Here is a 40,712-nt window from a genome sequence, read left to right as displayed (position 1 = left end):
CCCGAATCGGAGGCGGTCGTGCAGTCCGCCCCCGGTTTGGTCCTGTGCTCGCCCTGTCGGCTCGCTGCGCCACCGACGGTGAGCAGACCCCAGACCGAGCAGGACCCCGGGCGACACTCCTGATCCGCCGCCGTATACGGGCAGCAGCCCGCCGAAGGCGGTTCGGGGCTGAGCGACGAGCAACTGACCGATATCGCTGTCGCAGCGGGAGTTCCCGACACCGCCGGCGACTGCATCACCGGCGGCCACTACACCGACTGGGTGGCCGACTCCACCCAGTCGGTGCTCAAGACCATCAACGCCACTCCCACAGTCCTGCTCAACGGCGAACCGATCGCCCTGAGCACACCCGGTGCTCTCGACGCCGCGGTACGTGCCATCCCGTGAACGGCATGACCGACATCTCCTACACAACGGTATAGACCAGCATCTTTCGGGGCGGGATGGGGGAATGCGCATTGCAGGAAGCATAGGGCTGCGCGCATCACTGATCCTGGTGATCGAACGTTACGAGTTGCTCGTGGATCCCAGCTGCGTTCCTTCGTGCGGCCTGAACCCGGTGCAGTCCGGGGTCGATGCCGATGATGACCCAGTAGTAGAGGTACCCGGTGACGATGAAGTGGATATTCATCACCTCGTGTCCCCAGTGGTAGCGGACCAGCTCGTCGAACAGCGGGCTGAAATACACTGCATAGATGGAGAGGACGAACAACCCGACCGCGACGGCGGGGTTCGACAGCACTCGCATCAGTGGTGAATGGACCACCCACACGATCCATTCCCGCGGTCCCGGCATCCTGTCCTCCCGAGCTGGGGGCAGCGCCCGCAACGCGAGCGTGACCGGCCCGCCGAGCACGAGCAGGACCGGAACGAACATGTTGAGCGTCATGTGCGCACCCATATTGACGCTGAACATCGCCGAACCGTATGCAGCGAGACCTGAACTCGTCGCCACCAGCAACGCCAGGCACCCGGTCATCCAGGCGATGGTACGCCCGAGGGGCCACTGATCTCCGCGCCGTCGCAACCGCAGAACTGCCCACCCGTACAGCGCGATCAGGACGACTGCCGCGCCGCCGGTGACGAAGTCAAACCGCCAGAAGGTCGCGAACTGCTCGAGCGAGGGAGCGTCAGACGGTTCTCAGGCTCGATCGGCCAGCAGTGAGCAGGGTCGCGTATCCGTCGGGACCGACCCGGCCCACACGGCAGAAACGGGTACAGACTATCCCGTATACCAATGAGCCCATCGTGATCGCGGCGGCGAGTGAGACGGTGAAACGGAGCAGGACGTACAGAAGCGATGTGAAGGTGCCAGGGAACGAGTCACCGCTGGCTGCGTGTCGGGTGTCCCCCGAGCGGACGGTGACGACAACGACCAACGCGGCCGCGCATACGAGCGCGATCGCAAGGACGTAACGCACACACAGCGACTGGCGTGTGCGCGAAATATGGTGCGGTGAATCGGTTGTCACATAGCCTCGTTCGATGTCGCTGTACTGCAGTGGCGTCGGTCGATCATCGGTGTTACACGACGCCCATCATGATCGCCATTCCGGCTGCCATCGCCACCTCGCACGCCGCAGCGACACTCTGCGGCCGCGACGCCGGTAGCGCATCGACGGCGATATTACCTGCCTGCGATCCAGGCGAAGGATGTACAGGTGCGAGAGCAGTGCTCTGTTCGGCGACGAACAGACGGTAGAGCCACACGATCGCTGCGACAGCGAAGACGACTGTGAGCGTGAGTGATACCGCGGAGATCCATCCCGGTCCGCTCATCGCGGCCGTATGGTCAGGACTGCTCATGTCCATGTCGGGGGTGTGTGCGTGCGCGCCCATTCCGGACATGTCACCGTCGGCGGCGTCGGCGGTGTGATCGTGCGCGGCGGTGCCGGGAAGCCACCCGGCCATCACCGCGACCATCCACACCATCGCAGCCATCATGAACACGTGATAGCTGCCCATCGCAGGTCCGTGGGGGTGCTCGTCGACACCGGTCGTGCCCGGTGCCGTGCGTGCTGCGGAGATCGCGAACCACACCGTCGCCGCGGCAAAGAACACTCCCTGCGGTAACAGCGGGACGCCGAGCCCCCACGGCCACGCCATCGCAATCATGGCCGCGCACATCACGAGGTGGAACCCGTGGTCGATCCGTACGTTCCACTGCGCGGCGCGGATGATGCGGTACACGCAGTATCCGGCCGCGAACACGAACAGTGCTGTGGTGATCCACCGCAGCGAACTATCAGCGATCACGACGCGTCCTGCCGATTGTGTGCATCGATACCCGGTGCTCGATCCGCGTCGGCTCGTTCTTCCCGCGACGGCAGCGACGCGGATTCGAGTGTGGTTCCGCGCGATCGACGGTGGTGACGTAGTCCCAGAGCGACGTCGACGGCGACGAACACTGCCAGTGTTATTCCGAACAACGGCATGTACCAGCCCAGGATCACTGCGATCACTACCGCGGTTACCGCGGCCCACGGCGGCATCCGGCGCAGCGCCCCGCGTTTGGCAGGTGGTCCGAACCTGATTCCTCGTGCCCGGGTCGGGCACCGCAGCCACCACATCCGGTAGCCGCGAAGGATGACGGCGATCAGACCGATAGCGGTGAGCGCCAACAGGATCTGGTTGACGAGTCCGAACAGGATGCCCATGTGGGCGTCGATGGTCCAGTTGGTCATCTTGGCCATGAGCGGCCAGTTCGCGAACTCGACCTTGTCGATCACCTGGCCCGACGCGGCATCGACGGCTACCGAATCGTAGCGTGTGGGCCAATCACGTTTGGCCTCTTGCACTTTCCATGCCTGTCCCTCTTCGGCGGGAGGAACGAGCTTCATCGGTGCCTGCAGGCCCGCGCCCTGGGCGGCGGCCTCGACACCGTCGATTCCGCGCCTTCACCGATCACGGTGTCGGTGACCGGCGCACCGTCTCCCCCGTGGTGATCACCGCCTGCATTCTCGCCCGTTCCGGCAGGATGAGTCTCGACCGACGGTGTCGTTCACGACAGCGCCGTACGTACGTCCCCGATGGTCTCTCCGGCATACCGTGACCACGTCAAACCGGTGACCGAGAGAGGCAGGAGAGCGGCGATGATCCACACCCCGACCGTGCCGTGCCACGACAACGCGCGGGCGCGGCCCCTCTTCCTCGGCTCCGGCACCAGAGCAGCTCTGGCGGCTTCGGAGGCACTGGACGAGCGTTGGCGGACCCGGGCGTCCACAACACGAGCCCGCCGAGTGCGACCACCCACAGCCAACTGGCGGCCAACTCACTGTAGTTACGGCCCAGATCGCCGAGGTGGAGGTTGCGGTGCAGTTCGTCGATCCACGCGCGCACCGGGAGCCACTCACCGAACGTGGTCAGTTCTCCGCGGACCTGCGCGGTGTAAGGGTCGACGAACACGGTCCGCCCGTACCCCTCGGGAACGTCGTCGACCGCCAGCACGACACGGGTGGGTGCTCTCGGCGTCGATGGGGGGCCGGACCTCGGTGATCGAGCCTTCTGGGTGGGCGGCCCGGGCCGCGGCGACCTGCTCACTGAGCGGCAGCTGCTGATCGCCGACCTGATCGACTGTCAGTTCGTGGCGATGAACGTAGTCCGACAACTGCGGGCTGATGGTGTACAGCAGGCCGGTCACGGCCGCGATCAGCAGAAACGGTCCGACCAGGATGCCGGCATAAAAGTGCAACCGCAGCACGAACGGCCTGATCTGTGGCCACAACGGGATCTTCGTCACCGAAGGCGGGGTGTCACCGGGCGCAGGCGGTCGATCGATTTCACTGGTGGACATCTGCGTGTTTCGGTTCCTTCTCCTCGGGCTGCACTGGGCGCTCAGCCGGTCCTACTCGTGCAGTAGTCGGGCCAGCGGTCCCGGAAGTTCCCGATAATTCCGAGCCGCGTACTCGAGAACTATTCGGGTGTCACGCCCCGACTAGGTCCTCGTAGGGCTGCGACCCCGCCACGAGCTGCCGGTGTAGGTGTCAAAGTGAAGGAGATTCGACGGGTTTCCCGTCCAAAGAGCTACTGCTCAGTGGAACGACCTGATCTCGTGGCCGGACAAGTCCTCGACGGCTACGCTTGCGACCCGTCCCAGGGATACTCAACTGTCGAGCAATTCGAACAGACCGGTGCGGCCGTGTACGGAGCAAACTTCTGCTCCTCAACCGACGCTCAGAGCACCGAGAAGTGGTACTGCAGGCCGTCGTACGCCCATTTTCCCGCACCATCCCCGGCGAAACACCAGGTGAGCGTGTTTTGAAATCAAAAAGCCTGTCGGAGGTGCGCACTACAGTTCTTGCCATGGCAGAACGGCAGCTCGGTGAGGTCCTGGACGCAGATTCAGTTGCCCTGGTGAGTGGTGCGGTGGTGTTTCCGGACCTGTCGGCCGAGGTGGCTGCGCGTATCGAACGGTCGATGGCGTCGGCGCGGTCTGCCGCAACCCGCCGCGCCTACGATTCGGCGTGGCGGCGATTCGAGACCTGGTGCACTGCCGCCGGGCACATCTCGTTGCCGGCGCACCCTGCGACCGTGGCTGCGTATCTCGTTGACGCGGCGGACTCGCTGACCGTCGACGGAGTCCGGGCGTATGCACCGTCGACCTTCGGCAAATGGGTCGCTGCGATCACCGACCGTCACCGCGGGCTCGGCCACGACACCCCGTGTGGCCACGAGATGGTGCGCGCCACCCTCGCCGGTATCCGCCGAGACTACGCCGCCGCGGGGGAGCGCCCCCGCAATCCCCGCGCCCCACTCCTGACGTCCGATATCACTGCCATCGTTGACGTAGCACGTGCCGGTGTCACCGGCTGGGCCAGTGAAGTGCTCGAACGCCGCGACACCGCACTACTGCTGATGGGGTACTCCGGGGCATTTCGGCGCAGCGAACTCGTGGACCTCGAATGTCGTGATGTGCGCCGCGATCGCCTCGACGGTGCGCATGTCCGCCTGCGGCACTCGAAGACCGACCAGGACGGAACCGGAACGGTGAAGGCGCTGCCGTTCACCGACCGGCACGAATCATGCCCGGTCTGCGCGTGGGTTCGCTGGCTGCAGATCGTTGCTGCATTCGATACCGGTGGCAGAACCGCGATCATTCGTTTGCTTTCCCGCGCAGCGAAGTTCGACTCCCATCTCTGCCACAGCACCCTGCCCACCGCTGACACGCGGTCGGCGCTGTTCCGGTCGATCCGCAAGAACGGCAACCTATCCCAGACCGCACTGTCGGGTGCGGCAGTGCACGCCGCGATCCGCCGCCGCGCCGGCCGCGCCGGCTACGACGCAGACCTTCTCGCCCAGCTGGGCGGACATTCACTGCGTGCCGGATTCGTCACTCAAGCGTTCCGTAACGGTGCCGACGCACACGCGATCATGCGACAGACCGGACACAGAAGCCCGGGAATGGTCGAAATCTATGCCCGCGAGAACGCGCCTCTGGTCGGCAACGCCGTGAACGATCTCGGCTTGTGACCCTCATGCACGGCACCGACACCTCGACGAGCGGCGACAACACCGACCTTGTCCGAACAACTCCAGTATCGAACGACACTGTCCCGGAACGGGGTCGACACACGTGGTCGCTGTTCGCGGACTGGTGCACCGCTCATGATCAGTCGGCGTTGCCGGTCTCACCGGAGTTGTTCGTTCGGTTCCTCCGAGCCAACCCTGCCGCGCCGGCAACGCAACGTCGTCGCATCGCCGTCATCGACGCTGTTCATCGAGACCGCGCCCTGCCCCCGCCGGGTCGCGGTCAGAGCGTGCGAGCGGCTCTGGACGCGCTGCGTGCAGCGCGTTTGCGCGACACCGCAACTCGGATCGGCGGCATCGTCACGCGCCTCCCCGGAACAGGGTGGCCGGCGGCGTTGTTCGCTCGCCGAGATGCACTGGTCCTCACTCTTGCCGCGGCCGGGCTGCCATACACCGAGATCGCGGCACTGCGAATAAGAGATGTCGCCGTCGAACCCGAATTCGATGCCCTCACAATCGAAACGGGCACCGGTGTACATGCCGTCACTTCGTTGGAGCTCGTGAGGGCGGGCGCATCACCGAGAAAGGTGTACAGGCGCTGGTACGAGGTCCTGGCCCACGGCGAGCGGCACCCCAGCACACGCATGCTCGCCGACGCCATCGAGCACGTCGACGGAACCGAACTCGCCGACTCCGTTACTCATCTCGACCCAGGCAGCGAACGGCCGTTGTTGACCACGATCGACCGGTGGGGCCATACCCCGCTGGTCGCAACCCCTCTCACCTCCCGGGGAATAGCCGATATCGTTCGAGCACACCTCGGGGGACGCGCTCCCACGCACATACCGCCCCCCGTCCGAGAGACGAACCCAAAGCGTGTCTTTACGCTCGAGCCTGCATCGGCGGTCTCGCTCGACCCTGGTTACTACGAACGCGGCACACTCGCACGAAGGCACTCCCACGCGCTCCTCGACGACGTCGATTCGGTTCTTGCCGATGTCGAAAACCGCGCAGACCGACTGCTCAGGGAACTTCTCGAGTTCTTAGATGCGGAAATGCCGGAGTGCGAGCAATAGTCTTCAGCGCGCGACGATCCCAGGTGTCACCCCGCAGGAGCGACCCCTGTTGTGAGTGAGTCAGCGAACATTGCACCGAACGACGACCGGGTCTGTGTCGAAAGTTCGCACGCGGGCTTCACGGTCTCTTGGTACGGGGTGGTCGTGTCGCTGGACCTCGTCTCGCGGTGCGCTTCCGATCCACTGCATCGATGTCTGCGTTGATGGTTCGGCGACGTTTCCTGAGGGTCAGTGCCGACAGCGGCAAGCGCGGTGAGAAGTACCAACACGAAGGGGATGTCGAGACTGGTCAGTGCGTCGATGGTCACGATCGCTCCTGCAGCGACACACACGAAAAGCAGGCGTGCACCGTCCACGCAAGCGCATCCCGATCGTGTGCGGCGGCTGGTTCCGGCACTGGCGATCCTCGCCGCTGGGGTTGACCCCAGTCGCGCTCTCGTCGTCTCGCAGGTCGTGTTGTCCTTCGGTATTCCGATCGCGCTGATTCCGTTGGTGCGGTTCACCTCTGACCGCATGTTGATGGGCAGCGATGTCAAATTACCGGATCACTCGATATGCAGCCCGGTTCATCGCGGGAATCGTCGTCGCACTCAGCATTGCACTGATCCATCTAACCGTCGTCTGATTGTGCGCGGGTGAACGTCTCCTGCTTGCCTCTGTGTTCCAGGACCGATTACCGCTCGCGATGGTGGTGGTGTGCGTGGGAAATCGGAATCAGTGGGTTCTTCCGCCGCTCAGGGGGAGTCCGTCCTCGAAAGAAAGAAGACTTAGTGCGGGCCACCAGATTTGCAAGCAACGCAATCGATGCCCCCAGTTTGGATGACGACGAAGCCGCCCACCACCTTCAAGACATCAACCCGCGTGCGGATCGTAGACGGCGGTGACAGTCGATGCCGGCCGGCCCGTTCCATGCTTGGGGTCGAGACGTGATTGCCTCCGGGGCGTTGCCTCAGTCTGGATGGTGCAAGTCTGCCCACTAACTACGCACATTGTTCGGCATCGATCGCATGATCGAGCAGGACGCGAGAGGCTGCCTCACACTGAGTAGCTCTCTCACAGGTCGTACACTACGGCGTCGCCGATGACGCGGATGGCGACCCTGTCGCCGGGCGTCAGAGCCGTGGCGCCGAAGCGGCGCACGGTGACCCGCTGGGCCATAGCGGTGTCCGCGGTGTCGAGGCGGATCCCGAGCAGCATCTCCGACCCGAAGTACTCCACGTCGACGACGGCCCCCGATGCACCCGCGCCGTCGGTGGTCACCTCGATTTGCTCCGGCCGCAACATGATTCGGGCTGCACCTTCGATGGCGTTCGGGGAAGGGGCGACGGCGACGTCGCCGAGGGCGCAGCGGGCACGGCCGTTCTCGATGTGGGCCGTCAAGATCACGGCGTCACCGATGAATTCCGCGGTGGTGACGTCCACAGGGCGGGAATAGATTTCACGAGGTGTACCGATCTGTGCGAGCCTGCCCGAGCTCATCACCGCAACCCGGTCGGCGAACGACAGGGCCTCGGGTTGATCGTGGGTGACGAGGATGGTGGTGATCCCAGCCTTGGCGAGGACGTCGGCGACGATCCGTCGAGTGTTCGCCCGCAAGCCGGCATCGAGTGCCGAGAACGGTTCGTCGAGCAGCATCAATTCAGGTTCACGCGCCAGCGCCCGCGCGAGCGCGACCCGTTGCTGCTGGCCGCCGGAGAGCTGGTCGGGTCGACGTGAGGCGTAGGACGAATCCAGCGACACCATCTCGAGCAGTTCGGTGATCTTCGAGACGGTGCGGGCACGGCGTGGCAGGCCGAACCCGATGTTCGCGCCGACCGTGGCGTGTGGGAACAGTGCCCCGTCCTGGGCGACGTACCCCACCGACCTTCGGTGCGCAGGCGTCCAGCCGGATCCCGCGACGACCTTCCCGGTCAGTGCGACAGTGCCTGCGTCGGGTTTGTCGAAACCCGCGATCAGACGCAGCAGCGTCGTCTTACCGCAACCGGACGGTCCGACGATGGCTGTGGTCGACCCGGCATCGACAGCGAACTCAACACGACGTAGCACCGTCACAGGACCGAACGACTTGTCCAGCCCATCCACCTCCACCGCGTATGTCATAGTCCTGCCGCCTTTTTCGACTGGGAGAAGAGAACGTAGGTCATGGGCAGAGACAGCACGATCATGATCAACGCGTACGGAGCAGCCCCCGAGTAGTCGATCTCGCTGCTCAGCGACCAGAACTGCATCGACAGAGTGCGGGTTCCGGTCGGTGCCAGCAGCAATGTCGCGGTCAACTCGTTCACGATCCCCAAGAACACCAACGCACCGCCCGCTGCGGTGGCCGGCGCAGCCAATCTGAGAGTCACCCGAAAGAAACTCGACAGCGGTGACAGACCCAGCGACCGAGCCGCCTCGTCCAACCCGACGGGCGCCTGCGCGAGCCCCGCCCGCAGGTTGACCAATGCGCGTGGCAGGAAGAGCAATGCGTAGGCCGCGATCACGACGACAACTGTTTGATACAGCGGATTTGCGTACCGAATGGCGACGGTGACGAACGCCAACGCAACCACGATGCCGGGCAACGAACTCGAGATGTAGGTACCGCCCTCGAGGACACGGCTGAACCGTCCGCGGTGGCGAATCGAGATCCACGCGACCGGGAACGCGAGTGCACACGTCATGACCGCACCGGCAATTCCGAACCCGAGCGTCTGCAGCAGCGCGGACGAGATTTCGTCCCACTCCCACACCGCGCTGCCGCCGACGACAAGCCACCGCAGAACACTGGCGATCGGGACTCCGAGAGACAGTGCGATCAACATCCCCAGGAAGACGAGCGCGATCGGCGAATACTGCCAACCGAGTTCTGCAGGCACGGCCGGGCGGGCTGCACCCGAGCCGATGCGGGCATACCTGGCACTGCCACGCACAACCGCTTCGATCACCAACAATGTGAGGCACAGCAATACCAGCACCCCGGCGAGCATGGTCGCCGCCGCTCCGTTGAACGTCGATTGATACTGCTCGAAAATCGCTGTAGTGAATGTGTCGAAGCGGATGAAGACGAAGGCACCGTATTCGGCGAGTAGGTGCAACGCGACCAGAAGCGCGCCGCCGGCGATTGCCAGCCGCAGCTGCGGCACCACGACGCGAAAGAACACTGCCCACGGTCCGATTCCGAGTCCTCGCGCCGATTCCTCGACCGCGGGGTCGAGCCTGCGTAGCGTCGCGGCCACGGGAATGTAGACGAGAGGAAAATACGAGAGCGTTGCGATCAGAACGCCGCCGCGCAGCCCGCCGAGGGAAGGGATCGCCGTCACCCACGAGTAGCCGTTCACGAACGCCGGGACAGCCAGCGGCGCGGCAAGCAATACCGCCCACACCTTCGCTCCGAATACTCGTGTGCGCTCGACCAACCAAGCAGCCGCGACGCCGATTGCGACACAGATGGGCACCGTGATCACTACCAACATCACGGTGTTGGCCAACAATTCGCGGACCCGCGATCGGAACAGCAGCGCCGACGCGGTGGCCCAGCCGGTGTCCACGCTCTCCACGATCACGTACCCGAGCGGGATGAGCGAGATCGCCACGACAATCACTGCGGTGACAGCCAGAGGCAAGGGCATACGCGACCGGCCTGCTGGGCACCGCAGCGTGTGGGCCGGCCCCCGTTGTTCTCGACCGTTCGTCGTTGGAATCAGAGCAAACCGGCTTCGGTCATGAGCTCGGTGACCTTCGGGCTGTTGAGCTTCGCCGGGTCCACCTGCGGGGCCTGCAGTTCGGTCAAGGGGACCAGATCCGCGTTGGCCGCCACTTCGCTGCCCACCGAGTACTCGAACGACATCCCGTCCCGCAGAACTTCCTGACCCTTCGGTCCGGTGACGAACGCCAGGAACTGCTGCGCTGCATCCTGTTTCGCGCTGGACTGCAGGACGCCGCCGCCGGAGACGCTGACAAATGCGCCGGGGTCTTCGTTCTTGAAGTAGTGCAGGGCGACGTTACTGCTGTTCTCTCCGGTCTTGGCCTGATCGCCGAACCAGTAGTAGTGGTAGATCACGCCGCCCGGGATTTCTCCGGCGTTGACGGCTTTCATCACCGTGCCGTTACCGTTGTAGGCGCGGACGTTGTTCTTCATCCCCTCCAACCAGGTGCGTGTAGCGTCCTCGCCTTTCAACTCGAGCAGCGCACTGACGATGGCTTGGAAATCGGCTCCCGACGGCGATGCTGCCCAGCGGTCCTTCCAGGCGGGGTCCTGCAGGTCCAGGAGTGAGGCCGGGAGCTGATCGGGGGTCAGCATGTCCGTGTTGTAGGCGAACACGGTCGAGCGGGCGGCGATACCCGTCCACTTGCCGTTCGACGGGCGGTATTGGCTCGGAACCTGGGCCAGCACGGCCTGGTCGACGTCGGTGAACAGACCCGCGTTCTCGACGAGCGTCATCGCCGGAGAGTTCTCCGTGAGGAACACATCCGCTGGCGATCGGTCACCCTCCGCTACGAGTTGGTTGCCGAGTTCGGTATCGCTCCCTTGGCGCAGGTCGACCTCGATGCCGGTCTCCGAGGTGAACGCGTCGGCCCATTCTTTCGTCAGCGACTCGTGTTGGGCGTTGTAGACGGTGATCCGGTTGTCCCCGCCCGGGTCGGACTCAGCGCTCGAACACCCCGACACCGTCAACAGTGCCGCGGTCGCCAGTGCGAGGCCCGCCATCAGTTCGATCCGCTTGCTCATCGTCCGTCCTTCGCATTTACCGGACCACCTCCGGTCGTCCCCGCCGCCATGGTACTTAGAGGATTGGCAAACCTAATGCCCGGCCCTGTCCCGCTCCACGGTAGACGGGCGAGCACGAAGGTCGCGGCCTGCCAGTAGACAACCCCCACGACGATCGACAGGGCGAATGCTGTCCAGGGATGGTCGTCGCGCAGCGGTAGATAGACCTGAAAATGGGTCAGGTAGATGTAGAGTGACGCGCTTGCCAACACCCCCGCAACCCGGCCCACAACTGCGGGACATGGGACGGATGTGAGCCACACCAGCAGGCAAAGTCCGACAATCACGATGACTTCTCGCTGGATGTCGCCGAAGAAGAACCCGGGAATCGATAGCACGATTGCCGCGGTGACCCCCACTCGATGCCACACGGTCTGCGCCCGGGCGGCGGCCCAGCCGAGGGCGAACAACCAGAAGACAACCGCCGCGGTCAGAATGCGATTGCGGCTGTCGTCGATCTCGATCAATCCGTAACGGGTAACCAGGCCCAATGCCACCAACCCCATAGGAAACCAGAACGGGTGACTGCGTTCGAGACGTGCGACCGCCGGAACATAGAGCACAGCGGCGGCTACGAGGACGATGTACACAATCGCCTCGACGAACCAGTATCGCCATTCGACAGACCAACCGTCCGGGCCGAAGATTCCGTTGAGCAGCAATGCACTGGTGATGCGGTAGTCCCCGGTCAGAGCGATGATGGCCCCGATCCACACCATGCTGGGGATGGCGATCCGAGCGACGCTGCGCACAGCATTGCGTGCGCGGGCGGTGCGATCGACCGCGCCGAGGTGGAAGCGGGCGAAGTTGTAGCCGGCGATTCCGAGAAGCACGTGCGCCCCGCCGAGCACCGAAAACAGGTGTATGTGCGAGCCGGTGATCAGCACGATCGCAAGGGCGCGCAGCACAACGTTGGTCTCCACCCGTCGCCAGCCGCGGCGCAGGTGCGGTGCCTGAACGAAGTCCACGACTCGGGTGTTGTGCCAGTCCGCCGGGAGGTGACCGAGCAGCTCCTCCAGCCGAATGGACATCCGCACATACGACAAAGAGTCACCGCCCAAGCTCACGAACGTGCTGTCGTCGTCGACCCTTGCGTGATGCAGGACCTCGGCATACATCGCTTTGACATCGGTGGTCTCGGGCTTTGTCGTCGTCGAGGTGGGCTGAACAGGGCCGGGCTTGCCTGCGAATTCCGCGACCGCTCGCGCATCGGGTTTGCCGGTGGAGGTGCGCGGCAGCTCATCGACGACACACACCCGAACTGCTGTTGCGGGAAGGCCGCTGAACTGTGCTGTCAAGCGTCGCACGTCGGCGACGTCAGCGTTCTCCGCGACGACGACGAGTTCGTCCGTGCCGTCGGTGCAGCACACGGTCAATCCCAGGTGTGCGAGCGCGGACTCGACGCGGTGCAGATCGATACGTAGACCGAACACTTTCGCGAAACGGCTGCGTCGGCCGACCACTTCGTACAGTCCATCGGCCGTTCGCCGGGCCAGGTCGCCTGTTCGCAGCTCGCCGGCGAGCGTGTCACCCAGGCGCAAGTCGCCGGGGTCGTGTGCGTAGCCGAGCATGACGTTCGGCCCCGAATAGACGAGCTCACCCGTCCCGTCCGGGGCATCCGCGACCGGATCGAGCCGAAAGGACCCGTCGGGAATCGGCCGTCCGATGGAATGCGGATGAGCGGCGGCAAGATCCGGTGGCAGATACGCCATTCGGGCGGTCGCCTCCGTTTGCCCGTACATGACGAACAAGTCCCATCCCTGGCGTCGGCCCAGCTCGGCATACGTGCGGACGCGATCGGGCGACAGCTTTCCGCCGGCCTGCGTGACGTACCGCAGGTCGTGAAGATTCAGCTGTTCGAACCCGATACGGTCGAGCAGATCGAAGGTGTACGGCACACCCGCGAAGGTGGAGGCGCGGTGGGTGCGCGCAAGGTCCCACAGTCGAGTATCTGTGACCGAAGAGTTGGTCAGAATCAAGGCGGCACCGCGCAGGAGGTGGCTGTGGACGACCGAAAGCCCATAGCAGTAGTGCATGGGTAGCGTGGTCACGGCACGGTCGGTGGGGCGGATGCCCAGGTATTCGGCAATCGACTCGGCGTTGGCCTGCACGTTGTCGTGCGAGAGACGGACGAGTTTGGGTGATCCGGTCGAACCCGAGGTGCTCAGCAGCAACGCGAGATCAGGGTGCAGCTCATGTCTGGATTGTCGATCGAGTTCTTCGACGACTGTGTTGCCGTCGAGGGTGCGCACCACCACATCGGGCCGATATGTGTCGATGAGCCCGTCGAGATGGTCGGGATTGTCGTCCGAGGCCAGCAGTACGGGGTGTCCTGCACGCAGCGCCGCGAGGTAGGTGACGACGACCTCGACCTTGTTGGTGCCGGCGATCAGTACCAGACGACGGCCACGTCCAAGTCTGGCCGCCTGCCGGTCGATGCGCTCGTCCAGGTCGCGGTAGGTGATCGTCTCGTTCACCGATATCAGACCCGGTGCGTCACCGAATCTGCCCAAATCGTGCGCTAAGCGCACACTGGGGCGTTTCGGGCGGTTGAAGTCTCTGGGCACCGAGCGAGTCTATAAGGGCTGCCGAACCTAACCTTCCGGCGACGAATACGACTCCGCGCCCGCGCGGACGAGCGTGGCTCGTCTGTCCACACACCGCTCGGACACAGATGATCGGGGTCAGCGACGCCTACTCGGCGGTCGATTCGGCAAGTCCGGTCCGATTGTCGCACCGTGGTCGATCTGATGATCGCCGACGGATCGACCGAGTATCGATGCGCCGCCCTTTGCTCACCCTCACGCTTCGATCGATGGCATGGAGGTGACGCCACCGGGCGGTGGCGGGAACCGATCTGAGTCGGGCCGTAGCGGTTCCGCAGGCTGCGCGCGAGCGGGTGTCGGTCATGACGCGGCGGCGATCAGCCGGGCGAGAACTCCGGATTCGAGGAGGATGAAGAGACCCAAGCCGATGAACACCGCTGGGACGAGCCAGTGCTCGACCCGTTCGAGAGTGTCGACGACCTTCCTGCGAGTGCCCAGCAGCCTGCCGGCGTAGCACCAGATCCCGACGCAGATCAGGAACACGGCGATGGTGACTGCGGTCTGTGGTGGACCGAGCGTCCGAAAGACCGGGGTGTAGACGGCGATGTTGTCGGCACCGTTGGCGATGGTGATGGCAGCAACGCCTGCCATTCCGGTGGCAGCGACCGGGGGTTCGTCCTCGTCGTCGCTGCGCAGCCAGCGGATCAGCGTCCAGAGCCCCAGCGACAGGGGCAGCACACCGAGTAGCCCGACCCATTCTTGCGGCACGATCACCAGTCCCAGAGCGGCGACGACGCTGGTCGCGACGAGGGTGATCAGGCCGAGGTACTGGCCGGTGACGATCTGCCACGCCCGCGGCCTACCCTGGCTGGCGGAGGCGACGAACAGCACCGTCAGCACGACGATGTCGTCGATGTTGGTGCCGGCGAACATCGCCACTGCCGCGGCGATGGTGGTGATCACTGCCGCACCGGGCGTCGGTGAGGATGTAACCGGACGCCCCCGGTGCCGCACGCGACCGTCATGGAGGTCGATCGGATTCGAGGTCGGGGAGCAGTCATACGGATCGTTGCTCCGTGCCCGTGGGATCGACGCGGGTTCGGCCCTCCCGGAGCGACGCGAGGACGACCAGGACTACGCCGCATGTGAGGTAGGTGTCGGCGAGGTTGAAGGTGGGCCACCATCCGGTGTGGAAGTAGTCCGTCACGCGGCCGTCGGCAGCGCGGTCGATGACGTTGGCGGCCGCTCCGGCGACGACCGCCGACAGCCCCACCGTCCCGGTCAGTGAGCCGACGGGGACGGTGCGCCACGCGTACACGGCGATGGCGAGAGTGATGATGGCGGTGACCGCGATGATGACCCCTGGCGGCAGCCCGTTCCCGACGCTGAAGGCGACACCGCTGTTGTAGGCAAGCCTGAGTTGCAGCAACCCCAGTTCGATGACGCGGCCGTCGGAGAGTGCGCGGCGGGCGACGGGGTCGGCCGCGAGTGCCGCCGCGACGAGGACGGCGACGACGATCGCCAGGGTCCACCGGGATCGAGTCGCCGAGCGTCCCCCGGTCGAGACACCCGGCATCGGGCCCGAAGTGGGGTCTGGGCTCATGTCCAGGCCTCGGCTGCTGCCGGGGCAGGTGCGGGCACCGCTGCGGCGGACAGGGGGTGGGTGCGGCCGGCGCGGACTCCGTTGGCGATGACCACGATCTCGGCGAGTTCGTGCACCAGCACCACCGCGGCCAGGCCGAGGATTCCGAACAGGGCGAGCGGCATCAGCACGGTGATGATCGCCAGCGACAGCCCGACGTTCTGCAGCATGATGCGTCGGGATCGGCGCGCGTGGGCCAGGGCGTGCGGCAGGTGCCGCAGGTCCTCACCCATCAGGGCGACGTCGGCGGTCTCGATGGCCACGTCGGTGCCCATGGCGCCCATGGCGATACCGAGGTCGGCGGTGGCCAGTGCGGGGGCGTCGTTGACGCCGTCGCCGACCATCGCGGTCGACCGGCGGCCCTTCAGGTCGCCGATGATGCGTGCTTTGTCCTCCGGTCGCAGATCCGCGTGGACCTCCTCGATGCCGACGTCGGCGGCCAGTGCGCGGGCGGTGCGTTCGTTGTCCCCGGTGAGCATCGCGACGTGGTACCCGTCGCGGCGGAGACCGGCGACGACTTCCGCGGCTTCGGGTCGCAGTTCGTCGCGGACCGCTATCGCGCCGAGGGTGCGGCCGTCCTGTTCGACGAGGACGGCGGTGGCTCCGGCGTGCTGCATCCGTTCCACGTCCGCGGCCAGCGGGCCGGGGTCGATCCACCCTGGTCGGCCGAGGCGGACGTCGTCGCCGCAGAGGCGGCCGGTGAGGCCGGCTCCGGTGACTGCGACGACGTCGTCGGCGGGTGTGTGGTCGTCGACGGCGGCGAGGATCGCCGCGGCCAGGGGGTGCTCGCTGCGCACTTCCAGCGCTGCGGCCACGGCGAGGACCTGTTCGCGGGTCGCACCGTCCGCGGTGGCGACGTCGATGACGACCGGCTTGTTGCGGGTCAGGGTGCCGGTCTTGTCGAGCGCGATCACGCGGATGCGGCCCAGCGCCTCAAGAGCTGAGCCTCCCTTGACCAGGACGCCGAGTTTGCTGGCGGCGCCGATCGCCGCGACGACGGTGACCGGGACGGCGATGGCCAGTGCGCACGGTGAGGCGGCGACGAGGACGACCAGTGCGCGTTCGATCCATACCCGTGGTTCGCCGAGCAGGCTGCCCACGGCGGCGATGAGGGCGGCGGCGACCATGATTGCCGGCACCAGGGGCCTGGCGATCGTGTCGGCCAACCGCTGAGCCTCACCCTTGCGGGACTGCTCGGCCTCGACGATCCGGACGATCTTGGCCAGCGAGTTGTCCTCGGCACGTGCGGAGACCTCCACCTCGAGAACGCCGGTTCCGTTGATCGCCCCGGCATACACGTCGTCGCCGGGCCCGGCCTCGACGGGCACCGATTCGCCGGTGATCGCCGAGGTGTCGAGCGCGGTGGTGCCGCGGCGGATGGTGCCGTCGGTGGCGATGCGCTCGCCGGGCTTGACGATCATCATCTCCCCGAGCATCAACTCGGTCGGCGACACCGCCTGCTCGAGGCCGTCTCGTCGGACTGTGGCGGTGTCGGGAACCAGGGACAACAGTGCCCGTAGACCTCGCCGTGTGCGGGCGACCGCGTACTCCTCGAGGCCCTCGCTGATCGCGAACAAGAACGCGAGCATCGCGGCCTCGCCGACCTCACCAAGGATCACGGCACCGACCGCCGCGATGGTCATCAGGGTGCCGACACCGATCTTGCCGCGCGCGAGCCGCCGAAGGGTCGACGGGACGAAGGTGTAGCCGGCGACGATCAACGCGAGTGATTCGAGCACCAGGGTCAGCCGATCAGGGCCGCCGATCCAGTCAATGATCAGCCCTGCCGCCAGCAGTGCACCGGCCACCGCGGCAGCTCGGATCTCGGTGATCTGCCACAGCTTGTCGGGTTCGTGCTCCTCGTCGCCGTCCAGGCGGGGTTCGTCGTGGCCGCAGCCGCATGCGTCGCTCATCCGGTCACCGCCGACCCGGCGGGCGCGGTGCCGTAAACCGGGCAGAGTGCCACCGCGTTCCCCGTGACGGCGAGGAGGGTCTCGGCCGAAGCGAGCAGGTCCAACAGTTCCGGCCGGACGAGGGAGTAGAACACCTGCCGGCCCTGGGGGCGACCGACGACCAATCCGCAGTCCCGCAGGCACGCCATGTGCGCCGATACCGTCGACTGTGCCAGCCCCAGCTCGCTCACCAGGTCCGCTACACGCACCTCCCTGCTGGCGAGACGGCGAACGATAGCCAACCGTGTCGCATCGGAAAGGCTGTGGAACAACGACACTGCCGCATCGAAAGTCGACGTGGAACCGCCGGGCAGGCGGCCATCCTTATTGATCGTCATGCAACGATGATAGCATCTAAGCCCGGTATGATCGCTATGCGTGAATGCTCGGCCCCGGTCTCGTCGGCACGAGTCCGATCCTCGTCGTGCCGTACTGAGACAGGACGACGGCACGACGAAGAACACCTCCGTGGTGTGGGACCCGGTCACCGGACCTGCGGACGCACGCGACAAACCGCAGTTGCTCCGTACGGCGCGGTCGAGATCGCCGACTTCCCGATCGCGGTGGCACCTGCTACGAAGGCGCTTTCGATTCCCTACTCGCCGAATCCGTCCGAGACGGCGAGGAGGCCGAGGTCAACCAGCTGCATTGCGGGTCGAACGGCGCGCCGACGCGTCGGGAGTGTCGTCGAGACGATCGAACGCACCGGTCATTGCGGCATGCAGCTCGGTGAGCTGCGCGATCGACTCCTCCTCCCGGGTGATGTGCTCGCGCAGTGTTGGCCGCAGCCCGGTCTTCACAGCGGCGCAGGAGTCGTTCTCCCATGCGCGCAGCATCGTCTTGATCTGTGGCAGCGTCAGTTTCGAGCTTTTCGCGGCGGTGATGAACGCCAACCGTTGCTGTGCTCGTTTGTCGTAGACGCGGTACCCGTTCGGGGCTCGGTCCGCCGGCAGCAGCCCCTCGCTTTCGTGGAAGCGCAGCGTCGTCGCCGGCACCCCGTCGCCGAGGAGAGTTACGAGATCAGATCAGCAGGGCTTCGGCAAGCCTGGTCTTCGTCCGTACGCAATCGTCAAAGACTGCGCTCGCCCTGTCGATTCGTTCTGTACGACGCCGCGCGAGAGGCTCGCCCGGCAAGCTTCCCCCGACTTTCGGGAAGTCGGGGGAAGTATCCTATCGCAGGTCGTCAGCCGGTCAGCAACACATCATTGCGGCGCACATGTCCCCACACATGCCGGTGGCCATCATGATCTGGCAATCCCACCACGTCTGCAGGTTGGTCATCAGTTCGGTCATCGGAATCTCCCTCAATTCTGGTCCCGAGGAGACGGGACATCACGACCATATACTGAGTACGTACATAGATAGTAGATGTCGTGTTACCGACGACCCTAGGATCAGGAGACGACAGGGCAGGAGGCGATAGGTGCGGGTGAACGGATTCGGTGAACTCGAGGCGGTAGTGATGGATCGCCTGTGGGCCCGCGGTGCGCGAAGCACCGTGCGGGAGTTGTTCGACGAATTGGCCGAGCAGCGGGTGATTGCCTACACCACGGTGATGTCGACGATGGACAACCTGCACCGTAAGGGCTGGTTGGAGCGCACCCGTAGGGGCAAGGCGTTCGACTACTGGCCGACGTTGTCTCGCGAGGAGCACAGTGCCCGGCTGATGCGTCACGCGTTCGCTGCGGGCGGCAAGTCGGACCTGGTGCTCACCCATTTCGTCGAGCAGATGAGCGACGAAGAGTCGGAGCGTGTGCGAAGAGCGTTGCGCAGACTGACCGACCCCGGCCAGTCGCGATGACTCTGACTCTGTGCCTGCTGCTCTACGGGCTCGTGGTCTCGGTAGCCGGTCCGCCTGTGCTCGCGCGACTGACCCGCCGGGGCATCGCTCCGCAGCTCGGGATAGCTGCCTGGAGTGCAGCAATGGCGGTGGTGATCCTGACCTGGACCGGCGCGGCGATCATGCTCGTCACCGAAGCGGTGCATTGGAACAGAGACGCTCACTGGGTGTCAGCGTGCGTCGTCGAGGTGCTCCGGTCGATCGACGGCCGTGCCGCAGCACTGCTTCAGGGAACACTGATAGCAGTCTCCGCGGTCGCTGCGGCGGCGCTTCCGTTGGTGGTGTGGAGGGCTGGGCGGGGCATGCTGCGGATGCGAACGCACACGCTTCGCCACGCCCGGACGGCGAGGGTGATCGGCCAACGCCTGCCCGGTACCGACGCGGTGGTCGTCGACACCGCGGATCGGCTCGCCTACTGCGTTGCTGGCCGTCCGAAGACCATCGTGATCACTACTGGTGCCCTGGATGCACTCGTCCCGGATCAGTTAGGCGCCGTCTTGGCGCACGAACGTGCTCACCTAATCGGTCGCCATCACCTGCTGCTCGCCTCTGTTCGCGGACTCGCCGCGGCAGCTCCATGGATGCGGTTGTTCCGCGACGGGGCGACCGAGATCGCCCTGCTGCTCGAGATGTGCGCGGACGACAGCGCTGCCCGCTCCCATGGTCGGCGGGCGCTACTCGGTGGTCTGCTCGCCCTCACTGGTTCGTCCGTCGCTCCCGCGGGTGCCCTCGGCGCGAGCGGAGGCGACGTGCTCGCTCGTGCTCATCGCCTCACCGTCGCTGTGTCCACCCCCGTGCACGCGCGGGCCCGCACCCAACTGTCCTTGATCGTCCTCTCGATCACCGCGAGTCCGATCGTGTTCGGTGCCCTCGCCGCTGCGGGTGTGATCATGTGTGGTCCGATGGGCTCTTGAGTGGTCCTGCCAAGAGCGGGTCGATCGGTCAGTGGTGACGGCAGTCGCCGCGCCGAGCCAATTTCAATCGTGCGCCCTCGTCCGTCGAGCGACGGGTAGAACTGTCCCTCGGGTGCGGGGGCGTCGTTATGCAAGGCGATCAGGTTGCCGTCGGTGTCGACGGTTGCGAACTGCGTCGATCCCTGGTCCGTCGAGACGGGACGGCCCGCATCTGCGGGATGAAGAACGCCCGCACGGGACATCTCGTCGGATCGACGACCGCCGGATTCAGCGACGTCCGCGACTCCGCACTCAAAAAGGGATGCGGGCCCCCGAGCACGGCTGTATCACCTTCATTGTTCGGTGTCACCGAAGGCATTAACAGCACGCCGAACACCGTCAGTGCTTTCAGCAAACCGGCCTCCGGAGCTGTGCCCCGTCGACCATGCCGATCAGCTGACTGTATGTCACCGACGATACCAATGAGTACCCCCTGGGGTATCCCGATTCGGGTGTCAGCCGAGGATGGCTTCCCGGAGCTGAGCCATGCTCGGCGCACCCGCCGGCCCGTCACCTGTCATGTACACACGGCAGGCCAGACCGACTGCGGCGGATGTGTCGCCCATGACGTCGACGCCGTCGACGAGAACGGTCGGAGAGCCACGAAAACGCACCTGTTCGGCCATGTCCACCGTGTCCACGCGTTGATAGACGAGCACGGCGTCCGAGTGTTCCGCGGCGAGGAGCTGCAACCGTTCAGCAGTGACCGTCCAGTTCGGGCAACCGTCGAAATACTGCAGGGTGATCTCCATCCACCCACGGTATATCCGTGCTGAAGTTGGCAGCGCACAGGTCGTAGAATTCGATTACGCGGAAGGAGACGGAGTGCCGAACTTCTCCCGTCACTCTCGACGGAAAGGGCTTGCTCATGAATCTGTCCAGTGAGAGTGACGGCACCTCGGCCTGTTCCTGCTGTGGTCGCGATTTCCCGACCGTGAAGTTGCACTCCCTGGCAGGGGGAGCTGCCTATATCTGCCGACGTTGCGGACTGTGGGTTGCGATCCGTCGACGCTAGAGAGAACAGCGTGGGTGTACCGCTCTTCAGTAGGCTGCCTGCACCGATACGTCGTCTCGGCCATGGCGTACCGCCGTACGCAACCGGCGCGCGTCGCCCGTGCGGCTCGATCCGGCCCGTACCAAAGCCCGGGTCGGCGGCGTCCACCGCCGCGACCTTTCGCGGCCATGTCGCGCAGATTCTGCGATTGGTTCCCGTCGACCACGTGAAGAGGCTGTTGCTGCGCCTCGTCCAGCGTCACTCGTACACAGATCGGGTTGTCGGACATGTGCAATGCGTTCACCGACTCATCGATCGACCCACCGAGCGCGATGGCCAACGCGTAGCGATGCGGGCGAACCACCCGCGGTTGTCCACAGCGGGAGACCCAGAATCTGCCGTATCCGTCGTCGGCAATGGCTCCGATCCGGATCGCACACGGGGACCGATGCGGCCGTGCACGACGTAGCTGCGAAACCGAGCTCGCTCGTCGGCGTCGCCGACTATTGACGGTTTCGGCACCGACCTCCCAACCCACCTAGCAACTACCGGCATCGCTGACGCCTTGGCGAAGAGATCAGGGCCAAGCGAGAGATGGTGTGTATCGAACATCCTCTCCACACGCTCAAACCGATTGATTCACGTTGCGACAGTGTTTCTGTTGGTCGAGTCCGCCGGTGGAGCAGAACGATCTCGGGAGCGCGGACCCGTAGGTTTTCGCTGGCCGGGAATAGACCTATCCCCATAGGGATCGTCGCTCGGTGTGAGTGAAGGTGAAGATGCTTGCAAGCAGGCTGATGGCTGCGGTAACCAGGAGTACTTGAGGTCCGGTGATCGCGGCACCGATCAGAGCCCCGGCTGCGCCTCCGGCTGCGAAGGACCCGAGAAGCATTGCATAGCAAAGCCAGTCGAGGTAAGTACCGCCGCCCAGTAGGTGTCTTTCGATCCCTTGGCCCAGTTTGACGACGGTGCCGGTGACGTAGCTCAGGGGGATGTAGGTTTCTTCTCGTTTCGTGAATGCTGTGTTGAGCGCGCCGAGAGCGAACGCAACCAACAGAATGGGATAGAAATTTACGTCGTCGGACGCCCAGCCGGATATCCCGATATCGATGAGCCCTGCCGCGGCGAGGGCGATGGTCGTGACAACTGTTGCTCCGTGTGGGTGATTGGACCAGTATCGGCGGCGGCAGATCGACGCGATCACCACTCCCGCCAGAAAGGCACCCATCAAAGCCAGCGCCGCCCACGGCGATGCGCCGGGTGCAACGGGCTTACCTTCCGGACTGCCGAAATGCCCGATGACGGCGCGTTCGGTGTTGCCGGTCATGAACGTCACGAAATACCCCGCCGAATGCAGAAATGCGACAGCACCCACCATTCCGGCCAGCGCGGACAGTATCCACGACAGTCGCGCCTCCGCGCCGACGGCTGTTTCGCGGCTGAGTGCCACAGAAGATGTCATGCAACCAAGTCTCCCGGCCGTGTACGGAGCCGCAAGTCGATGAGGTGCAGCTCACTCGGCGGTTCTTCGGTGTTCGTATTCCCTTCGGAAGCAATCGAACTCCCACCTGCACCTCGTCTGCCGACCTCGGTGACAAGCCCACCCAGCGGTGTAATTTGCGTGCTCAAGTAGCACGAACTCGCGGCCCATCCGCGCGTGGTCAGTTCCATCCCTGTGGATCGGTGGGCGGCACAGTGTCCGGATATCAGCCGATGAGTCGGAAGGCTTCCGTCCCGCCGAGATGTGGGAACGCTGGCGTACTGTCCTGCGGTTCTATCGCTACCCCTCGACGCTACTACTCACCGAGCACGTACCGGGGGAGACTTTTCCCGGTATGTGCAGGTGGCCGGTGCGTCCAGGCCCCGTCGCCGTTCCGATCGACCGGTGGGGTCGTGCCGTTTCCCGCCGACCCGATGCCCCAGGTAGCGGTCGGGGCGGTCATCGCTGCTCACCGCTCCGGGCGACTGCCCCGGCGCGATCCACGCCCGCCCCTGTCGTGGCGACGCGGTCGTGGCGAGCGGGAAACTGACGTCACCGGCACACCACCGCACCCGGTGTCAGCTGCACCAGGCTCGGACTACTAGCTAATCGGTGTCGATGCCCGCCGCCGTGCCCACGCCGCTCTGGCCGATGTGCCTGACCTCGTCGATGATCTCGAGTATCGGATCGAGACTCTGATGCACCGCACCCTGGAACTACTAGACATCGAGCCGGACGCCGAAGCGTCCGTCGAATGGGTCGGCGAACAGTGACCGACACGGACGATCCGCCAACGCCAACGCCAACGCCAACGCCGAAGTCCGTGCGCCGACGTCACGGTTTGTCGGTGCCGGGTCGTCCCGCCGCGGGGCCTCGCTTCTTGATCGAGCGCGTGCGATCGACTGCTTCGATGTCCGCATTGATGGTTCGGCGGAGCTTCCTCAGGGTCAGTGCCGACAGCGGCAGGCTTGCTGCAAGTGCGCCAAGCAGTACCAACACGAAGGAAATGTCAAGGCTCGTCAGTGCGTCGACGGCCAAAAGCACTCCTGCGGCGACACACACGAAGAGCAGGCGTGCACCGTTGTAGGCCAGCACATGAAGGGCAAGCTGCCCGCGAGCAGTTGAGGGTGCGCGGAACACCGGCATCGGCCGTCCTGTCGTGCGTAGGGGCTTCCTGGGACCTTGATTCAAATACTATGGTGCATAGTATTTGATGGAGGAGCAATATGAACAGCAGCAGAAACCCCGCCCGAGGCCGACGGAGCTCGACTCGGCGATCACGCCCAGCCGGAGTGCCCGGGGGCGTGCGCGCTCCCTGGGCGGTGATAGGCGCGGGTGTCGTCATCGTCGTGCTCGTCGGTGCGATCGGATACAACCTGGCCCCCCGCGTCCTCGAACGCAATCAGGCCGAGCGGTTCGCGCCGACCGCCGACGACCCGGACCCCTCCCGCGGCATCGACGGCGTCGTCGAGGTCGAGTATCCGGCCGCGCGGCACGTCGAACCAGCTCAGAGAGTTGCCTACGATCAGAGTCCGCCGTTCGGCGGCCCTCACGACCAGACCTGGGCGACGTGTACCGGAGTGGTGTACCCCGTCCCGCTACGCAGCGAGAACGCGGTTCATTCGCTCGAACACGGGGCGGTGTGGGTGACGTACGACCCGAACCGGGTCTCCTCCGACGAGGTCGGTTCACTCGCCGGGCGGGTCGAGGGCGAGCCCTACACGATGATGTCGCCCTACCCGGGCCTGACGGCACCGATCACGCTGCAGTCGTGGGGCCATCGACTCGAGCTCGACAATGCCTCCGACCGGCGCATCACTCAGTTCGTCGCTGCTCTGCGACAGAACCCCTCGACCCACCCCGAGAGCGGAGCCAGTTGCTCGACCATTCCCGGCGCGTTCGATCCCGACAACCCGCCGCCGTTCGACGCCAGCGAGCCAGGACCGGACGCGGTGCCCCTCGAGGAAGACCCGGCCCTCGACAGTGCGCCAGCGCCGATGGGGGAGGGGAGTCGATGACCGTGCACGGCCAGGCCGACGATGCCCAGATCGACGATGCACAGAACGACAGTGCACAGAATGACGCCGCGGAAACGGGACCCAGATCCAGGCCCAGGGCACTGCTCATCGGCTTGGCGGTGACAGCTCTCGTCCTGTCCGGCGTCCTCATCGGCGTACTGCTCACACCGGACAGCGCACGAGTGGCCGTACCGGCATCGAATTCGGTGGATGTGGGTTTCGCGCAGGACATGTCGGTCCATCACAACCAGGCGATCGAGATGTCGGCGATGGCGTTGGGACGCTCGACGGATCCGGTCATCCGGACCCTCGCCTTCGACGTGTTGACCTCGCAGCAGAGCCAAGTCGGCACGATGCAAGGCTGGTTGACACTGTGGGACAGGCCATATCTGCCCGACGGCCCGACGATGACGTGGATGACCGGGGCCAGCTCGACAGGGGGTCACCCGATGGACATGAGCGCGTCCGCGAACGACAGCGGACAGGACGCGACGTCGATGCCCGGCATGGCCAGTACCGCCGAGCTGACGGCACTTCGCCGGATGAACGCCGAAGAATTCGACGGCCGGTATCTACAACTGCTCCGCCGCCACCATCGTGGGGGAATCCCGATGGCAGAGCAGGGAGCAGCAAACGCGACAGTTCCCGCTGTCGCCGCGCTCGCGGGCTCGATCGCCTCCGCGCAAACCGCCGAGGTCGGTCAGATCGATGTCCTGCTGAGCGCACACGGGGTCTCACCGTTGCCGGAGAGCTGACGCCGATATCTAAATACTATGTTGCATAGTAATAACGATTGGGATGACCCCCATGACCGGCATCGGCACGCATAAAAAGGCGTCGAATCGTCGAGTTACTGTGCAAAGCACTCACTTTCGACGCCGAATCGATAGGCGAAACAGCGACGAATGCAGTCGAGAGTGTGACAGAAGGGGCTTGTGGTGTCGATGGGATCACGCAACACTGACCCACGGCCGACACGGCATCCACTGCGATCGTGACCGGCATTCAACGAGAAGGGTGGGGTGACCACGTGAACAACGCGGGAAAGACGACGCCGAGCGGCGGGCGACGTCGCGCATGCCGAGGTGCGCGGACATACGTGATCGTCGGTGCCGCACTCGGTGCGGTGTTCCTGCACGCCCCGGTAGCCGAAGCGAATCCGGGTCAACCGGCCGTGGAGTCCGGGACGAGGTCGAAGGTCAGCAGACCGCCGACGCCGTCAGCCGGTTGATCCGCCTGGCCGATCGGGCCGCGACAATCGGTACCGATCCGATCGCGGTGGCAGACCTCGCAGCCTTCGCATCCTCGACGTGGGCCGCCGCCCAGGCCGGCGGCGTCATCGCGGACACCGCCGGCCCGGTGTCCGCGTCGGCAGGATGCATCGTCGACGCCATCGCCCGTGGAGTCTCGAATGCCCCGGCGCAGTCCCTGTCCTGCCTGGCCCCGTTGGCGACTCTCGACCCACTCCTGGCCCTTCGTATCGCCGCATCGCTCCAGGTCGACGCCCTCGACCCCGCAGTCCCGCATGACGGCGACCGAGGTGGGGAACAGGATCCGGTGACGGGCAACACCGGCCGCGATTCGCCCGTGCCCGGCACCACCGACACCCCTCCCGCATCCGAGACGACCGCGCCCGAAGATTCTGTTCCTGATGCAGCACAGCAGCGCGGTTCCACGTCCGGTGGCTCGGCCACCTCCCGAGGTACTGCGTCTGCTGTCGCACCCAGCAGCGGACTGGTCACCTCGAATTTCGGCACCCGAAGCGGGACACAACACGGCGGTGTCGACATCGCCGACTCACTGGGCTCACCGATCGTCGCCGCGGCCGATGGAACGGTCATCAGCGCCGGGCCCGCACAGGGCTTCGGGCTGTGGGTTCGGATCAGACACGACGATGGATCGATCACCACCTACTGACGAGGCTCAGCAAAATTCCCCAACCGCGCTCACCGAAATTCCCCACTCGTGAGCGGGTTTCACTGTAGTGGTTGGCGGGTTCCGGTGGTGGCTTTGCGGAGCTTCTCCGATCTCGCGTTGTGGTCCCTTAATCGGTAGGAATCGCCGTCGAGGTTGAGCACGACGGAGCGATGCAGGAGCCGGTCGAGCATGGCCGCTGCGACAGTGTTGTCACCGAGCACTTCACCCCAAGACCCGACACCGCGGTTGGTCGTCATGACGATGCTGGTCTTCATATACCGTTGCGAGACAACCTGAAACAGCGCCGACGCTGCCTCACCGGGCAACTGAAGGTAGCCGAGTTCGTCGATCACCAGCAGCGTCGGGCCGGCATAGAACCGCATCGTCGTAGCCCACCGACCCTCCAACGCAGCTCGATGGCATCGGGCAGCGAGATCAGCAGCGGTGGTGAAATATGTTCGATAGCCGGCATGCGCCGCAGCTCTCGCGAGCCCGACCGACAGATGCGTTTTCCCGACCCCGGGTGGGCCGATGAGCAGCACATTCGTCGCCGTCTCCAAGTATCGGCAGGTCGCGAGCTCGTCGATGAGCTTGCGGTCGACACCGGCTGCGGCGTCGTAGTCGAAGTCCTCGAGCGACGCTGGTGTCGGTAGGCACGCGAACCGCAAGCGTCCGGTCAACCGGCGTGCTTCGGTGGCCTCGACTTCGAGCGAAAGCAACCGGTCCAACGCCGCGGTCATCGACAGTTCCTCCGCTGCTGCTTGGTCGAGGACCGAAGGCAATGCTTCGGCTGCGTCGTGGAGTTTGAGGACCGCGAGATGGCCCCGTAGGCGCTGGTAGAGACTGGCTGCTTCGGCCGTGTTCGGTGCAGGCATCCGGTCGTTTGTTTTCTTGTCGGCCATCAGAGGGTGTTCCTTCCGTGTGCGGCCCGTTCGTAGACCGACAGGTCGTAGACGATCGCACCTTCGGTGCCGGATTCTGTTGCAGCACTAACACATTCGGAAGCATCGCCGGATTCGGGACGTGTTGTGCCGGTGACAGTTCGGAGTGTGTTCGCTGCGGCGAGGGCGTCGGGTCCGGGTGGGATCCGTTCTTTGCGGCGGTGCGGGCGACCGGTGTTCGCACCCGCCATCGCTACTTGTTCGAGGGCGTAGATGTGGCCGTGATCGCGGACCATCGCCCCGGTGCCATCGGCAGCCAGCCGGTGTCGGGCGATGGTGATACCGGAGGTGGTGACGATGTCGATGACATCAGCGCCCAGAACGTGCGTCACTGTCACTGCGGCACAGGCGAGTTCGGGTGGCACCGAGTAGCGGTTGCCGCGATAGGACACCAGTGCTTGGCGAGAGACGACCCGGTCGGTAGTCAGGATCGCCGGATACGCAGCCACCGGCATCGGATGCAACCCTTCGGCGGTGGCGATCGTCGCGACCGACGCCTTCCCGTCTTTGGTGGGCCGCAGCCGGGTGTCGCCGCGCATACTGCAGAACCGGTCGAGGCTTGCTTGGGCTTGCTCGACGCTCAGATCGTCGGCGAGTGTGCGCCACCACCGCTGCGCGGCAGTGTGATTGGACTTCTCCACCGCGCCTTTGCGGTTGCCGCGGCGGGGTGGGCAGATCGCGACGGAGACACCGTAGTGTTTCGCGATGCCGGCGAAACTGGCCGTGACCCGGCCCGACTCCGGATGGCAGACCGTGGCCATCCGATCGAACCGCCACACGCGGCTGACGCCGCCGAGACCTCGACAGATGCGGTCGAGTCCGTCCACGACGTGCGGTTGGGTCATGTTGGGTGCGAGGACCCCGCGCCATTTGCCCGAGCAGGCCAAGGTTCCGACGAACAGATGCGCCATCGCACCCCACCCCCAGGAGTCGGGCGGGTTCGGTAGATCGACCCAATCCCACTGTGTCTCTTCACCGGGCGGGTGATCGATCACCGCGTTCGGTCTTTCGGTGGCGGTCAGGCACGCTTGGCAGATCGGGCGGAGCTTCAGCTCGCGGATCTTGCGGTGCAGCGTTTGATACGACATCGCATATCCGAGGTCTTCGAGCTCGTCGCACAACGTGCGGACCCACAGGTGCGGGTCGTCGATCAGGCGTGCGGTGACGTAGGCCAGGAACACCCCGAAGGGGTCCGGTGTGCTGCGTTTACGCACTCCAGGGGTGGTGGTCCCGTTGAGGTAGGACCGGATGGTCTTGCGGTCGCGGCCGGTGTGTCTCGCGATGTCGGCGATTTTCCAGCCTCGTTGATGCAGGGCGTGTATTTCCACGTCTTCCTCCCGTGTAAGCATGAGGAGCGGGTCTCCTTCGGGTAGCTGGTGTGTGGTCAGAGACCATCAGCATCCGGGGAGACCCGCCCTCGTTGGCGGTGCCACACGGGTGGGGAATTTCAGTGAGCGTCAGTGGGGAATTTCGATGAGCGCCGTCACTACGGGCACAACAACGGAAATTCGGTCACGGTGGGTCAGCGCGTCCGTAAGGGCGATCGGATTGCAGAGGTCGGGAACCGCGGTAACTCGACGGGTCCGCATCTGCATTTCGAGGCGACTTCTCCCGCGGGACAGAAGGTCGATCCGCAAGCCTGGCTCGGTGAGCGTGGAGCCAGAATCGGGGTGGGCACACGTGCGCGATGAATGCGCCCGATCAGGCCCTTGCCAGTAAGCGCGATCAGGCGATGAGCTCGCGGCAGTCCCCGAGCGCGGGACGGCCGCGACAGCTCAGGTCCGTTGACTGGTCTCGCTACCGATCTTTTTCAGAAAGTCGTTGTAGGCGTTGAGTTCGCTGTACCCGTCTTCTTCGGCGTGCCGGTCCGCGGCAGCCGATTCCTCCTTTTCGTCCCGGTTCCACCGAATGCAGAAGATGAGCACCACCAGCAGGGCCACCGGCTCACCGTAGGACCACGCAAGCGCCCCGGCGAGCTTCTGATCGGATACCGGATCGACACCCCACTGCGGGGGAGGGGAGGCGAACGTGGCGAGCATGGGGGTGCTCGACATCATCAGGATGACACCGAAGAACACATGCAACGGCATCTCGACGAACAGGTCGAACAACCGGCCCAGATTGCTCTGCCGAACGGGGAGGGGGCCGACGGCGAGCACAGGGATGATGAACAGCAGCCCGCTGGCGAAGAAGAAGATCTCCATCGATACGTGCCCGATGACTGTGATGGCGAGAACATCGAAGATCGACGACAGATACAGCCCGTAATAGCTGAAGAGGAACAACGGGATCGTCAGACCTGGATGTAGTGCGATGCGCCCGGCGCGGCTACGCAACCCCGTCAGCGCCGCGATCAGTACCCACCGCCCGGCTCCGTGATGAGCGGTGGCACGCAACAGAAGTCGTCCGGGCGAACCCACCACCAACAACGGTGGGATGGTCATCGACAACGTCAGATGCTGGAACATGAAGACGCTGAACAGGCTGTATCCGTAGCGTTCGACCTGCAGTCCGGTCACCAGGACCAGCGCCGCGCAGCCGAGCAGAAAACTCGCACTCCGCCACCGTGACCATGCGATACCCCGGCCGCGGATCCGGTAGAGCCCCCAGCAGTACAGTCCGGCCATGACGATGCCGGCGATCGGCAGGATCGGGAGCGGCGGAAGATCGAAGCTCAGCAACGCTGCCAGGGTCGGCGGGCCTTCCGGGGGAGTTACGGCGGCGATGTTCATCGGGCCCCTGTCATTGCTTGTCCTTGCCTCGGATCACCAACGTCAGGGCGATGGCAGCGAGACCGAGGACAGTCAGGCCCACGATGGAGAGCAGCATCATGGTGTTCTGTTTCGGTGGCCGGTCCTCGCTGGCGGACGGGTTGTTCGGATCGTAGGCCTGCGTCGGCGTGGTCGAGGGAGCCGGCGAGGTCGCACCGCCCTGCGATTGCTGTGCAGCAGCGTCCGGGCGGGTGGCGGTCTCCGCGACGTCGACCGAAAAGCCGTACGACCCGGTGATCGGGTGCCCGTCCGCGGAGGTGACGCGGTAGCCGACGGTGTACTGCCCGTTGGGTAGGCCGTCCTCGAGCAGGACCGATACGTCGGGGCCCTCGACCGTGGCCGTACCCTGCGTCCACTGAGTATCGCCAGGACCTACCACGCTGATGGTCGCGAACGATTCGTTGATGTCCTGATTGAACTTGAGGCCGACGCCGATCGGTGCGAACTCGAGCGTCACATCGGCCGGGGGGTCGGAGCTGACGAGTTCACTGTGCGCCGATGCCGGGGCCGCGGAGAACAGTGCTGTGCCGCACATGAGCACGGCGACCAGCATCCATCGTTTCACGTTCGGTTCTCCTCTGGTCGTACTGATTCTCCTTACTACTATGCGCACTAGTAGTAAGGGGGTGTGAGCCTACGGGGGTCGGTCGACCGTGTTACTTGTCGACGTCCGGCCGTTTCGATACGTCCGGTCCGGCAATCGCTTCGGTGATCACTTCCGAGGGCGCGATCGAATCCGAGTGCGGGCCACCGACGTGCTGCTCGGCGCGGATGCGTTCGACCATGTGCGGATAGTGCAGCTCGAACGCCGGCCGCTCGGAGCGGATCCGGGGCATCTCGATGAAATTGTGCCGCGGGGGTGGGCAACTGGTCGCCCACTCGAGGGAGTTACCGAAGCCCCAGGGGTCGTCGACGGTGACCACTTCGCCGTAGCGGTAGCTCTTGAACACGTTCCAGATGAACGGCAGCGTCGAGGCCCCGAGGACGAACGATCCCACGGTCGAGATCTGGTTGAGGGTGGTGAATCCGTCGGACGGGAGGTAGTCGGCGTAGCGGCGCGGCATTCCTTGGGCGCCGAGCCAGTGCTGGACGAGGAAGGTGGCGTGGAAGCCGAGGAACGTCAGCCAGAAGTGCCACTTGCCCAGTCGTTCGTCGAGCATGCGGCCGGTCATCTTGGGGAACCAGAAGTAGATGCCGGCGTAGGTCGCGAACACGACCGTTCCGAACACGACGTAGTGGAAGTGCGCGACGACGAAGTAGGTGTCGGTGACGTTGAAGTCGATGGGCGGGCTCGCCAGGAGCACTCCGGACAGTCCACCGAAGACGAACGTGATCAGGAATCCGATGGAGAAGAGCATGGGGGATTCGAGGGTGACCTGGCCGCGCCACATGGTGCCGATCCAGTTGAAGATCTTCACCCCGGTCGGCACGGCGATGAGGAAGGTCATGAACGAGAAGAACGGCAGCAGCACGGCACCGGTGGCGTACATGTGGTGCGCCCACACCGCGATGGACAGGGCGGCGATGCCGACGGTGGCGTAGATCAACCCCTTGTACCCGAAGATGGGTTTGCGGGAGAAGACCGGGAAGATCTCCGAGACGATTCCGAAGAACGGTAGCGCGATGATGTAGACCTCGGGGTGTCCGAAGAACCAGAACAGGTGCTGCCAGAGCAACGCTCCGCCGTTGGCGGGATCGAAGATGTGGGTGCCGAGTTTACGGTCGGCGAGCAGGCCCATCAGTGCTGCGGTCAGCAGTGGGAACGCCAGCAGGATCAAGATCGAGGTCACCAGGATGTTCCAGGTGAAGATCGGTAGCCGGAACATCGTCATTCCCGGTGCGCGCAGGCACACCACGGTGGTGACCATGTTGACCCCGCCCAGGATGGTGCCCAGGCCGGCGACGAGCAGGCCCACGATCCACAGGTCGGATCCGATACCGGGGGAGTAGACGGCGCTGCTCAACGGGGTGTACGCGGTCCAGCCGAAGTCTGCGGCACCGCCGGGGCTGATGAAACCTGCGGTGGTGACCAGTGCGCCGAACAGGTACAGCCAGTAGGAGAAGGCATTGAGCCGGGGGAAGGCGACATCGGGTGCGCCGATCTGCAGCGGCAGGATGTAGTTGCCGAAGCCGAAGACGATCGGGGTGGCGTAGAGCAGCAGCATGATCGTGCCGTGCATGGTGAAGAGCTGGTTGTACTGCTCGTTGGAGAGGAACTGCATTCCCGGGACCGCGAGCTCGGAGCGCATGATCAACGCCATCAGGCCACCGACGAGAAAGAACCCGAACGAGGTCACCAAGTACATCAGTCCGATGACCTTCGGATCGGTGGTGGTGACCATCGTGTGCAGGAACGACCCCTTGCGGGCCCCGCGGGGTGGATAGGGGCGAACCGCCGGCGCAGCCGGAGGAGATGTCAGCGCCATCATGGAACCACCTTCGTGTCGCACGCGAATTACAGGACGCGTCCGCCAGCGTAACCCAAATACTATGCAGCATAGTATTTGGGGTTGTTCAGATCAGCAGGACCGCGCACGCTGCGGCGGAGACCGCGCTGAGCGAGACGACGGCCAACACGGCCGGCACGACGAGGGGCAGCACGGCGGCGGCAGCATAAGCGCCCGCTCGGGTTCGGCTCGGTGTTTGCGCGCTCGTGTCGAGGTGATGCAACCGCTCGGTGGTCGAGTCCCCGATCAGGCCCAGTGCCCACAGTGGCCGCGCAGAATGCGCCTGCGAGACCGTCGACAATGCCGAACGTACAGTGTCGGCGCTGGTGACTGCGGCCGCGGACCGGTCGGCTGCGACCTCGACCAGGACCCGTACCGCCGCGGGTGCCGCGGCGAAGAGGGGAACGCGAGGAAGCGCTTTGGCCAGGATCTCGCAGATGTTGACGATGCGGTGATGGCGCCCGCGCAGGTGGGCACGTTCGTGTGCGATCACTGCTCGCTGTTGTTCGGGATCGAGATGGGCGAGCAGGCCTTCGGTGGCCACGACGTAGCCGGGGCGACCGTCGATGCTGTAGGCCAGCGGGAGTGGGTGGTCGAGCCACATGATCGGTTCGGGTCCGGGGTCCGTGCGCGCCACGACGGCGATGACATCGCGGTGATAGTCGCGGACTTTGGACCGCGCTCGAAGCTGACGGCGAGTCGAGCGCAGGACGCGCGCCGATGCCGACGCCGCGAGGACGACCGATGCCCCGGCGACCGCTTCCCCGATCCACGGCTGGGCCGCGTGTTGCAGCGAGCCCAGGCAGCGGACGGCGAGTTCGACCATGCCCTCGGCCGGCGCATGGCCGGGCCAGAGCAACACCGCCACCGCGGATCCCACGAGAAACAGCACCCCGGCGATGCTGCCGATCCAAGCGGTCAAGGCGAGAGAGGGGCCGACGGTGCGGGTGAGTGAGGTCAGCAGCGGCGGCATGGCAACGGCCACCAGGGTCGCGGCGAGGAGTAATGCCAGTGCGACGATCACCGGTTCGCGTCCGGCAGGTTCCCCCGCAGGGCGTCCAGTTCGTCGTCGGTGACGGTTTTCGCGAAATGCATCAGCACGGCGGCCGAGTCGGTGCTGGTGTCGAGGATTTCGCGCAGCGCTTGCGAGGTGGCCTCGGCCCGAGATTGCACGGGCGAGTAGAGATAGGCGCGTGACTGCTTGGTCCGCTCGACCCACCCCTTCTCGTGGAGATGGGTCACGACGGTCAGGATCGTGGTGTAGGCGGGGTTTCTGTCGGCCATGCGTTCACGCAGGTCGTGGACCGACTGCGGTCGATCACATTGCCAGAGCACGTTCATCACCTCCGCTTCGAGATCACCGAGCCTTTTCATCGCCAGTTCTTCTTTCCTCGTCGTGTCAGGTGATATCGACTCCGCGTGCCGACAGCCACGCCGTCGGGTCGGACTTGGCACCGTCGGGTTGCCACACTTCGTAATGCAGGTGGGGTCCGGTGGATTGGCCTCGGTTGCCTACCGTAGCAATGAGCTCGCCGGCTTTCACGCGTTGACCGGCGGTGACGAGCGCCTGGTCTATGTGGCCGTACACCCCGATCGTGCCGTCGTCCTGACGAATACGCACCCACAGGCCGAACCCTTGCGCCGGCCCTGCTTCGATGACCTCACCGTCGGTCACCGATACGATCGGCGTCCCGATCGTATTGGCGATGTCGAGTCCGTAATGCGTTGTCCCCCAACGCGGCCCAGAACTGGAGGTCAATGTGCCCGACACCGGCACCACCGAGAGCGGGCGCCGCGCCTCGGCATCGCGTGCGGCGCGCTCCGCCGCCCGAACTCCCCCCTCGGCGAGTTGCTCGGTCATGCGCTGCGCGAGCCGGCCGACATCGAGATCGGGCATTTGCAACACCTGCGGGGGTGAGGCGACGACCGGGCTCGGCGGCAGGACGCCGGCGGGAGGGCTATCGATACTCGCAGCGCTGAGCGCCACACTGTCCTGCGACCCGGTGTTCGGAGACGTCGCTGCCGCGGACAGAAAGGCACCGACCGCGACCGACGCAGCGATGGCGCGGCCACCCGGCTTCGGCACCCGGCGGCGATGAAGTCCGCGGCGAGCACGTCGCGACACGGCCTGCACTACATCGCGGCCACCGTCGCCGTGTGTCGTCTCGTCCGGACCGGCCACGTGCACCCACATCGACGCGGCAGTGTCCGCGGCCGCGGTGTCCCAGGCGGCGCTGACCGCGTGAGCGGGTACATCCGGTGCGGGCGTCTGCGCCGAAGGCGTGTGCTCGTCCTGCGACCGATTGTCGGAGTACACGGTCTCGGCGGGCGACTCGGTCACGAAACGCGAGGGTGCGAACCCGGCGTGTCGATGACGGGGGTGATCGATGAGCGCCGTCGGCCTGTTGCCGACGGGCATCGAGACCGCGACGCCGGGTGCCGGCGCTGCGTAGTCGTCGTCGATCGGATCGGGTGTGCGGTGTCGGGCCAAGATCACAATCCTTGGTGGCTACGAGGCCGTGGCCTCGCTCGAGATAACGAAATGGTGACGGTCAGGCCACAGGTTACTACTATCGAGCATAGTTTTTCCATCCCACTCGACCCGGATTCGTCCGTACCGCTGGTCACGGTCCTCGGAGGACATCCCGCCGGGCTACGACATCCCGCCGGGCTACGACATCCCGCCGGGCTACGACATCCGCACCGGAACAGGGCTGGGCGTTTCGGGTATCAGGGGTGATCGCGCCGAGAGGACAGGCCACCGAGCATGGTGTTGTACGCCTCGAGTTCGGTATCACCTTGATCGTCGACTCGGCGGTCTCGTTGCCGTGCCGCGCTCTCGTCGGCCGCCGACCACCGGACCGCGGCGAGAACCGCGGCAGCGAGCAACGGCAACTCCCCGATGCCCCACGCCAGAGTGCCGCCGCGCCGCTGGTCGGCCAGCAGGTCTGCGTTCCAGTCCAGACGCAGTCCGCTGTAGAAGCTCGCTCCGAGCGCGGTCTCGAGATCGATCGTCACGACGAGGAAGAATGCGAACCCGGCCAATGCGGTGATACTCGCGAGCAACTTCGTCAGTCCCGCGATCGGTCTCGGTACCGGGTCTTCGCCGACCGTGCCCCAGAACATCACCATCCCGACGGTCAGGAACCAGCCCTTCATCACCATGTGTGCCACATGCGAGTCGGCGACGGTGTCGAACAGTCCGCCGGGGTAGAGCAGGTAGAAGCTGCTCAGGAACACCGTGGTGCTGACCCACGGGTGTATCGCGATCCGGGCTGCTCGGCTCTGCCATGCAGCCCGGAGCCATTCGCGCGAGCCCGGTGCTTCGGCGGCCGACGCGGTCGGCAGGACCGAGGCGAACAAGGTTGCCGGTCGGCCGAGGACCAACAGCAACGGCACGGCGACGGCGACCGCGGTCAGTCCCGCCATGTGCACGCTGAACATCGCCGGGCTGTAGAACCCGACCCCGGACGAGGTCGCCACGAGCAGCACCGCAGTACCCGCCAACCAGCTCGCTGTCCACCGCCGCCGCCATGACAGGCCTGCCCGCCGACGGCGCCGCACGGCCACCAGATACAGGACGGCCGCGATCACCGCCGCGGAGCCGAACACCAGGTCGAAACGCCACTCGAACGCCAACCGCGCAGCGGTGGGCGGGCCGTCCAACACGTAGCCCAAGGCCTCTTCGTGCGCCTGGGGCAGCGAGGTGTCCTGCGGCGGGGGCGGGGGAGTGCGGCCCAGTGCGACCGCCAGGCCCACGGTGGTGACGAGAACGAGGGTCTCGATCATCGACAACGTGATCAGGGATCTGCGCCTCGCGGGGTCGTGAGCCAGAGCGCGGACCGTTCGTCGTCGCTGTATCCACCCGAGGGTCCCCACGATCGCCAGAGCTGCGATCTTCGCCAGTATCAGAGCGCCGTACGTCGAATCCCACAGCGACGTCACGGGCACTCGCACGGCAGCGTTGACCACTCCGGAGACCGCCATGATCACGAACGCGACCAGAGCGAGCGTCGAGTAGCGGCGGGTCGCGACGGCAAGGTGCCCACCTCCGCGCAGCGCATGAGCGAGAAGTGCGAGGAGTCCGCCCACCCACAGCGCGGCAGCGAGGATGTGCAGGATCAACGAGTTCGTCGCGATGTCGTGATTGCCGCCGGTCGAGGAGTGGCCGGTGACCGCGCGCGGGATCAACGCGAGCATCGACAGGGCGAACAAGGCGGGGGTCCATCGATGCCGCAACACCGCCGCGCATGCTGCGGCGGTGATCGCCGCGACCGCAGAGGTGATGGCCCATGCAGTGGAGGCCTCGACATCGCCGATCGCACCGAGGAACTGCACCGGTTGCGCTGCAACGGATCCGACAGGTTGACCCGAGGCGTCCGAGAGTGTCAGCGGCACCAACGCCGCCGCGCACACCGCCCACACTGCGGAGGCCTTCGCCGCGGTGCGGACGGCTACGTACCCGTCGATGTCGAGCACACCCGACCTCTGAGGCGGAACGAGAAATGCCGCGAGGAGCAGCGACCCCGCCGCCACGACGGCAGCCACCTCGCCGATCGCGGTCAGTGCCGGGATCCCGTACGTGGTGATCGGGCCCGGATCGGGCAGACCCAACAGCACGAGCGCTTGCGACGTCGACATCGCTGCGAGCAGTGCAGCGACCACCGCGGCAATCGCTGCGCACAGCACCATCACCTGCGATCCGGAGCGTCGATCCACTGCGCCGCGGGTCGAATGGGCCGCTTCGGTGGCCATGGTGTGCGCCTCTTCCCGGTGGATCGTGTTTCCGGCATGGGCGCGAGGCAGTCCGACCTGCGCCGACAATGAACTACTACGAATGATAGTTGTACGAGTCCGGGCAGCCACCGCCGGATGATCCTTCAACACTTGCATGTATGCGCATATCGCAATATGTTGTCGTTCTGCGGATCTGACACGACGAAGGAGCAACGATGGGGCACGGACATGGCCACGGGATAGAGCCGGGTTCACCGGCCAGCGCGTCCGGTAAGCACCTCGGGCGACTGTGGATCGCTGTCGGTCTGGGGGCGGTCACCCTGGTGACGCAGGTCGTCGTCGGCCTGTCCACCTCGTCGCTGGCGTTGCTCTCCGATTCCGCACACGTGTTCACCGACGTGTTCGGGGTGCTGATGGCGATCGTGGCGATCACACTCGCACAGCGACGATCGACCAAGGCTGCCCGCACGTTCGGGCTCTACCGAGCCGAGGTGTTCGCCGCATTGTTCAATGCACTTCTGCTGTTCGGTGTGGCCGGTTGGATTCTCTACGAAGCCGCGCAACGCATCACGAATCCGCCCGAGGTCCCCGGCGTCCCGGTGATGGCGGTGGCCACCCTCGGGCTCGTGATGAACCTCATCGCGTTCGTCCTGCTGCGCAGCGGCGCCAAGGACAGCCTCAATGTTCGGGGTGCGTATCTCGAGGTGATGGCGGACATGCTCGGCTCGATCGGCGTACTGGTCAGCGGACTGGTCACCGTCCTGTTCGGGTGGCGGTACGCCGACCCGGTCATCGCGGTCGCCATCGGCGTGTTCGTCCTGCCACGCGCGTTCAACCTGGGCCGTCACGCCGTACGAATTCTGCTGCAACATGCTCCGGCGGGCATCGATGTCGCCGCCGTGGAAAGGGCCCTGACCGATGTCGACGATGTCGAAGAGGTGCACGATCTGCACATATGGACACTGACGTCGGGGATGGAGGTCGCGTCGGCGCATCTGACGGTCGCCCCGGAGGCCGAGACACCGCGGGTGCTCGCTGCAGCGCAGCAGGTTCTCCGCAACGAGTTCGGTCTCGAACACGCCACTGTGCAGGTCGAACCCCGGGAAGGCGAAGGCCGGTGCCGAGAGGTCAATTGGTAGGCAGGTCTCGACCCGGTGCGCGATCGGCACGCTGTGCTGTCGTCGACACGGCAGCGATGTACCGAACCGGCACCCGTCGGGTGGGGGCACAGAGTGGGTCCTCGAGTGCCGCACATCGGCCCGGTCGAGACCGTTCACCCCGAACCCGTCCACCTCGCATGTTCGCGCCCGGTGATGGATCAGTCGACGGTGAGGGTATCGACGGTTCTGGTCACGGCACGGTTCGGCAGTGGCTCGGTGGCGGGGCTGCGCATGACCGCCCCGTCGGTGATCGAGAACGCACTGTTGTGGCAGGGGCACTCGATCGTGCCGTTGCGAACTCGGTTCACTGTGCACCCTCGGTGAGAACAGATAGCCGAGAAGGCCCGGAAGATACCGGGTTCCGGTTGGGTGACGACGACCTGCCGGTCGGCGAGCACGATTCCACCGCCGACAGGAACATCGTTCACCGACAAGGTGACGGGACCGTCGGAAGCGGTGTCCTCACCGGACGGGGCTTCGCCGACGCTGCATCCGGCGGCAGTCAGGCACGCTGTAGCGCAGCTCGTAGCGAGAAAAATACGGCGCGGTAGCGCCGGGATGTCCTCGCTCATACAGCAGGCTCCCCTCGGTACGCCTCGGTGAGCGAGAGGCGACGATCGCGTGTCGGTGGTTGTAGTCGACTATGTTTCGAGCAGTTCCGGTGTCGATCACCCTCACTGTTCGAGCGGATCAGCATGATTGTCCTGTCGCGAATGTATGTGCACTGCAGGGCATTCGATTCGAACGCCGAGATATCTCATGCACGTTCACGATCCGGCGCTGTCGGGCACTGCGGGCAGAGGGGCAACCCTTGTGCCCTCTCGCGTGCCAGTGCCGCCCCGATCATCAGCACCACCCCGCAGGTGATGTAGATGTCGGCGAGGTTGAATGTCGGCCACCAACCGGTGTGAAAGTAGTCCGTGACCGCACCGTCGACAAGCCGGTCCAGAACGTTGGACAGCGCGCCGGCGAGGATCAACGCCAGCGCCACCGTGGTCCACTGCTCCCCGTGCCGAGCGCTGTGCCATCCGTAGGCCGCGACCCCGGCGGTGATCGTCGCCGTGACCGACACGATCACCCATAGGGGCAGCGAATTGCCCAGACTGAAGGCCATTCCGCGGTTGAAGGCGAGCCGCAATTCGAGGATCGGTAGTGGGATCGGAGAGCCGACCAATGCTTCTTGCGCCCAGTAGTCGACGGTCAGCGCGGTAGCGACCAATGTCAGCACGAGAGTCACTGCGTAAGCACGCAGCCGCGTGGGAGACGTGGTGGGCGAGCGGTTCACGGATCCTCGTTCTCGGGTGTGTATCTCGGACAGGTGCTGGGTGTCGACGGAAGGGGATCGGTCACCGCCGCAGAGTTGCCATCACATAAAATACTATGCACCATAGTAGTTGATGAACGGCAGAGGCTCCTCCGGTACCGGCTGCACGCGCGTGCCGTCATGAGATCGGCTCCCGGCATCGAGCCCGGGCCTCGACCTCTCGTCTACGACCCGAGCCGGGCGCGGTGGGTGACCGGCAGCAACGGAGTCCGCGCGTGGATCCGGCTCCTCGCCGCCGCCTCATCCGGGCTGATGTTGTATGCCACATTCCCGCCCATCGATCTGTGGTTTCTCGCTCCGGTAGCACTTGCAATGCTGCTGTTGGCTGTGCGCGGGCGAGGGGCGCGTGCGGGGGCCGGCTACGGCTTCGTCGCCGGCTCGGCGTTCTTCGTGCCTCTGCTGCCGTGGGTGGGGGAGTACGTCGGATCGGTGCCGTGGCTGGCGCTGTCCGTCGTTCAAGCACTCTTCGTGGCACTGTTCGGTGCGGTAGCGGATCGGATGTCCCGACTGCCGTGGGCGCCGGTCTGGGTGGCGAGCGCCTGGGTGGCGATGGAAGCGGCACGATCTCGGGTCCCGTTCGGCGGCTTCCCTTGGGGCCGCATCGCATTCGGTCAATCCGACGGGCCGCTGCTGCCTCTGGCTGCGGTGATCGGCGCGCCGGGGTTGTCGTTCGTCGTGGTGCTGATCGGGTCCGCTCT

General features: G+C 65.3%; 37 protein-coding genes and 4 pseudogenes. 13 read left to right on the top strand and 28 right to left on the bottom strand.

Translation table 11 applies throughout. The features are described 5' to 3' along the window. A partial coding sequence (locus MTX34_RS24455; protein ID WP_206511185.1) for a hypothetical protein occupies window positions 1-249 on the bottom strand: 249 nt, incomplete at its 3' end. Between the two features lie 12 nt (window positions 250-261). On the opposite strand from MTX34_RS24455, the gene MTX34_RS25870 reads away from it, so the two are divergent. Then, window positions 262-387, top strand: a complete 126-nt coding sequence (locus tag MTX34_RS25870) for a hypothetical protein (RefSeq protein WP_268987753.1) — start codon at window positions 262-264, stop codon at window positions 385-387. Between the two features lie 166 nt (window positions 388-553). Here the strand turns inward: MTX34_RS25870 and MTX34_RS24450 are convergent. From MTX34_RS24450 to MTX34_RS26195, 3 genes and pseudogenes are all read right to left on the bottom strand, one after another. Beyond that, window positions 554-1,111: pseudogene (locus MTX34_RS24450) on the bottom strand (cytochrome c oxidase assembly protein); the annotation flags it as partial. Window positions 1,112-1,524: 413 nt separating this feature from the next. Next, window positions 1,525-2,256, bottom strand: a complete 732-nt coding sequence (locus tag MTX34_RS24445) for a DUF5134 domain-containing protein (protein ID WP_008720441.1) — start codon at window positions 2,254-2,256, stop codon at window positions 1,525-1,527. 104 nt (window positions 2,257-2,360) lie between these two features. After that, a pseudogene (locus MTX34_RS26195) lies at window positions 2,361-3,793 on the bottom strand (PepSY-associated TM helix domain-containing protein); the annotation flags it as partial. 509 nt (window positions 3,794-4,302) lie between these two features. Here MTX34_RS26195 and MTX34_RS24430 point away from each other — a divergent pair. Next, window positions 4,303-5,469, top strand: a complete 1,167-nt coding sequence (locus MTX34_RS24430; RefSeq protein ID WP_008720452.1) for a site-specific integrase — start codon at window positions 4,303-4,305, stop codon at window positions 5,467-5,469. 158 nt (window positions 5,470-5,627) lie between these two features. Here MTX34_RS24430 and MTX34_RS24425 read toward each other — a convergent pair whose 3' ends face one another. Next, a complete protein-coding gene (locus tag MTX34_RS24425; protein WP_230593320.1) occupies window positions 5,628-6,005 on the bottom strand; it encodes a hypothetical protein in 378 nt (125 codons plus the stop codon). 12 nt (window positions 6,006-6,017) lie between these two features. Between MTX34_RS24425 and MTX34_RS24420 the strand changes: the two genes are divergently transcribed. Together MTX34_RS24420 and MTX34_RS24415 are read left to right on the top strand one after the other, a co-directional pair. Beyond that, a complete protein-coding gene (locus MTX34_RS24420; RefSeq protein WP_230593321.1) occupies window positions 6,018-6,542 on the top strand; it encodes a hypothetical protein in 525 nt (174 codons plus the stop codon). Between the two features lie 276 nt (window positions 6,543-6,818). Next, window positions 6,819-7,167, top strand: a pseudogene (locus MTX34_RS24415) (divalent metal cation transporter). A 428-nt stretch (window positions 7,168-7,595) separates the two neighbouring features. Here MTX34_RS24415 and MTX34_RS24410 read toward each other — a convergent pair. The 9 genes from MTX34_RS24410 to MTX34_RS24370 form a co-directional block, all read right to left on the bottom strand. After that, window positions 7,596-8,642: an ABC transporter ATP-binding protein gene (locus MTX34_RS24410; protein WP_008720455.1), complete on the bottom strand. Its 1,047-nt coding sequence runs from the start codon at window positions 8,640-8,642 to the stop codon at window positions 7,596-7,598. Next, the gene (locus MTX34_RS24405) at window positions 8,639-10,153 is read right to left on the bottom strand and encodes an iron ABC transporter permease (protein ID WP_080733225.1); all 1,515 of its coding nucleotides are present in this window, start codon (window positions 10,151-10,153) and stop codon (window positions 8,639-8,641) included. The genes MTX34_RS24410 and MTX34_RS24405 overlap by 4 nt, the downstream gene beginning before the upstream one ends. A gap of 71 nt (window positions 10,154-10,224) precedes the next feature. Continuing rightward, window positions 10,225-11,253, bottom strand: a complete 1,029-nt coding sequence (locus MTX34_RS24400) for an iron ABC transporter substrate-binding protein (protein ID WP_008720459.1) — start codon at window positions 11,251-11,253, stop codon at window positions 10,225-10,227. Continuing rightward, window positions 11,250-13,823 carry an AMP-binding protein gene (locus MTX34_RS24395; RefSeq protein ID WP_080733224.1) on the bottom strand — a complete coding sequence of 858 codons (2,574 nt, stop codon included), beginning with the start codon at window positions 13,821-13,823 and terminating at the stop codon, window positions 11,250-11,252. The genes MTX34_RS24400 and MTX34_RS24395 overlap by 4 nt, the downstream gene beginning before the upstream one ends. A 375-nt stretch (window positions 13,824-14,198) precedes the next feature. Continuing rightward, complete coding sequence (locus MTX34_RS24390; RefSeq protein ID WP_008720461.1) at window positions 14,199-14,801, bottom strand: cadmium resistance transporter; 603 nt, start codon at window positions 14,799-14,801, stop codon at window positions 14,199-14,201. A gap of 94 nt (window positions 14,802-14,895) precedes the next feature. After that, complete coding sequence (locus MTX34_RS24385) at window positions 14,896-15,441, bottom strand: signal peptidase II (protein WP_008720462.1); 546 nt, start codon at window positions 15,439-15,441, stop codon at window positions 14,896-14,898. Beyond that, the gene (locus tag MTX34_RS24380; RefSeq protein WP_008720463.1) at window positions 15,438-17,393 is read right to left on the bottom strand and encodes a cation-translocating P-type ATPase; all 1,956 of its coding nucleotides are present in this window, start codon (window positions 17,391-17,393) and stop codon (window positions 15,438-15,440) included. The genes MTX34_RS24385 and MTX34_RS24380 overlap by 4 nt, the downstream gene beginning before the upstream one ends. Beyond that, the gene (locus tag MTX34_RS24375) at window positions 17,390-17,770 is read right to left on the bottom strand and encodes a helix-turn-helix transcriptional regulator (protein ID WP_008720464.1); all 381 of its coding nucleotides are present in this window, start codon (window positions 17,768-17,770) and stop codon (window positions 17,390-17,392) included. The genes MTX34_RS24380 and MTX34_RS24375 overlap by 4 nt, the downstream gene beginning before the upstream one ends. 297 nt (window positions 17,771-18,067) lie before the next feature. Continuing rightward, a complete protein-coding gene (locus MTX34_RS24370) occupies window positions 18,068-18,427 on the bottom strand; it encodes a MerR family transcriptional regulator (protein ID WP_008720465.1) in 360 nt (119 codons plus the stop codon). Window positions 18,428-18,855: 428 nt separating this feature from the next. Here MTX34_RS24370 and MTX34_RS24365 point away from each other — a divergent pair, with 428 nt between their 5' ends. Together MTX34_RS24365 and MTX34_RS24360 are read left to right on the top strand one after the other, a co-directional pair. Further along, the gene (locus MTX34_RS24365; protein ID WP_008720466.1) at window positions 18,856-19,233 is read left to right on the top strand and encodes a BlaI/MecI/CopY family transcriptional regulator; all 378 of its coding nucleotides are present in this window, start codon (window positions 18,856-18,858) and stop codon (window positions 19,231-19,233) included. Beyond that, entirely contained in the window at window positions 19,230-20,186 is a 957-nt protein-coding gene (locus tag MTX34_RS24360) for a M56 family metallopeptidase (RefSeq protein WP_008720467.1), read from the top strand. Before MTX34_RS24365 ends, MTX34_RS24360 begins: the two co-directional genes overlap by 4 nt. Window positions 20,187-20,680: 494 nt before the next feature. On the opposite strand, the gene MTX34_RS24355 is transcribed toward MTX34_RS24360, so the two are convergent. From MTX34_RS24355 to MTX34_RS24345, 3 genes are all read right to left on the bottom strand, one after another. Further along, on the bottom strand, window positions 20,681-20,977 hold the full coding sequence (locus tag MTX34_RS24355; RefSeq protein WP_008720468.1) for a hypothetical protein: 297 nt from the start codon (window positions 20,975-20,977) through the stop codon (window positions 20,681-20,683). Between the two features lie 978 nt (window positions 20,978-21,955). Continuing rightward, window positions 21,956-22,681, bottom strand: coding sequence for a YoaK family protein (locus tag MTX34_RS24350; protein ID WP_008720488.1), 726 nt, complete (start codon window positions 22,679-22,681; stop codon window positions 21,956-21,958). Between the two features lie 852 nt (window positions 22,682-23,533). Further along, window positions 23,534-23,845 carry a DUF4229 domain-containing protein gene (locus tag MTX34_RS24345; protein ID WP_008720486.1) on the bottom strand — a complete coding sequence of 104 codons (312 nt, stop codon included), beginning with the start codon at window positions 23,843-23,845 and terminating at the stop codon, window positions 23,534-23,536. Window positions 23,846-23,925: 80 nt separating this feature from the next. Between MTX34_RS24345 and MTX34_RS24340 the strand changes: the two genes are divergently transcribed. The 4 genes from MTX34_RS24340 to MTX34_RS24325 all read left to right on the top strand — a co-directional run bounded on the left by MTX34_RS24340 (window position 23,926) and on the right by MTX34_RS24325 (window position 26,634). Then, window positions 23,926-24,717 carry a DUF3105 domain-containing protein gene (locus MTX34_RS24340; protein WP_032373348.1) on the top strand — a complete coding sequence of 264 codons (792 nt, stop codon included), beginning with the start codon at window positions 23,926-23,928 and terminating at the stop codon, window positions 24,715-24,717. Continuing rightward, on the top strand, window positions 24,714-25,472 hold the full coding sequence (locus MTX34_RS24335) for a DUF305 domain-containing protein (protein WP_008720482.1): 759 nt from the start codon (window positions 24,714-24,716) through the stop codon (window positions 25,470-25,472). The genes MTX34_RS24340 and MTX34_RS24335 overlap by 4 nt, the downstream gene beginning before the upstream one ends. A gap of 239 nt (window positions 25,473-25,711) precedes the next feature. After that, window positions 25,712-25,948: a hypothetical protein gene (locus tag MTX34_RS24330; protein WP_232433764.1), complete on the top strand. Its 237-nt coding sequence runs from the start codon at window positions 25,712-25,714 to the stop codon at window positions 25,946-25,948. Continuing rightward, window positions 25,945-26,634 (top strand): M23 family metallopeptidase, encoded by a 690-nt coding sequence (locus MTX34_RS24325; protein ID WP_243611097.1) that lies wholly within the window; start codon window positions 25,945-25,947, stop codon window positions 26,632-26,634. The genes MTX34_RS24330 and MTX34_RS24325 overlap by 4 nt, the downstream gene beginning before the upstream one ends. A gap of 59 nt (window positions 26,635-26,693) precedes the next feature. Here the strand turns inward: MTX34_RS24325 and istB are convergent, their stop codons facing one another. Beyond that, window positions 26,694-27,536: an IS21-like element helper ATPase IstB gene (istB, locus tag MTX34_RS24320; RefSeq protein ID WP_243611096.1), complete on the bottom strand. Its 843-nt coding sequence runs from the start codon at window positions 27,534-27,536 to the stop codon at window positions 26,694-26,696. Further along, entirely contained in the window at window positions 27,536-28,924 is a 1,389-nt protein-coding gene (locus MTX34_RS24315) for an IS21 family transposase (protein ID WP_243611095.1), read from the bottom strand. Before MTX34_RS24315 ends, istB begins: the two co-directional genes overlap by 1 nt. A gap of 111 nt (window positions 28,925-29,035) precedes the next feature. Here MTX34_RS24315 and MTX34_RS24310 point away from each other — a divergent pair, with 111 nt between their 5' ends. After that, window positions 29,036-29,266 carry a M23 family metallopeptidase gene (locus tag MTX34_RS24310; protein WP_308198564.1) on the top strand — a complete coding sequence of 77 codons (231 nt, stop codon included), beginning with the start codon at window positions 29,036-29,038 and terminating at the stop codon, window positions 29,264-29,266. Window positions 29,267-29,350: 84 nt separating this feature from the next. On the opposite strand, the gene MTX34_RS24305 is transcribed toward MTX34_RS24310, so the two are convergent. The 7 genes from MTX34_RS24305 to MTX34_RS24275 all read right to left on the bottom strand — a co-directional run bounded on the left by MTX34_RS24305 (window position 29,351) and on the right by MTX34_RS24275 (window position 37,548). Continuing rightward, a complete protein-coding gene (locus MTX34_RS24305; protein WP_008720478.1) occupies window positions 29,351-30,307 on the bottom strand; it encodes a cytochrome c oxidase assembly protein in 957 nt (318 codons plus the stop codon). Between the two features lie 10 nt (window positions 30,308-30,317). Continuing rightward, window positions 30,318-30,911: a copper resistance CopC family protein gene (locus MTX34_RS24300; protein WP_008720475.1), complete on the bottom strand. Its 594-nt coding sequence runs from the start codon at window positions 30,909-30,911 to the stop codon at window positions 30,318-30,320. A gap of 91 nt (window positions 30,912-31,002) precedes the next feature. Next, the gene (ctaD, locus tag MTX34_RS24295) at window positions 31,003-32,775 is read right to left on the bottom strand and encodes a cytochrome c oxidase subunit I (RefSeq protein WP_243611094.1); all 1,773 of its coding nucleotides are present in this window, start codon (window positions 32,773-32,775) and stop codon (window positions 31,003-31,005) included. Between the two features lie 85 nt (window positions 32,776-32,860). Next, the gene (locus MTX34_RS24290; RefSeq protein WP_008720986.1) at window positions 32,861-33,817 is read right to left on the bottom strand and encodes a M56 family metallopeptidase; all 957 of its coding nucleotides are present in this window, start codon (window positions 33,815-33,817) and stop codon (window positions 32,861-32,863) included. Next, complete coding sequence (locus MTX34_RS24285) at window positions 33,814-34,167, bottom strand: BlaI/MecI/CopY family transcriptional regulator (RefSeq protein WP_027494220.1); 354 nt, start codon at window positions 34,165-34,167, stop codon at window positions 33,814-33,816. The genes MTX34_RS24290 and MTX34_RS24285 overlap by 4 nt, the downstream gene beginning before the upstream one ends. Before the next feature lie 25 nt (window positions 34,168-34,192). Next, the gene (locus MTX34_RS24280) at window positions 34,193-34,987 is read right to left on the bottom strand and encodes a M23 family metallopeptidase (RefSeq protein ID WP_080733228.1); all 795 of its coding nucleotides are present in this window, start codon (window positions 34,985-34,987) and stop codon (window positions 34,193-34,195) included. A 536-nt stretch (window positions 34,988-35,523) separates the two neighbouring features. Next, window positions 35,524-37,548, bottom strand: a complete 2,025-nt coding sequence (locus MTX34_RS24275) for a cytochrome c oxidase assembly protein (protein ID WP_032373357.1) — start codon at window positions 37,546-37,548, stop codon at window positions 35,524-35,526. A gap of 197 nt (window positions 37,549-37,745) precedes the next feature. Between MTX34_RS24275 and MTX34_RS24270 the strand changes: the two genes are divergently transcribed. Further along, window positions 37,746-38,669, top strand: coding sequence for a cation diffusion facilitator family transporter (locus tag MTX34_RS24270; RefSeq protein WP_008720942.1), 924 nt, complete (start codon window positions 37,746-37,748; stop codon window positions 38,667-38,669). Between the two features lie 179 nt (window positions 38,670-38,848). Here MTX34_RS24270 and MTX34_RS24265 read toward each other — a convergent pair whose 3' ends face one another. Continuing rightward, the gene (locus MTX34_RS24265) at window positions 38,849-39,262 is read right to left on the bottom strand and encodes a Rieske (2Fe-2S) protein (protein ID WP_008720941.1); all 414 of its coding nucleotides are present in this window, start codon (window positions 39,260-39,262) and stop codon (window positions 38,849-38,851) included. 185 nt (window positions 39,263-39,447) lie between these two features. Then, entirely contained in the window at window positions 39,448-39,975 is a 528-nt protein-coding gene (lspA, locus tag MTX34_RS24260) for a signal peptidase II (RefSeq protein ID WP_052061206.1), read from the bottom strand. 159 nt (window positions 39,976-40,134) lie between these two features. On the opposite strand from lspA, the pseudogene MTX34_RS24255 reads away from it, so the two are divergent. Beyond that, window positions 40,135-40,712, top strand: a pseudogene (locus MTX34_RS24255) (apolipoprotein N-acyltransferase); the annotation flags it as partial.

It is taken from the genome of Rhodococcus sp. ARC_M5 (genome assembly GCF_022810405.1).
Lineage (GTDB): Bacteria > Actinomycetota > Actinomycetes > Mycobacteriales > Mycobacteriaceae > Rhodococcoides > Rhodococcoides navarretei.
The sequence above is the reverse complement of the archived record's forward strand: the minus strand, read 5'-3'. Positions and strand labels throughout refer to the sequence as shown.

Coding starts and splice junctions, on each gene's coding strand:
- MTX34_RS24340 (WP_032373348.1), top strand. CDS start 23,926: ATGAACAGCAGCAGAAACCCCGCCCGAGGCCGACGGAGCTCGACTCGG.
- MTX34_RS24350 (WP_008720488.1), bottom strand. CDS start 22,681: ATGACATCTTCTGTGGCACTCAGCCGCGAAACAGCCGTCGGCGCGGAG.
- MTX34_RS24430 (WP_008720452.1), top strand. CDS start 4,303: ATGGCAGAACGGCAGCTCGGTGAGGTCCTGGACGCAGATTCAGTTGCC.
- MTX34_RS24345 (WP_008720486.1), bottom strand. CDS start 23,845: ATGCCGGTGTTCCGCGCACCCTCAACTGCTCGCGGGCAGCTTGCCCTT.
- MTX34_RS24360 (WP_008720467.1), top strand. CDS start 19,230: ATGACTCTGACTCTGTGCCTGCTGCTCTACGGGCTCGTGGTCTCGGTA.
- MTX34_RS24375 (WP_008720464.1), bottom strand. CDS start 17,770: ATGACGATCAATAAGGATGGCCGCCTGCCCGGCGGTTCCACGTCGACT.
- MTX34_RS24385 (WP_008720462.1), bottom strand. CDS start 15,441: ATGAGCCCAGACCCCACTTCGGGCCCGATGCCGGGTGTCTCGACCGGG.
- MTX34_RS24405 (WP_080733225.1), bottom strand. CDS start 10,153: ATGCCCTTGCCTCTGGCTGTCACCGCAGTGATTGTCGTGGCGATCTCG.
- MTX34_RS24305 (WP_008720478.1), bottom strand. CDS start 30,307: ATGAACATCGCCGCCGTAACTCCCCCGGAAGGCCCGCCGACCCTGGCA.
- istB (WP_243611096.1), bottom strand. CDS start 27,536: ATGGCCGACAAGAAAACAAACGACCGGATGCCTGCACCGAACACGGCC.
- MTX34_RS24275 (WP_032373357.1), bottom strand. CDS start 37,548: ATGGCCACCGAAGCGGCCCATTCGACCCGCGGCGCAGTGGATCGACGC.
- MTX34_RS24425 (WP_230593320.1), bottom strand. CDS start 6,005: ATGTACACCGGTGCCCGTTTCGATTGTGAGGGCATCGAATTCGGGTTC.
- MTX34_RS24335 (WP_008720482.1), top strand. CDS start 24,714: ATGACCGTGCACGGCCAGGCCGACGATGCCCAGATCGACGATGCACAG.
- MTX34_RS24380 (WP_008720463.1), bottom strand. CDS start 17,393: ATGAGCGACGCATGCGGCTGCGGCCACGACGAACCCCGCCTGGACGGC.
- MTX34_RS24400 (WP_008720459.1), bottom strand. CDS start 11,253: ATGAGCAAGCGGATCGAACTGATGGCGGGCCTCGCACTGGCGACCGCG.
- MTX34_RS24270 (WP_008720942.1), top strand. CDS start 37,746: ATGGGGCACGGACATGGCCACGGGATAGAGCCGGGTTCACCGGCCAGC.
- MTX34_RS24285 (WP_027494220.1), bottom strand. CDS start 34,167: ATGAAAAGGCTCGGTGATCTCGAAGCGGAGGTGATGAACGTGCTCTGG.
- MTX34_RS24280 (WP_080733228.1), bottom strand. CDS start 34,987: ATGTGGGTGCACGTGGCCGGTCCGGACGAGACGACACACGGCGACGGT.
- ctaD (WP_243611094.1), bottom strand. CDS start 32,775: ATGATGGCGCTGACATCTCCTCCGGCTGCGCCGGCGGTTCGCCCCTAT.
- MTX34_RS24355 (WP_008720468.1), bottom strand. CDS start 20,977: ATGGAGATCACCCTGCAGTATTTCGACGGTTGCCCGAACTGGACGGTC.
- MTX34_RS24410 (WP_008720455.1), bottom strand. CDS start 8,642: ATGACATACGCGGTGGAGGTGGATGGGCTGGACAAGTCGTTCGGTCCT.
- MTX34_RS24265 (WP_008720941.1), bottom strand. CDS start 39,262: ATGAGCGAGGACATCCCGGCGCTACCGCGCCGTATTTTTCTCGCTACG.
- MTX34_RS24315 (WP_243611095.1), bottom strand. CDS start 28,924: ATGCTTACACGGGAGGAAGACGTGGAAATACACGCCCTGCATCAACGA.